General features: G+C 48.8%; 45 protein-coding genes and 4 tRNA genes (1 of these 49 cut by a window edge). 44 read left to right on the top strand and 5 right to left on the bottom strand.

Features of this window, described 5'->3' with window-relative positions:
* Together addB and addA are read left to right on the top strand one after the other, a co-directional pair.
* On the top strand, positions 1 to 604 hold the end of the coding sequence (gene addB / locus DWY89_RS09525) for a helicase-exonuclease AddAB subunit AddB (RefSeq protein ID WP_118524620.1). Its footprint begins 2,864 nt before the window's first position; 604 of the gene's 3,468 nt are visible here — the last part of the coding sequence; its start codon lies off the left edge, out of view; it ends in the stop codon at positions 602 to 604.
* A gap of 66 nt (positions 605 to 670) precedes the next feature.
* Positions 671 to 4,498: a helicase-exonuclease AddAB subunit AddA gene (gene addA / locus DWY89_RS09530; RefSeq protein ID WP_118524621.1), complete on the top strand. Its 3,828-nt coding sequence runs from the start codon at positions 671 to 673 to the stop codon at positions 4,496 to 4,498.
* Between the two features lie 234 nt (positions 4,499 to 4,732).
* On the opposite strand, the gene DWY89_RS09535 is transcribed toward addA, so the two are convergent.
* Positions 4,733 to 5,518, bottom strand: a complete 786-nt coding sequence (locus DWY89_RS09535) for a MerR family transcriptional regulator (RefSeq protein ID WP_182434554.1) — start codon at positions 5,516 to 5,518, stop codon at positions 4,733 to 4,735.
* Positions 5,519 to 6,043: 525 nt separating this feature from the next.
* On the opposite strand from DWY89_RS09535, the gene rsmH reads away from it, so the two are divergent.
* From rsmH to DWY89_RS09570, 6 genes are all read left to right on the top strand, one after another.
* On the top strand, positions 6,044 to 7,102 hold the full coding sequence (rsmH, locus tag DWY89_RS09540; RefSeq protein ID WP_107000320.1) for a 16S rRNA (cytosine(1402)-N(4))-methyltransferase RsmH: 1,059 nt from the start codon (positions 6,044 to 6,046) through the stop codon (positions 7,100 to 7,102).
* Between the two features lie 310 nt (positions 7,103 to 7,412).
* Positions 7,413 to 8,258 (top strand): tyrosine-type recombinase/integrase, encoded by an 846-nt coding sequence (locus DWY89_RS09550; RefSeq protein ID WP_118472132.1) that lies wholly within the window; start codon positions 7,413 to 7,415, stop codon positions 8,256 to 8,258.
* A gap of 245 nt (positions 8,259 to 8,503) precedes the next feature.
* Positions 8,504 to 9,169: a hypothetical protein gene (locus DWY89_RS09555; RefSeq protein ID WP_118524622.1), complete on the top strand. Its 666-nt coding sequence runs from the start codon at positions 8,504 to 8,506 to the stop codon at positions 9,167 to 9,169.
* A gap of 48 nt (positions 9,170 to 9,217) precedes the next feature.
* A complete protein-coding gene (locus tag DWY89_RS09560; protein ID WP_182434556.1) occupies positions 9,218 to 13,363 on the top strand; it encodes a vWA domain-containing protein in 4,146 nt (1,381 codons plus the stop codon).
* A gap of 199 nt (positions 13,364 to 13,562) precedes the next feature.
* A complete protein-coding gene (srtB, locus tag DWY89_RS09565; RefSeq protein ID WP_182434558.1) occupies positions 13,563 to 14,363 on the top strand; it encodes a class B sortase in 801 nt (266 codons plus the stop codon).
* 291 nt (positions 14,364 to 14,654) lie between these two features.
* Positions 14,655 to 17,612 carry a hypothetical protein gene (locus DWY89_RS09570; protein WP_118524042.1) on the top strand — a complete coding sequence of 986 codons (2,958 nt, stop codon included), beginning with the start codon at positions 14,655 to 14,657 and terminating at the stop codon, positions 17,610 to 17,612.
* A gap of 144 nt (positions 17,613 to 17,756) precedes the next feature.
* Here DWY89_RS09570 and DWY89_RS09575 read toward each other — a convergent pair whose 3' ends face one another.
* Positions 17,757 to 18,581, bottom strand: a complete 825-nt coding sequence (locus DWY89_RS09575; RefSeq protein ID WP_118524041.1) for an EFR1 family ferrodoxin — start codon at positions 18,579 to 18,581, stop codon at positions 17,757 to 17,759.
* A gap of 335 nt (positions 18,582 to 18,916) precedes the next feature.
* Between DWY89_RS09575 and DWY89_RS09580 the strand changes: the two genes are divergently transcribed.
* The 21 genes from DWY89_RS09580 to hgdB all read left to right on the top strand — a co-directional run bounded on the left by DWY89_RS09580 (position 18,917) and on the right by hgdB (position 37,145).
* Positions 18,917 to 20,131, top strand: coding sequence for an L-aspartate oxidase (locus tag DWY89_RS09580; RefSeq protein WP_118524624.1), 1,215 nt, complete (start codon positions 18,917 to 18,919; stop codon positions 20,129 to 20,131).
* A complete protein-coding gene (nadC, locus tag DWY89_RS09585) occupies positions 20,097 to 20,948 on the top strand; it encodes a carboxylating nicotinate-nucleotide diphosphorylase (RefSeq protein WP_118524040.1) in 852 nt (283 codons plus the stop codon). The genes DWY89_RS09580 and nadC overlap by 35 nt, the downstream gene beginning before the upstream one ends.
* Positions 20,949 to 20,995: 47 nt before the next feature.
* Complete coding sequence (locus tag DWY89_RS09590; RefSeq protein ID WP_347474717.1) at positions 20,996 to 21,535, top strand: transcription repressor NadR; 540 nt, start codon at positions 20,996 to 20,998, stop codon at positions 21,533 to 21,535.
* 187 nt (positions 21,536 to 21,722) lie between these two features.
* Positions 21,723 to 21,796: transfer RNA gene (locus DWY89_RS09595), tRNA-Arg, on the top strand.
* A 27-nt stretch (positions 21,797 to 21,823) separates the two neighbouring features.
* Positions 21,824 to 21,897, top strand: a tRNA-His gene (locus DWY89_RS09600).
* A gap of 26 nt (positions 21,898 to 21,923) precedes the next feature.
* Positions 21,924 to 21,995, top strand: a tRNA-Gln gene (locus tag DWY89_RS09605).
* A gap of 8 nt (positions 21,996 to 22,003) precedes the next feature.
* Positions 22,004 to 22,076, top strand: a tRNA-Lys gene (locus DWY89_RS09610).
* Positions 22,077 to 22,214: 138 nt separating this feature from the next.
* Complete coding sequence (locus tag DWY89_RS09615; RefSeq protein ID WP_118524626.1) at positions 22,215 to 23,063, top strand: YitT family protein; 849 nt, start codon at positions 22,215 to 22,217, stop codon at positions 23,061 to 23,063.
* Between the two features lie 222 nt (positions 23,064 to 23,285).
* Complete coding sequence (locus DWY89_RS09620; RefSeq protein ID WP_118524039.1) at positions 23,286 to 23,855, top strand: DUF3793 family protein; 570 nt, start codon at positions 23,286 to 23,288, stop codon at positions 23,853 to 23,855.
* Positions 23,856 to 23,896: 41 nt separating this feature from the next.
* A complete protein-coding gene (locus DWY89_RS09625) occupies positions 23,897 to 24,325 on the top strand; it encodes a flavodoxin (protein WP_118481811.1) in 429 nt (142 codons plus the stop codon).
* Between the two features lie 259 nt (positions 24,326 to 24,584).
* Positions 24,585 to 26,285, top strand: coding sequence for a glutamine--tRNA ligase/YqeY domain fusion protein (locus tag DWY89_RS09630; protein ID WP_118524627.1), 1,701 nt, complete (start codon positions 24,585 to 24,587; stop codon positions 26,283 to 26,285).
* A gap of 466 nt (positions 26,286 to 26,751) precedes the next feature.
* Entirely contained in the window at positions 26,752 to 27,048 is a 297-nt protein-coding gene (locus DWY89_RS09635) for an OadG family protein (RefSeq protein ID WP_022359955.1), read from the top strand.
* Positions 27,049 to 27,094: 46 nt separating this feature from the next.
* On the top strand, positions 27,095 to 27,520 hold the full coding sequence (locus DWY89_RS09640) for an acetyl-CoA carboxylase biotin carboxyl carrier protein subunit (RefSeq protein WP_118524038.1): 426 nt from the start codon (positions 27,095 to 27,097) through the stop codon (positions 27,518 to 27,520).
* A 183-nt stretch (positions 27,521 to 27,703) separates the two neighbouring features.
* Positions 27,704 to 28,150: a biotin/lipoyl-containing protein gene (locus tag DWY89_RS09645; protein WP_117796387.1), complete on the top strand. Its 447-nt coding sequence runs from the start codon at positions 27,704 to 27,706 to the stop codon at positions 28,148 to 28,150.
* Positions 28,151 to 28,161: 11 nt separating this feature from the next.
* The gene (locus tag DWY89_RS09650; protein ID WP_117796388.1) at positions 28,162 to 29,301 is read left to right on the top strand and encodes a sodium ion-translocating decarboxylase subunit beta; all 1,140 of its coding nucleotides are present in this window, start codon (positions 28,162 to 28,164) and stop codon (positions 29,299 to 29,301) included.
* Positions 29,302 to 29,442: 141 nt separating this feature from the next.
* Positions 29,443 to 30,543: a CoA-transferase gene (locus DWY89_RS09655; RefSeq protein WP_022359951.1), complete on the top strand. Its 1,101-nt coding sequence runs from the start codon at positions 29,443 to 29,445 to the stop codon at positions 30,541 to 30,543.
* A gap of 21 nt (positions 30,544 to 30,564) precedes the next feature.
* Complete coding sequence (gene gctB / locus DWY89_RS09660; RefSeq protein WP_107000305.1) at positions 30,565 to 31,374, top strand: glutaconate CoA-transferase subunit B; 810 nt, start codon at positions 30,565 to 30,567, stop codon at positions 31,372 to 31,374.
* Between the two features lie 145 nt (positions 31,375 to 31,519).
* Positions 31,520 to 33,286, top strand: coding sequence for a carboxyl transferase domain-containing protein (locus DWY89_RS09665; protein WP_107000304.1), 1,767 nt, complete (start codon positions 31,520 to 31,522; stop codon positions 33,284 to 33,286).
* Positions 33,287 to 33,722: 436 nt separating this feature from the next.
* Positions 33,723 to 34,517: a (R)-2-hydroxyglutaryl-CoA dehydratase activase HgdC gene (gene hgdC / locus DWY89_RS09670; RefSeq protein ID WP_118524628.1), complete on the top strand. Its 795-nt coding sequence runs from the start codon at positions 33,723 to 33,725 to the stop codon at positions 34,515 to 34,517.
* Between the two features lie 34 nt (positions 34,518 to 34,551).
* The gene (gene hgdA, locus DWY89_RS09675; RefSeq protein WP_107000302.1) at positions 34,552 to 35,991 is read left to right on the top strand and encodes a (R)-2-hydroxyglutaryl-CoA dehydratase subunit alpha; all 1,440 of its coding nucleotides are present in this window, start codon (positions 34,552 to 34,554) and stop codon (positions 35,989 to 35,991) included.
* Positions 35,992 to 35,993: 2 nt separating this feature from the next.
* On the top strand, positions 35,994 to 37,145 hold the full coding sequence (hgdB, locus tag DWY89_RS09680) for a (R)-2-hydroxyglutaryl-CoA dehydratase subunit beta (RefSeq protein ID WP_118524629.1): 1,152 nt from the start codon (positions 35,994 to 35,996) through the stop codon (positions 37,143 to 37,145).
* A 101-nt stretch (positions 37,146 to 37,246) separates the two neighbouring features.
* Here the strand turns inward: hgdB and DWY89_RS09685 are convergent, their stop codons facing one another.
* The 3 genes from DWY89_RS09685 to DWY89_RS09695 are packed head-to-tail and all read right to left on the bottom strand — an operon-like array spanning position 37,247 to position 39,181.
* Complete coding sequence (locus tag DWY89_RS09685) at positions 37,247 to 37,924, bottom strand: choline-binding protein (protein WP_118524630.1); 678 nt, start codon at positions 37,922 to 37,924, stop codon at positions 37,247 to 37,249.
* A 15-nt stretch (positions 37,925 to 37,939) separates the two neighbouring features.
* A complete protein-coding gene (locus tag DWY89_RS09690) occupies positions 37,940 to 38,704 on the bottom strand; it encodes an IclR family transcriptional regulator (protein ID WP_107000299.1) in 765 nt (254 codons plus the stop codon).
* 18 nt (positions 38,705 to 38,722) lie between these two features.
* Complete coding sequence (locus tag DWY89_RS09695) at positions 38,723 to 39,181, bottom strand: hypothetical protein (RefSeq protein ID WP_118524631.1); 459 nt, start codon at positions 39,179 to 39,181, stop codon at positions 38,723 to 38,725.
* A 240-nt stretch (positions 39,182 to 39,421) separates the two neighbouring features.
* On the opposite strand from DWY89_RS09695, the gene DWY89_RS09700 reads away from it, so the two are divergent.
* The 15 genes from DWY89_RS09700 to DWY89_RS14815 all read left to right on the top strand — a co-directional run bounded on the left by DWY89_RS09700 (position 39,422) and on the right by DWY89_RS14815 (position 56,056).
* Complete coding sequence (locus tag DWY89_RS09700; RefSeq protein ID WP_333490942.1) at positions 39,422 to 41,536, top strand: diguanylate cyclase; 2,115 nt, start codon at positions 39,422 to 39,424, stop codon at positions 41,534 to 41,536.
* A gap of 12 nt (positions 41,537 to 41,548) precedes the next feature.
* On the top strand, positions 41,549 to 41,905 hold the full coding sequence (locus DWY89_RS09705) for an Hpt domain-containing protein (RefSeq protein WP_118472080.1): 357 nt from the start codon (positions 41,549 to 41,551) through the stop codon (positions 41,903 to 41,905).
* Positions 41,906 to 42,089: 184 nt separating this feature from the next.
* The gene (locus DWY89_RS09710; protein ID WP_022359940.1) at positions 42,090 to 42,374 is read left to right on the top strand and encodes a co-chaperone GroES; all 285 of its coding nucleotides are present in this window, start codon (positions 42,090 to 42,092) and stop codon (positions 42,372 to 42,374) included.
* 74 nt (positions 42,375 to 42,448) lie between these two features.
* Positions 42,449 to 44,074: a chaperonin GroEL gene (groL, locus tag DWY89_RS09715; protein ID WP_022359939.1), complete on the top strand. Its 1,626-nt coding sequence runs from the start codon at positions 42,449 to 42,451 to the stop codon at positions 44,072 to 44,074.
* A gap of 381 nt (positions 44,075 to 44,455) precedes the next feature.
* The gene (gene guaB / locus DWY89_RS09720) at positions 44,456 to 45,910 is read left to right on the top strand and encodes an IMP dehydrogenase (RefSeq protein WP_118524632.1); all 1,455 of its coding nucleotides are present in this window, start codon (positions 44,456 to 44,458) and stop codon (positions 45,908 to 45,910) included.
* 429 nt (positions 45,911 to 46,339) lie between these two features.
* The gene (gene nusB / locus DWY89_RS09725) at positions 46,340 to 46,783 is read left to right on the top strand and encodes a transcription antitermination factor NusB (protein ID WP_107000295.1); all 444 of its coding nucleotides are present in this window, start codon (positions 46,340 to 46,342) and stop codon (positions 46,781 to 46,783) included.
* Between the two features lie 3 nt (positions 46,784 to 46,786).
* Entirely contained in the window at positions 46,787 to 47,998 is a 1,212-nt protein-coding gene (gene xseA / locus DWY89_RS09730) for an exodeoxyribonuclease VII large subunit (protein WP_118524633.1), read from the top strand.
* Between the two features lie 108 nt (positions 47,999 to 48,106).
* Positions 48,107 to 48,316, top strand: coding sequence for an exodeoxyribonuclease VII small subunit (xseB, locus tag DWY89_RS09735; protein WP_022359935.1), 210 nt, complete (start codon positions 48,107 to 48,109; stop codon positions 48,314 to 48,316).
* A 5-nt stretch (positions 48,317 to 48,321) separates the two neighbouring features.
* Positions 48,322 to 49,212, top strand: a complete 891-nt coding sequence (locus DWY89_RS09740; RefSeq protein WP_022359934.1) for a polyprenyl synthetase family protein — start codon at positions 48,322 to 48,324, stop codon at positions 49,210 to 49,212.
* A gap of 61 nt (positions 49,213 to 49,273) precedes the next feature.
* Complete coding sequence (gene dxs, locus DWY89_RS09745) at positions 49,274 to 51,154, top strand: 1-deoxy-D-xylulose-5-phosphate synthase (RefSeq protein WP_118524638.1); 1,881 nt, start codon at positions 49,274 to 49,276, stop codon at positions 51,152 to 51,154.
* Between the two features lie 42 nt (positions 51,155 to 51,196).
* The gene (locus tag DWY89_RS09750; RefSeq protein ID WP_118524634.1) at positions 51,197 to 52,045 is read left to right on the top strand and encodes a TlyA family RNA methyltransferase; all 849 of its coding nucleotides are present in this window, start codon (positions 51,197 to 51,199) and stop codon (positions 52,043 to 52,045) included.
* Positions 52,042 to 52,911 (top strand): NAD(+)/NADH kinase, encoded by an 870-nt coding sequence (locus tag DWY89_RS09755; RefSeq protein ID WP_022359931.1) that lies wholly within the window; start codon positions 52,042 to 52,044, stop codon positions 52,909 to 52,911. The genes DWY89_RS09750 and DWY89_RS09755 overlap by 4 nt, the downstream gene beginning before the upstream one ends.
* A gap of 14 nt (positions 52,912 to 52,925) precedes the next feature.
* Entirely contained in the window at positions 52,926 to 53,375 is a 450-nt protein-coding gene (gene argR / locus DWY89_RS09760; RefSeq protein ID WP_022359930.1) for an arginine repressor, read from the top strand.
* A 59-nt stretch (positions 53,376 to 53,434) separates the two neighbouring features.
* On the top strand, positions 53,435 to 55,102 hold the full coding sequence (gene recN, locus DWY89_RS09765; RefSeq protein ID WP_118524635.1) for a DNA repair protein RecN: 1,668 nt from the start codon (positions 53,435 to 53,437) through the stop codon (positions 55,100 to 55,102).
* A 504-nt stretch (positions 55,103 to 55,606) separates the two neighbouring features.
* Positions 55,607 to 56,056 carry a hypothetical protein gene (locus DWY89_RS14815; RefSeq protein WP_333491431.1) on the top strand — a complete coding sequence of 150 codons (450 nt, stop codon included), beginning with the start codon at positions 55,607 to 55,609 and terminating at the stop codon, positions 56,054 to 56,056.
* Positions 56,057 to 56,154: the final 98 nt, after the last annotated feature.

Here is a 56,154-nt window from a genome sequence, read left to right on the forward strand (position 1 = left end):
TGACCTGACGGATATTTATTATGGATTGCAGCTGCAGCTGGTCGTCTACATGGATGCGGCGATGGAGAAGATCGGGCGGGAATACCCGGATAAAACGGTGGTTCCAGCGGGGCTTTTCTATTATCATATCGAGGATCCGATGGTGGAGCGCAAGCCGGTGGAGTCGGAGGAGGAGACGAATGCCGATATTTTGAAGGCACTGCGGATGAACGGGCTGGTAAACGGCGATCGGGAGGCACTGGCACATCTGGATAACCGGCTGGGCGAGGAGGCGACGGCGGATTCGGATGTTGTGCCGGTTTCGATTAAAAATGAGGCGATCGTTGAGCGGCGTTCGCAGGCGGCAGGGGAAGAAAAATTCCGTGTGTTGGGCGCGTATGTGAACCGGAAAATGAAGCATATGGGGCGGGAGATTCTGGATGGAAACATTGCGGCGTCGCCGTACAAAAACGGCCAGAAAACGGCGTGCGATTATTGCCCGTACCACAGTGTGTGCGGATTTGATTTGAAAACGGACGGCTACCAGTTCCGGCGTTTTGATAAGCTGAGCCCGGAGGAGATCTGGGGGAAGATGGAAGAAAAGGATAAGAAAACGGAACGGTAGGTTTGTGTTTGGCTGTGACTGTGGGAATGAAAGAAGAACCAGTCATGAAAAAGGAAAGGGCGAGAAATGGCAGTAAATTGGACCAGGGAACAGAAGCAGGTAATTGAGGGGCGGGAGAAAAGCCTCCTGGTGTCGGCAGCGGCCGGAAGCGGCAAGACCGCGGTGCTGGTTGAGCGGATCATCCAGATGATCACGGAGGGGGAGAACCCGAAGGACATAGACCGCCTGCTTGTCATGACTTTTACCCGGGCGGCAGCGGCGGAGATGCGGGAGCGGATCCAGGCGGCGATTGAGAAAAAACTGGAATCGGAGCCGGAAAATGAACATCTCCAGCAGCAGGCAGTTCTGGTTCAGTTTGCCCAGATCACGACGATCGACAGCTTCTGCCTGCATATCATGCGGGAACATTTTGACCGGCTGGACATCGATCCGGCATTCCGGGTCGGCGATGAGGGCGAAATGCTTCTGATGCGCGCTGATGTGATGGATGGGCTGCTGGAAGATTATTACCGCGACGGCGGGAAACGGTATGAGGAGTTTGTGGACGCGTATGCGACGGGCAAGGCGGACGGTGGAATTGCCGAGTATGTGATGCAGGTCTACAATTTCGCCCAGAGTAACCCGTGGCCGGATGCGTGGTATGAAAAATGCCGTGAGGAGCTGCTCTTGACCGAACAGGGAGAGCTGGAGCAGACGGAGTGGATGCAGTTCCTTTTGCCTGATATTGCATTGCAGGCGCAAGAGTGGAAAATACAGCTTCGGGAGGCGTGGGAGATCTGCCAGGAGACGGGGGGACCGATGCCGTACCTGCCGATGATCGAGGAAGATCTGCGCCATGCGGAGGCAGTTTGCGGGGCAGCCGGTTCGTTTGAAACGATCTCGGAGGCATTGGAACAATTTACGTTTTCGCGTCTGGCGGCGATCCGCGGCAAAAACGGGGAGGTCGATCCGGAGAAAAAGGCGCTTGTTTCCGACTGCCGCAGCCGGGTCAAAAAAGCAGTTGAAAAGTTAAAAGGAGAGTACCTGTTTGCCTCCCCGGAGCAGATGCTTACGGATATGGAAGCTGGAAAAGAGCGGATTTTGGAACTTTTGGAGCTGGCGCAGGAATTTGGACGGCGGTTTAGGGCGAAGAAGAAAGAGAAAAATGTGGTGGATTTTCATGATCTGGAACATTTTGCGCTGGAGATTCTGACAGAACCGGAATCAGAATGTTCCGAGGCGGAGGAAACTTCAAGTGCAGAAGAAAACGATCAGATGCAAGGGAAAAATGTCTGGACAGTGCGCGTACCAGGCACAGTCGCGGATGAGCTCGCCGTGCAGTACGACGAAATTCTGGTGGACGAGTACCAGGACAGCAACCTGGTTCAGGAGACGCTGATCCAGTGCATCAGCGGTGAACGTTTTGACCGCCCGAATGTGTTTATGGTGGGCGATGTCAAGCAGAGTATCTATAAATTCCGCCTGGCGAGACCGGAATTATTTCTGGAAAAATACAGCACATACACGTCGGAGGAGAGCGCGCACCAGAAGATCGAGCTTCACCAGAACTTTCGAAGCCGGGATCACATACTGGAATCGATCAATGCGATTTTTTACCGTATCATGACGGAAAAGCTGGGAAATATATCCTATACGGAAGATGCGGCACTGCATCCGGGCGCAGCCTTTGAAGAGCGGGATGGCCTGGATGAGTTAAAGACGGAGCTTTTGCTGGTGGATTTGTCGGTGCAGCCGCAGAAAGAGACGGAATTCCCCGAGTTAGATGATGAGGCAGCCGATTACACCGCCAGAGAGCTGGAAGCGCGCATGATCGCCGGAAAGATCCGTGAGATGACGGATAAAGAACGGGGGATCACGATCTGGGATAAGGAGCTTGGCGCTTACCGTCGGGCGCAGTACGGGGATATTGTGATTCTGCTTCGAAGCGTTAGCGGATGGGCGGAAGAATTTATCGAGGTGCTGGCGACGCAGGGGATTCCGGCGGTCGCAGAGTCTCGGACGGGATATTTTAATACGCTGGAAGTCGAGACGGTGCTGAATCTTTTGGCAGTCATTGACAATCCGATGCAGGACATTCCCCTGGCGTCGGTGCTCAAATCGCCGTTTGGCGGCGTTTCTGATGAGGAGATGGCGTGGATTGTGGCGGAACATAAGGCGGGCGTTGACCGGTCGCGGGATGCAGGGCTTTACCGGGCGGTTGTGGAGTATATGAACGAGGATGGACCGGTGAAGTCGAATGACGAAAGTGACGATTCGTCGATCGCGGATGCGTTTCGTTTTCAAAAAAATAAATTAATTCAAAAGAATAACCTGCGCCGAAAACTCCAAAAACTCTTTACTCTCCTGGATACATTCCGCCAGGAATCTGTTTACCTGCCGATGCACGAACTCCTCTACCGGATTTACGACAAAACGGGCTATTACCGCTATGTGTCGGCGCTTCCGGGCGGGGCGGGACGGCGCGGCAATCTGGATATGCTGGTGGAGAAAGCGGCAGCCTATGAGGCGACGAGCTACCGGGGTGTGTTCCATTTCATCCGGTATATTGAGAAGCTGAAAAAATACAATACAGATTTTGGTGAAGCGCCGGTGGCAGATCCCGAGGGAACGGTGGTGCGGATCATGAGTATCCATAAGAGCAAGGGACTGGAATTTCCGATCGTGTTTGTGGCTGGAATGGGAAAAAATTTTAACAAGCAGGATACGCGGGGGAAACTTCTGATTGACGCGGATCTGGGAATCGGAACCGACTATCTGGACAGTGAGAAGCGCATCAAGGGACCGACGCTCAAGAAAAATGTGATGAAACGCCGGATGGAACTGGAGGCGCTGGGCGAGGAACTGCGCGTTCTTTACGTGGCGCTGACGCGTGCGAAGGAAAAATTGATTCTGACGGCGTCCTCCCGGAAATTGGAGGATCGGATTGCGAAGTGGAGCGCAGTGGCAGCCGAACACGGGGCGATTCCGTATACGATTCTGACGCTGGCTTCCTCGTATCTGGATTGGATTTTGATGAGTATTCCGGAAAAAAATCCGTGGATTTCATATCAGATGGAAACGCTTTCCGACCAGATCGACCGTGAGATTGGCACGCAGATACGCCAGACGTTATCGAGAGAGTGGCTGCGGTGGCTGGCGGGGGAGGACAGCCATTTGTCGAATGACGAGAATCATCCAAACACGCAAAATCGGTTCGAAAATATCAGGCAAATAGAATCGATCATCAGCAACAACTACCATTTCCAGTACCCATACCTGGACGATCTGAGTCTCAACACCAAGATGTCTGTTTCTGAACTTAAGAAAAAGGGCATGGAGGAAGAAGAGGAGGAGATGGTATTTCTGCCGACGCTGCCAGTGTTTATGGAGAAGGAGCAGGAAGAAAAAGGCGGCGCGACGCGCGGTACGGCGTACCACCGTGTGTTGCAGTTTTTGCCGTTTGAGCGGGCAATGTCGAGACAGGAGTTAAATGCATTTCCGGCGAAGCTGGCGGCTGAGGGGCGGATGGACGCCGAGGCGGCGGCGTTGGTGCGTGGCTCAGATCTGGCAAAACTGACAGCCAGTTCATTGGGAAAACGCATGCAGAGAGCGGCAGCAGCCGGGAAACTGTACCGGGAAAAACAGTTCGTCATCGGTATTCCGGCGCGCGAAATGGGCGACTGGGATTCGGATGAGCGGATTCTGATACAGGGTATCATCGACGCCTTTTTTGAGGAGGACGGTAAGCTGGTTCTGGTGGATTATAAGACAGATTATGTGGAAAATTCAGACATTCTGATCCGCCGCTATGAGGCACAGGTGCGCTACTATACCCGCGCACTGGAACAGATAACAGGAAAAAGGGTGGCGGAGCGCTACCTGTATTCGTTCCGGTTTGGGGCGATTGAAGTGTAAGGCAGTGATTCTGGGTACAGATAGGCACTTTCGGATCCGATCGTATTTCCAGTCAATACGCCGGGATATGCGGCGCAGGAGGCTCTGACGGAGTACCGGAGTTTTACGGATTATACGGATCAGGGCTTTGTTTATGTCCATGCGGGCTGCCGCGGCCGATAACTTTATAGAGTGGGTCAATGCGTGCTGCGCCCAGAGGAGTTAAAATAATAAAATTAGAGAAATAAGTTTTGGTTAAAGGGTATCATCCGCCACCAGAACCGCTACCTGCGTCAGAAAATTCTCAGGATTTTTGTGCTGGGGCGGTCCCTCCAGATAGAGGTGGCGGGCGGTGCCCTTTAATGGAATCTGATATTTGTTAGCATACGCACAAAGATGTTTCACAATTACCGGAAGACCTTCATAGGCACCGTGATAAAAGATACAGAGCGCTTTCTGGCAGGGCAGGGTGACGAGATGTTCACCCAGGCTTTCCGGCGGGACGGCGATGCAGCAGGTAAAATCGCCCGGATTCGAAAGGTTGTATTCGGTGAAAAACATATGCTGGGTGGTGTCAGAACCATATTGGCGGATCGCCTTGATGAAGACGCTACGTAATTGCTCTTTCTTGTCTTCAAGTTCTGTCGAATGCAGATCCTGACAGTAAACGGTCTGGGCGGGAAGTTCTATCTGTCGGATTTCAAAGTCATTGTGCCCTTTTGAATGTTCTTTTAATTTCTCAATATTCCGGCTGATCTCGTCACGCAGATCTTCCAGACGAGTGATCAGCGGCTCCAGATCCGTCGTGCCGTGATAATAGGCATAGATATCATCCAGCGACAGACCGAGATTCTGCAGAATGCGGATGCTCCGGATGCGCGAGACGGTGTCTGCTGTATAGTAACGGTTTCCATTGATACCGTCTCTCTGATCCGGCAGAATAAGACCCTTGTCTTCATAATTTAAAATCATGCGCCGGGTCACTTCCAACGCTTTGGCTGCCTCGCCGATCGAGAGCAGCCGTTTTTTATCGTGCGTCATAAAACCTCCTGTTAGATATCCATAAGATGTGCAATCATGTATATTTGTCATGTAGGATTCTGGTGCAATTTTTTACACTCATAGTTGTGTATAATTACATGAAAAATAAGTAAAAATTATATAAATTAGCTAAAAAGGGATTGTATCGTACATCAATGTACGGTATATAATCATTTTATTGAAAGCGGGATGCCGTGTCAAGTATCCAGCCGATGCAAAACACCACACAATTTGTCATACTATGCACGTTGAAAAGGAGTATCCGGGCAGGCAGGAGCGTCAGACATTGGGGAGAATGAGTATTTTATATACAGAAAGATTTGATGGCTCATCTGCAAACATCTGCCCGGAGAAACATTTCAACCAAAACGCCTTTATTGTATACCTATGATGCTGCGTTTTATCTGGAAAAATCAAGAAAGAATTGACATTTGAACGCCTTCCATATATGCTTGAACCAATATGATTTTCGATTTGACAGATGGGAAAATCAATGGAAAATCTAAGCAGATATGGGAGGCTTTTATGGATCAGGAAAATCAGACACCACACAAACGGCGTGTCAGATATAAAGGAAAATATCCAAAGAAATTTGAAGAAAAATATAAAGAGTTGCAGCCGGAGAAGTATCAGGACACGATCCAGCACGTGATTCAGAAGGGAAATACACCAGCGGGCATGCATATTTCCATTATGGTGCAGGAGATTCTGGACTTTTTGCAGATCCAGCCGGGGCAGGTCGGATTTGATGCGACGCTAGGATACGGCGGACATACGAAGGCAATGCTGGCCTGCCTGAAAGGGCAGGGACATATGTATGCGACCGATGTTGATCCGGAGGAATCCGCCAAGACGCGGAAACGCCTGGAAGAAGCGGGCTATGGCGAGGACATGCTTTCAATCCGTCTCCAGAACTTCTGTACAATCGATGAGATTGCCAAAGAAGCGGGTGGTTTTGATTTTATTTTAGCCGATCTGGGCGTGTCTTCGATGCAGATTGACAATCCGAAGCGAGGCTTTTCGTTCAAGGTAGATGGACCGCTGGACCTGCGCCTGAATCAGGAAAAAGGCATCAGCGCCGCCGAGCGCCTTGACACGATCGAGCGTGAGGAGCTGGCGGGCATGCTGTACGAAAATTCAGACGAACCGTACTGCGAGGAGCTGGCAAAAGCGATCACGGATGAGATCCGCCGTGGAAATCGGATCGATACGACCACGAAACTCCGTGAAATCATTGAAAAAACATTGGATTTCCTTCCGGAAAAGGAGAAAAAGGAGACAGTCAAGAAGACCTGTCAGCGTGTTTTCCAGGCGCTCCGGATCGATGTAAACCAGGAATTTGAAGTACTCTATGAGTTTATGGAGAAGCTTCCAAATGCGCTTCGACCGGGCGGACGGGCAGCGATCCTGACCTTCCATTCCGGAGAGGATAAACTGGTGAAAGCGGCGCTCAAAGAGGGATATCGCGCCGGTATCTATAAAGAATATTCCAAAGATGTGGTGCGCCCGTCCGCGCAGGAGTGCGTACAGAACCCGCGTGCCCGCTCGACGAAGATGCGCTGGGCGATCCGGGCGGACGAGTAAAATGAATATAAAAGAAAATATATGAAAAAACAGGGCAGCTGTTCCGAGCAATATGGGAGCGGCTGTCCTGTTTTTATTGTGAAGATCAAAGAGAGTCCATGTGAAAAAATTTCGGGCGCAGTGATGTCTGGTTCTGCAAAAATCCGATTAAAAGAGCAAAAATGTTTTTTTTGCGAGATTTCTGTTTCCGGTGCGTATACTATAAGATTACTTTTCAGAAAATAGAAAAGTGGTCACAGTTGTGAAAGAAAAAACAGCTGCGAAAAAAACAAATACGCGAGAAAGTTTCGTGAGAAAGAGAGGAAACGCATTGAAACAGGAAACACAAAATGAATTGGAACGATTTAGGGATTATTTGAGAGAACAGGAAAAAAGCAGCCACACGATCGAAAAATACTGCAGGGACGTGAGAAAGTTTTTGATGTTTGCTGATGAAGACTGGGATAAAAATACAATTATATCTTTTAAGGAATATCTGCAAGCTCATTATAAAACGTCCAGCGCCAATTCGATGCTTGCGTCTCTGAACAGCTACTTTCATTTTATCGGAAGACAGGAATACTGTGTCCGCACGTTCCGGGTGCAGAAGCGGATTTTCTGTGATGAGAGACAGGAAATGACGCGCAGCGATTATCAAAAGTTAGTTAAGGCGGCGCGGGAGCGCGGCGATGAACGCCTCTGTGCGATATTGCAGACGATCGCGAGCACGGGCATACGAATCAGCGAGCTTTCATATATTACAGCGGAATCGCTGGCACAGGGGGAAGTAGTGATCGACTGTAAGGGAAAACAGCGGGTGATCCTGCTGCCGCAGTCGCTGATGCTGTATCTGACGCAGTACTGCCAGAAGCAGCGGATTGTGAGAGGCAGCATCTTTGTCACAAAAAACGGGCAGGCAGTCCGCAGACAGAATGTGTGGGCGGACATGAAATCCGTCTGCACCGAAGCGGGTGTTCTTCCGAGCAAGGTATATCCGCACAATCTGCGCCATCTGTTTGCCAAGATATTTTATGAGCGCGATCACGATCTGGTCCGTCTGGCAGACTATCTGGGTCACAGCAGCGTGGAAACGACAAGACGTTATACGATCATCAGCAGCCGTGAAGCGTGCCGCAGACAGCTGGAATTAGGTTTGTTGATTGATAGGGAAAATTGACGAAAAACATAATGGGAATTATGTCATGAAATGAAAAAAATCTGCATACATATCTAAATATATGATTTTATTATCAAGTTTATCACTTCTGAGAAAAAATTTCAACCTACAAAGACGTTAAAAAACAGTACTTGAAAGTACAGATATTTTATCCAAAATCCGACAAAAACCTTGCAAATTAAAGAAAAAACAAAACAGGTGGATATGACATAATTCCCATTATGTCAGCCGGGGAGGTGGAGTATGTGAGAGAAGATCTGACGGGGCGCCGGTATGGACGCCTGACCGTCTGCCGGGAGATAAAACAGGCAGAAAAAAGCCGCCGCCATTACTGGCTGTGCCGGTGTGACTGCGGGAAAGAAAAAACCGTGGAGGAGTCCCATCTGAAAACAGGGCATACGAAAAGCTGCGGGTGCTATCGGAAGGAACTTCCGTCCAGTCGGCGGATCGATCTGACAGGTCGTCAGTTCGGACGTTTGAAAGTGCTTGAAGAGGCGGATAATTCCAACCGGACAGGTGAATATTGGAAATGTGTCTGTAGCTGCGGACGCCTGATTGAGGCATCCAAAGAAAGCCTGTGCGCGGGAAAAACCAAGAGCTGTGGGTGCCTGCAGGCGGAGACACGAAAGAAAAACATGAAAAAAGCGATTCATTTTGTAGGCGGAACCTGCCTGGAACGAATCGCCAACCAGAAAAATACGGCAAACAATACAAGCGGCTACCGAGGCGTCTACCAGCGGGAAAATTCCCGGTGGCGGGCAGCGATCGGCTTTCAGGGAAAAGTGTACAACCTTGGAACCTTCGTAAACCTTGAGGATGCGGTGGCAGCGCGGAAAAAAGCAGAAGAGGAATTGTACGAGCCATTTTTGCGGGAACATGGCGTGAAAGCGGTGCAGAATGGAGGTATTTAAATCCGCATAAGGGGACCTGTGTTGATGATAAGACGGGAGGCAAAAAGAATGAAAAAAACGAAGAAAAAGGGGAAAAGTTACAGTCAAGGCTGGTTTGGGCGTCAGTCAAGGCGTTTCATGTCAGTGCTTTTGTGCAGCAGTATGTTGAGCACAAGCGTGGCAAATACAGCCGCATTTGCAGCTGCCACATCCGAAGGAGGGGATGAAAGACAGGAATTTTCATTGGAAAAAGAAGTCCTCAGGCAGGCAATCCGGGATGCTGCTAAAAAAGGAAAGACAGTAAAAGAGGATGCATTTACGTTTTCCGGCGATGAGGCAGAAACCTACGAGGGACTGTTTGAAGAAGGAAATCTATATGAACTGCATCCAGATTTCGAGAAGAAAAACGACCGGCTTACTTTGAAAATGTATGCCCGCTTAGAGGATGAAGAGGACATGGATCAGTATACGATCAGCGGAAATGAAGAAATTATTTTCCTGATGACCAATTCTTCTTCAAAAGAGCGCACCGGACGGATTCTGGTGGATGGAAGAGCCAGCGCATGGATGACGGTTGCGCCATTTGGTGAAGTAAAAAAGCAGGTTGAGCTGGAGACAGAGGAAGCGGTTCCGACCGAGATAGAAAATGAGGTAAAAGAACCGGAAAGTGCAGTTCCGGCAGGAAGTGAAGATATCACAGAAGAGGATACGGCTCTGGAGGACGATGTAAAGGAGCAGGAAAATGCTTCAGATACAGGTAACAATCAAATAAAAGAAGAATCGGAAGCAGCGGATGACAAGAAAGATTTATCGGAACCGGATTCTGAGAACGAGAATGAAAAAGCAGACATGGATGCGTTCGAAACAGATACATCCGATGCAGATACATCGGATTCAGAAAATGACAGCGCCCAGGACGAAGGTTCAGTTCAGGTATCACGTTCGGCTCATTTTTCGATGTTTTTGACTTCAGCTGCAATGGCATCTCCGTCTGATGCAAAAGAAGAAGAGAACGAGAACGATGAAAACGAAAAAAATAAGGCGATTGTAGGCGACGAAGCAGAAGAAGACAATTTCGAACGCATTCTGGGGGATTCATATGAAACGGTAGGCATTAAGAATGCATCCGCAGCCGCATTTGTAACTTCCGCGATGGAGCTTGGTCTGACAGACGGAGCTGTTTTGTCGGCAGTGGAAGTGGAAGAAATTCCAGACTGGCAGATTTCGAAGTCTAAAAAAGCTACCAATCTGGACGAAAACTTTGAATCCCAGGTAACACTTTCCCTTCCGTCAGCGGAGGAAAAACTGGAAAATGACATTGTGTTTGTGCTGGATAAATCTACCAGCGTGCAGCTGGAAAATGAGGCGTTAGAGATGCTTAAGGAGCTGCAGGCGCAGGCAAAGAAAAATGGCGCAAAAGTAAAGGTTGGAGTCGTTATTTTTAATAAAGAAGCGCATAAGTCTGACTTTATGGATTTGGAAACCCAGTATGATACGATTGCGGCAGCGATCCGTGAGAATATTAGCAGCGGAACGAATCTTTCGGCTGGAATCCTTGCAGGTAAGAAAATGCTGGATGAGGATACGCAGGTGGCAGCAGGAAGAAAGAGCCTGGTGCTTTTAAGCGATGGCATTACCTATATTTTTGGGGAAAAACCGACGGCGGTTGCCTGGGGATTTGAGAATGATGGTTCAGAACATTCCTGGGCGGGACCGGATAACTGGATTCTTAAATATGGGAATAATAAAGCATTATCGGAGGATGAGTGGAACGAGCGCCTGGGTACAATCAAAGCGCAGATGGATGCACAGGGCGATGAATTTGACCATCCATATGAGCAAGGAGATTTAACGCCATGTACCCCACCTGGTGAAGGAAAAGAACGTGCCAATAGCGTTGATAAAGCACTCTATCTTTCCTATGAGGCATATCTGGAAGCGGCGAAGGAACAGTATCACTGCTATGCGATGCCGATTGGTTCATCTGCTGGTGAAAGCTATCCATGGGGACCGAGCTTTGTGAAATATCTGGCAGACGGAAAAACGGTAAGTTTTGAAGATATCAAAAATGACATCCTTTATGCCGTCGATCGGGGCTCGATGGTGGAAGATTATATGGGTTGGGTCAAGGATGACTACAATTTTGACTTAAAGAGCATCGACCGTCTGACTGTTGGCGGCAGGGAGCTTTCCAAATGGAAAGATGGAAATACCGTTTATTTTGGAAATGAAGACGTGAATGCAGCTCAGTATCGTTTTAAGGTGGAATACGATCCGTCGGATAAGGAAGGCGGAGAACATTTCATCTGGACGATGAATGAGGCGGTAAAAAATAATGAACCGGTGCAGCTGACCTATACGGTAAAACTGGTAAATCCGAAGAACAATCCAGGAGAATCGTATGGACGGTACGATGAAGACGGAAGCGAAGAGTATGATGGACTTTATACGAACCAGAAAGCAGTGCTGCATCCGGTTGGAAGCGATCAGGAAAAAGGAAAAACGGAAGTATTTTCGAAACCGACTGTATCATATACGATTCCGGGAGGAGAACTTCCGACGATTCCAGAGGGAGGAACTTCTAAATCGAAGACAGCGGAACAGCTGGATGAAAATTTTAAGTCTCAAGTGGCTTTGTCCTTGCCGTCAGCGGAGGAGCAGCTGGTAAGTGATGTGGTGCTTGTCTTAGATAAATCAACCAGCATGGGACTGAAAGAGCAGGCATTGGAAATGCTTCAGAACCTCAAGAAAGAAGTGCAGGAAAAGGGAGCAAAGGTCAAAGTGGGAGTAGTGCTCTTTAACAAGGAAGCCCATACGGATGGATTTATGGATTTGGAGACCCAATATGAGGCGATTGAAGCAGCCATTTGTCAGGAAATTAAGAGTGGAACCAATCTTCACGCAGGTATTTTAGCGGGTAAATCAATGTTAGACCAGGATACAGGAGTGGCAGATGAACGCAAGACACTGGTAGTTGTCAGTGATGGTATTACCTATATGTTTAATGAGAATCCGACGGCGGTTGCCTGGGGATTTATGGCAGATTCTCCGAAACATTTTGCAGGACCGGATAACTGGAAATCCAAGTATGGAAATAATCAGGCACCGACGGACTGGAATGCATGGCTGACCGGCATAGGAGCCAGACTTTCAGAGCAGAAGGATACACACGACTATCCATATGGAACGGAACCGGATGCATCGCTTATTACACCGGTGGAGGAAGCAGGAAATTATGTGAATTCGATCGATAAGGCATTATACCTTTCATACGAGGCGTACGCACAGGCAGCTTCGGAAGGATATCACTGCTATGCGATGCCGATTACGCCGCCCGGAACGGCAAGTAACTATGAGTGGGGAATGAGTTTCATGCGGTACCTCGCGAATGGAAAGCAGGTTTCATTTGAAAGTATAGAAAATGATATTTTGTATGCCGTTGATAAAGGTTCTGTTGTGAAAGATTATATGGGCTATGTGAAAGAGGATTATAACTTTGATTTCGATCACTTAGACCAGCTGACAGTAGGGGGAAAAGCGCTTTCTATGTATCAGGAGGGCAACACCTGGTATTTTGGAGACGGAGAACCGGGACCGCAGAATTATCGTTTTAAAGTGGTATATGACGCGGGAAATAAGGCAGAGACAGAGATGTTTACCTGGTATATAAATGAACCAGTTTCAAACTTTGCACCGGTGCAGCTGACCTATACCGTAAAACTGATAAACCCAAAGACGGCGGATGGAACCTATGGAAAATATGACCGGGACGGCAGCCAGCACTATGAAGGGCTCTATACCAATCAGGAGGCGGTCCTGTATCCGGTAGACAGCCGTGGAAATGAGTATCGGCCAGAAGAATTCCCGAAGCCGACCGTATCATATGTGGTAGAACATGGAAGCCAGGAACCGGGATCTGATCCTACCCCGACCCCGAATCCAGGCAATAACGGAGGCGGAAGCCACGGCGGTCACGGAGGCGGAAGTAGTTCTGGCAGTAAAAAGTCTTCGACTACAACCGCGTCGGGACCGGCAGCCCAGCCGACGGAACCGGTTACGCCGGTTGTACCAGAACCTCAGCCGGTTGTACCGGCAGAAGGACTTCCGAAGACCGGGGATACGGATCGGATGGATGTGCCGATGGCTCTGCTGGCAATTGGAATGATGGCAGCAGCTTATGTAATAATGACGGGCAGAAAAAAGACGGAAGAGTAAGACAAGATATAGAAAAATAAAAATTGCCCGGTTATAAGAGCAGGTTTTTAGGGCGGCGCCAGAAAAAATGGCGCTGTCCTAAAACTATGCTGTTATCTGTTTCGTTTTGTATGCAAATTAATACATCATTTATAAAAATATATAATTTGCTTAATAAATAAAGGCGCAGAACGTTTCACGGGCAAAGATGGAGGGATCGATGCAAAAGTGGACACGGAAAGCAGCGGCTGTGATAGCTGTCATCTGTCTGGCGTTCGGTACAGCGGGGGTGGCAATGCATAAATGGGATGAAATGCGTCAGGAGAAGGCGCAGGAAGAGTTGACTGCCCAGGTTGTGGGAATGTCAGAAGCAGGGACGACGGGAGAAACAATGCCGGAGAAAAAAGTGCCAGAAGTGGAAAATGAGATAGGTGAGACGAATGCAATAAAGGAGACAGAATATGTGTCAGCAATTGATTTTTCAGCGCTGGATTTCCAGAATCCGGACGTCGTTGCCTGGATTCAGATTCCGGGAACTCAGATCAATTATCCGGTGGTTCAGGGGAAGGACAATGATTATTACCTGCACCGTGACCTGAACGGGCAGAAGAGCACGGCGGGCACGATTTTTCTGGACTATGCCGATCGGGCAGATTTTTCGTCCCTGCATAACGTGCTGTACGGCCATCACATGAAGAATGGAAGTATGTTTAAGGACATTTCCAGATACAAGGATCAGGGCTATTTCGATCAGCATTCAGAAATCATTCTTTATACGCCGGAGCGGGAGATTCATTTAAAAGCCCTGGCGGCTGTCTGCACATCGCCGGATGCGATCCGACGGAAAACGGAGTTTGCATCGGGAGAAGAATTTGCGTCATATATTCAGCAGATGACAGCGGGCGCGAGCGCGTCCGCGCCGATCGAGGGGACGATCGTGCGTTTGTATTCATTTGTGACATGCAGCTATGAATTTAACAATGCCCGGACAATTCTATATGCGTATGAATCGGCAGAATAGTAACGATTCACGGGTAGGCACTTTTGGAACCGAAAGTGCCGTAAGAAAACGTGGTGGCAGCAGGAATTTACCGTATTTAAATGCGAAGCCACGGCAAATTCCGTTACTGGGCACGTATGCGTGAACAGTAACGCAGAATAAGATGGGGAATGTCCCAGATGTGGAAAAACAAAATGCGTTACCATGATGCAGTAACTGGATAGACAGAAAGACATAACATGGAAACGGACCGGAAAGAAATGTTTATACGCTACTGCATCTGGAAATAGATCTATCAAGGGAGGTAAAGGGATGGAAGAGAGAAAAATCAGGGGAAGGAGCCGGAGACGGAAGTATAAAAATCAGATGCGCCGTCCGATAGCAGTATTGCTGGCGCTGATGCTGTCGTTTAGTTCCTTCGGTACGGCGACTGCTTATGCGGATGATGCGGCAGTTGTCAAAGAAAGTGTGGACACAGCGGGAACGCAGGAGAAAGTCGATCTGGATAAGTGGATGGAGAAAGAAGTATTTGGTACTGGAAAACAGGCAGAGAATATTGCTGGGAAAGATACTGTTGGAGTGCAGGATGGTTCTACGGTAGCGGATGTTTCTGGAGATGAGGGCTCAGATGGAGCTGGTGAAGGAAATGAAGCCGGAACTGTGGGTTCTGTGAATGAAAATGGAAACAGCCAGACAGGGAAAGAAAACGGTCAGAATCCGTCGGGTGAACAGACGGATAATCCATACGATTCGATCGAACGCCCATCTCAGTCTGACACGGTAGAAATTATTCCGGGTGCGCCGTCCGACTCGAAAAAGAACGAATCGGATGCCAATTCCGGTACAGGCTCTGCAGGTTCGGCGTCGGGAGCAGCCGGAGATTCTAATTCTCAGAATGGACAGGAAAATGTGGATAATTCCGGAAACCAGACGGGCGGCAGCCAGGAGACAGAGGTAAAACCTGTTTTACCGGAAGAGAAGGATTATGAATATTTTTATGATAAAGAAACTGGAAAATTTAAGGTAACCTTTAATATCAAAGAAGATGCCAAGGGTGACCAGACGATTGAGCTGAGCAAGGTGATGGAAGAGATCAATGCGGCTGGAAAGAAGCAGTTTGAACAGTGGTTCCAGACTAAAGAAGGTGCGGACGAGCTGGAAAATGCACAGTATTACGGACAAAATACGATCCGTCAGGTTTTCAATGGAGTTGAATATAGCTATAATATAAAAAATGGAACAGTCTGTCCGTATGAGGAACCGGGATGTACAATGGTATTTGATGTTTATATTACCAACGGTTCCAAACATACATATGTGTATAAAAATAACAGCTTTATCGTATCGACACCGGACATGAGCAATCAGGATCAGACAGGAGTCATTGGATTTGACGGACAGGAGCTGCCGGAAGATTATACGAAGGGATTTCTTTCTCCCAAGTATGATATAAAGAATTCCAGCACAACAGGAGTTATTGAAAATCTGATTGATGAGGCATTGAAAGACACGCAATCTCAGCGCCAGTACGGAATTGATAAGAACGGAAATTTAACGACATCCTATATCAAATTAACGAAAAACGATATTAATGTTGGAGATCCGGTTTATAAGATTGGAAAAAAATATTATCTGTATTCAGAAAAATATGATTGCTATTATTGCGATTTTAATGAAGCACAGGTGGAAGAACAACCAAAAGGTTCTGGAAAGTATGTTGTACAATCAATTCCGTCCAGCGGAAAAAACAATTATGCGATCAAGGCAGATGGAAGTAAATATTATGCTCCGTGGGTGCGTGGCGGTGAGATTGATGCAATCCGGGCATCAAAATATAAAATTCAGGATGCCTTGAATCAATATCTTTCTAAAAATAACACGACACTAGAAAAAGAAGTTCTTAAATACTACAACGAGAAAGGGGGAACTTCCTACACGACGATCGAGGAACTGCTTTCCAAGAATGAAGCAGCGGCAAATGAACTAACGCGAGCGGGAGAGAGCGGAAATTCTTCCTTGGCTTCTCTAGATCCGATGCTGCTTCATTCCAGCAGTCAGTATGATAATTTTTATCAGAATATTTTCAGCTTCAATGTCGGCAGCCAGGGGGATATGAAAAAATTCCTGGAAAATGAAAATCTGGGTCACGGTCATAGTCATGGAAATTGGGCGACGGATGGGTGTGAGATGACGATCGGCGATTATATGGCGGATAAGTTAAATGAAACGGATGGTGCATGGGATAAGGCAAATGCATATTTTAATGCACTCTTAAAATCGGGCGTCTCATCGGAAGAAGCTACTTGGGTTGCATTTACCATGGCAACCAATATCGATGGCGAACGTGCAGATAACAATTATCAGAATTCCGCCTGGAACTGGTACAGTTCCATGGTTCTCAAACAGCAGGATGGCACCTTCAACCTGACCAAGGTAGATACGGATGGCAACCAGCTCGGAGACGACGAGGGCGAGGGGCAGACTTCGTTCTATCTCTGGTATATAGACAGCAAGACGGAGACAGATGAACAGGGAAATCAGAAGACAACGGATGTGACAAAATACTGTGTTTATGTGGATCCGGTCTACGAAACGGTAGAAAATGAAGATGGGACGAAGAGCCAGAAACTGGTAAAAGATGGATATTATGGCTGGGTTGAGTACGATCCGGACAATAAAGAGTTAAATTATACCGTCTCGACGACCAACGGAACCCTGAATATTGATTATGCACTTTTAGAGGGAGTGGTCTATTACCTTCAGGAAAAGGCGGCGCCAGATGGATATAAGGTGGATTCCAATATTTATGTGATCTGCGATGAAGAATCGTATCAGCAGATGACAGCCGAAAAAGGGGTAAGCAGTGTGATTAACCCGGCCACCGGCGTGGAGAGCGCTGTGGTTTATATGGGCGCAATCAAAGGCGGCGAAACCCTGAAAGTAAACTTTGTCAACGGAAAGACAGCTCCGAAGCCAGATCCAACCCCGGATCATGGGGGTGGCGGAAGCCACGGCGGTCATGGAGGCGGCGGTTCCAGTTCTGGCGGAAAGAAGACAACCTCTGCGGGACCGGGGACAGTCACCGAAGAACCGGTGCTTCCGGAACAGCCGGCGGAAGTGCCGATTGAAAACATTCCTGCACAGGGACTTCCGAAGACAGGAGAGGACGGAGTAAACACATCGGCTCTGATGCTGACACTCGGACTGATCGCATCTGCTTATGTATGGATGAGCGGCAGACGGGAGGAAGAAGAGAACCGTAAAAACTAAAAGAAAACGGTGATGATAAAGACGCAGAAACGTTGTAAACAGGTATAAATCGAACAGATATAAATCAAACGGCAGCTGCTAAACAGGTGGATACAGTAAGTATCTCTTCCTGTTTGGCAGCTGCCGTTTGTCAAAATATATTTTTTAAATAAAATACTCCGCCTCACTCCTGCGTGTATAGTTCTGCTCCAGCATCGCGACGTGGGACAGAAAGGCCTCATTGTCGAAGTATTTGGCGCCAGCCGGGCAGATCTTGATGCACGCCTGACATTTAATGCAGATACCGGTGCAGGTGTCCGGTGCATCTGCCGGGATAGAGCCCATCGGACAGACCGTTGCACAGATGCCGCAGCCAGTACATTTTTCTGGATCGGTGACTGGTTTGGCTTTCAGGAAGACAGCCGGTTTTCCGTCGGTGCCGAGCGGGGTGTAATATGGTCCGACCGGATCATCGCCGCGCACGGCAATCGGAGCCGGGATTTCGGTCAGGGAAGCGATCTTTTCGGCTGCTTTGATGCCGAATGCATGGATCTGTGCGAGATCATCTGCATCTGGACGTCCGGTTGCCAGCTTGTCGCTGAATACGTGCTCGGTCGGGATACCGGCACCTGCGATGGTGTGGAAGCCGTGCGCCTCTAATTCATTGCGAAGCTCGATGAGCCCATTGTCGAAGTTACGGTTTCCGAAGACAGCCACCGGAATGGCGAGCGCGCCATTTCCCTCAAAATGGGTCTGTACAAATGGGAGCATCTTGTTCGGGATGCGTCCCGCGTAGACCGGGGTGCCGATGACGAGCAGATCGTCTGCCCCGTATGTATGAACTTTTTCGCGGCTTTCCGGCAGCGTGAAATCATAGGAATCCATCGGGACGCCGAGTGTGTCCGCGATCGCCTGCGCCAGCGTGGTAACAACCTTTTTCGCGTTGCCGGTCGGGCTGAAATAGACTGCGTGTACGTGATTGATTTTCATGAAAATACCTTCTCTTCATATGTTTAAATTTAATTCGGCAAAAACCTTATTATAGTAGGTATTTTAATGGATTTATGGTGGGCTGTCAATGAAACATGAGTTTTTGCAGAATTAGTTTTTGCAGAATCACCAAAATATCATTACATATGTCTTGTCACATGAAATAATATGTGCTATACTGGTGCGGATGCACAAATGAAGTTTTGGATTGAAAGAGAACTCTGTTTGCGATAGGAGCATAGAGTGGCAGATAGTATTCTGCGATTTGAAGGCTGAACTATCTGCAGGATAAAAAGATAAGTGCAAACGTATGGTATAGAAAGGAAGGCAACAAAATGGTCCGGGAGGAAAATTATGATGTGGTCATCGTCGGGTGTGGCGTAGGCGGTCTGTACACCGCTTTAAACCTGCCGTCGGAAGACCGGATCTTAATGATTTGCAAGGAAGATATAGAGAGCTGTGATTCCATGCTGGCGCAGGGAGGTATCTGCGTGCTGCGGGATGAGACGGATTATGATGCGTATTTTGAGGACACGATGCGCGCGGGACACTACGAGAACCGCAAGGAGAGTGTGGATATCATGATCCGCTCCAGCCGGGATGTGATAAATAATCTGCTGAAATTAGGCGTAGGGTTTGACAAAAATCCAGATGGCAGTTTAAAATATACAAAGGAGGGCGCGCATTCGCAGCCGCGTATCTGTTTCCATGAGGACATCACGGGAAAAGAGATCACGACGACCCTGCAGACGCGTGTAAAAGAACTTCCGAATGTAGAAATCCGGGAATATACTGTTATGACGGATATTTTGGTAGAAAAGGGTATCTGCACCGGCATTCTGGCAAAGAATGCAGCTGGCGATATTTTAAAGCTCCATGCGAAAGACACGGTTCTGGCGACCGGCGGTATCGGCGGGCTTTACAAGCATTCGACGAACTTCCCGAGCCTGACAGGTGATGGGCTGGATGTGGCAAAGAAACACGGCGTGCGTCTGGAACATCTCGATTATGTCCAGATTCATCCGACCAGCCTGTACAGCAAGAAGCCGGGACGCAGCTTCCTGATTTCAGAATCGACCCGCGGCGAGGGAGCAGTTCTGTTAAATGGAAAGGGCGAGCGCTTTGTCGATGAGCTTCTGCCGCGTGATGTGGTGACGCAGGCGATCGAGAAGGAGATGGAAAAAGAGGGCAGCGATCATGTATGGCTGTCGTTTAAGGCAGTTCCGGAGGAGACGATCCGGAACCATTTTCCGCACATTTATGAGGAGTGCTTAAAAGAGGGCTACGATATCACGAAGGAACCGGCTCCGGTCGTACCGGCGCAGCATTATTTTATGGGCGGTATCTATGTCGATCATTTCTCCGAGACGACGATGGACCACCTGTATGCGGTTGGTGAGACGAGCTGCAACGGCGTACACGGAAAGAACCGGCTTGCCAGCAACAGTCTGCTGGAAAGCCTTGTATTTGCAGAGAGAGCGGCAGGCAAGATCGCCGGACGGGAGGACGAAGAGTATGAATCCAATTACGATGCAGCTTGTTGCGGATGAGTATATCCGCATGGCGTTAAAGGAAGATATCAACAGTGAGGACGTTTCGACGAACGCGGTCATGCCGGAATACCGTAAGGGCGAGGTACAACTCTTAGCCAAGGCAGACGGTATTATCGCCGGTTTACAGGTGTTTGAGCGCGTGTTTAAACTTCTGGACGAGGCGACCGAGACAAAATTTGAGGTAAAAGACGGGGATACCGTCACAAAAGGGCAGTTTTTAGGCGTGATCACCGGCGACATCCGGGTGCTTCTTTCCGGCGAGCGGACGGCGCTCAACTATTTACAGCGGATGAGCGGCATTGCGACCTATACGAATCAGGTGGCGAAGCTCTTAGAAGGAACGAAGACGACGCTTTTAGATACGCGCAAGACGACCCCGTGTATGCGTATATTTGAAAAATATGCGGTCAAGGTTGGCGGCGGCAGCAACCACCGTTACAACTTATCGGACGGCGTGATGCTCAAGGATAACCATATCGACGCAGCCGGCGGAGTTAAGGCGGCGGTTGAGGCGGCGAAGAAATATGCCCCATTTGTCCGCAAGATCGAGGTGGAGACGGAAAATCTCGATATGGTGCGCGAGGCAGTGGAAGCGGGCGCTGATATTATCATGCTGGATAATATGACCCCGGACGAGATGGCGGAGGCGATCCGCATCATCGACGGACGCGCCGAGACGGAGTGTTCCGGAAATATGACGAAGGAAAATATCGCAACGATCACGAAATTAGGCGTAGATTATGTGTCCAGCGGCGCGCTGACGCACTCGGCACCAATTCTGGATTTGAGCCTCAAACATCTGCGGGCATTATAAAAATTTAAAAACTAAGAAAGGACAGGGAAAACAGGATGGAAACAACGATGACAGGAGTACAGCGGAGAAAGAAAATACTGGAAATGCTGGGACAGTCATCCACACCGCTTTCCGGCGGGGCGCTGGGGCGGGCAGTCGGCGTGAGCCGTCAGGTGGTGGTGCAGGATATCGCGCTTCTGCGTACCGAGGGACACCCTGTCCTTGCGACTGCCCGCGGTTATGTGCTGGAGGTGCCGCACCAGACGGAACGCCTCTTTAAAATGTGCCATACGACCGAGCAGACGCGCGAAGAGCTGAATACGATTGTTGATCTGGGCGGCGAGGTGCTGGATGTCATGGTCAACCACCGCATCTATGGAAAGGTATCGGCGCCGTTAAATATCCGCAGCCGCCGCGATGTTGAGGCATTTGTGGAAAATATCCGGACTGGGCGTTCCACGCCGCTTTTAAACGTGACATCGGGCTATCATTTCCATCACGTGGCTGCCGATCAGGAGGATATTCTCGACGAGATCGAGGCAGCGCTGCGGGAAAAGGGATTTCTGGCGGACTTCCTGTCATACGAGCAGGAAGAGGTGGAAAAATAGGGGGAAAGTCAAAAGAAATGAATTTTTGAAATTATTTTAAAAAATATGAAATTTCCTGTTGACATTCTTTTTCAAATGTTATATACTATCTTTGCTGTCGATGAGACAGACAAGCAGTTGGCTGAGAGGTCAGATGCGGGAATGGTTACAGTGCCGGATAAAACGGTCAGAATCGCAAAATGAATATGAGTCTGTAGCTCAGCTGGATAGAGCAACGGCCTTCTAAGCCGTGGGTCGGGGGTTCGAATCCCTTCAGGCTCGTCGAATCTGTTTCGACAGATTCCTATGGTGGATATAGCGCAGTTGGTTAGCGCGCCAGATTGTGGCTCTGGAGGCCTAGGGTTCGAATCCCTATATCCACCTTCCTTTTAAAAGGATCTTTTGCTGATGGGCTATCGCCAAGCGGTAAGGCACAGGACTTTGACTCCTGCATTCGTTGGTCCGAATCCAACTAGCCCAGTTAAATATGGGGTATTAGCTCAGTCGGTAGAGCACTTGACTTTTAATCAAGTTGTCCGGGGTTCGAATCCCCGATGCCTCATTACGAAGACACATTGCAGACGCGATGTGTCTTTTTGTATAATGGGAAATCCCTTGGAATTCTCTATTACACAAAAAGGCACTAACGTGCCAAAGATGCGCGCTCGCGCGAAATTGTAATATGAGGAGGTTTTAAGTTATGGAAAAAAAGTCCATGCGCGTAATCAGGGAGTACACAATGATCACAGCGGCGACCTTTGTCGTGGCGGCAGCCGTCTATTTCTTTCTGATTCCGAGCGGTGTATCGGTGGGAAGTATTTCCGGTCTGGCGATGCTTTTGGGAAATGTGATACCGCTGCCGATTTCAGTGCTGACCTTTATTTTAAATGCGGCGCTTCTGGTGGTGGGCTTTCTCTTTATCGGACGCGAGTTCGGCGTCAAGACGGTGTATACGTCACTGATTCTGCCGGTTTTTCTGTGGGTGTTTGAGCAGGTTTTTCCGGATTTTGTGTCGATCAACCAGGATGCGATGATGGATACGGTCTGCTATATCTTTGTTGTCAGCGTTGGTCTGGCTCTTTTGTTCTGGATGAATGCCTCGTCGGGCGGTCTGGACATCGTGGCAAAGCTCTTAAACAAATATTTCCATATGGAGCTGGGAAAAGCGATGGCGCTTCCAGGCATGTGTGTGGCGCTCTCATCCGTGTTTTTTAGCGATAAAAAACTGGTGGTGCTGGGCATTCTGGGCACATACTTAAACGGAATTGTGCTGGATCATTTTATTTTCGGTCTGAATCTGAAAAAGAGAGTTTGCATTATCTCGGAAAAAGAAGAAGAGATACGCCAGTTTATCCTGCATACGCTTCACAGCGGCGCGACGATCTATCAGGGATTCGGCGCGTTTGACAATGAGCCGAAGACGGAAATTATCACGATCGTAGATAAAAACGAATATGCACAGCTCATGCCGTATATATTAAAAACAGATCCGAAGGCATTTGTGACGGTGTATGCGGTGAATGAGATTATTTATCGTCCCAAAAGATAGAAAATGATGTTACTGATAAAAAAACTCAGTAAGCAAAAATGAACAAAATTTGCTTGACGTGGTAAGTGATTCATGATATAGTCTCATTGAAGTTAGATGAGACTAACCTGCGAAAAGGAAAATAGAAGGCAGAAAAAGCCTTTTATTTTTTAAAAGATAGTTAGCCATATCTAACTAAAGGTAGATATGGCTAACTAAGAGAAGCAGTTAGGAGGCAGAAAGATGGAACGGTTGTTTGAAGAAGTATTCGTAGAGGTGTGTGCGCCGACTCTTCGTGGTATCAAACCGTCGAACTTGTTCCGCTATCAGCCGCAGAACCGTGATAAACTCCTGGAAACGCTTGATTTCTGGAACCGGGAACTGGAACCGTCGGGGCTTCAGGTGCGGGCGCTTAAAGAGTGCAGCCGGACGGGCGCGTTTCTGATTCTGGTGTACCGCGAGGAATGGCTTCGCTTCATTCTGGGTAAAATATCTGTACAGCACTTTTTAAAAAAGTCTGGTTACCAGATGAAGAAGACGGTCGATGGATTTTTGAGGCAGCTTTCCAACCGGCTTTGTCTGGAACATGATTTTCCACATGAGATTGGCATTTTCCTGGGGTATCCGCTTGAGGATGTTGTTGGATTCATTGAAAATCAGGGAAAAAATTATACCTGCAGCGGTTACTGGAAGACGTATGGCGACCCGCAGGAAGCAAAACGGCGGTTTGATTCATACCGGGAATGCACGGAAGTGTGCCGGGAGAAATACCGTCAGGGGACACCGATTATTCAGCTTGTAAAAGCCGCATAATAAATCTAAGTAAGTAAATTATTCACAAGGAGGAAATAAAAATGAGCAAGGTAGCAATTGTATACTGGAGCGGAACGGGAAACACAGAGGCTATGGCAAATTACGTAGCAGAGGGCGTTAAGAAAGCGGGCGGCGAGGCTGATTTATTTACTTCCGCAGAGTTTGGCGCTGACAAAGCTGGCGAGTATGACAGAATCGCATTTGGCTGCCCGTCCATGGGGGCTGAACAGTTAGAGGAGTCTGAGTTCCAGCCGATGTTCGACGAGGTTAGCCCGGTTCTCTCTGGCAAAAAGATTGCATTATTCGGTTCTTACGGATGGGGCGACGGCGAGTGGATGCGTACCTGGGAGAGCGACTGCATGACTCTGGGCGTAACCATGGCTTGCGAGCCGGTAATCTGCAACGCAACGCCGGACGAGACAGCAGGTGCTGAGTGCGAGGCACTGGGCGAGGCTCTTGCAAACGCATAAGTAGAATTGCATAAAAACACATATATAATAAGAAGAAGTAGAATTACCTGCGAACGCAGGACATCTTAAATTGCCATAATAAAGATGCTTAAAAATTGAAAATCAGAAAAGGAAGTGTCCTCCCGCGGCGCTTCCTTTTTTGTGGGCAAATATCCCCTTTTCGAAAACTCCAAAATGTGATATGATAAAAAATAAAACTGTTTGATTTGACTCAAACAACAGTATCAATTTACGAAAAGAAACAACGGAGGGAATGTATATGGAAGAAAATAAAAAACCATTGGCAGAGGGAGAGGAGAAGGAAGAGACTGTCTCCAAGAACTTTATCGAGCGCGAGATTGACAAAGATCTGGCAGAAGGCGTTTACGATCATGTCCAGACGAGATTTCCTCCGGAACCGAACGGATATCTTCATATTGGACACGCTAAATCGATTATTCTGAACTCTGGACTGGCAAAAGAATACAACGGAAAATTCAATCTCCGTTTTGATGACACCAACCCGACGAAGGAGAAGACAGAGTTTGTTGAGTCGATCATCGAGGATGTAAAATGGCTGGGCGCTGATTTTGAGGATCGCCTGTTTTTTGCATCCAACTATTTCCAGCAGATGTATGAGTGTGCAGTTCTTCTTATTAAAAAGGGAAAAGCATTCGTCTGCGATCTGACAGCTGATCAGATCCGTGAGTACCGCGGTGATTTTAACAATCCTGGTAAGGAAAGCCCGTACCGCAACCGCAGCATCGAGGAAAACTTACAGCTCTTTGAGGAGATGAAAGAAGGCAAATATGCGGATGGCGAAAAGGTACTGCGTGCGAAAATTGATATGGCATCCCCGAACATCAATATGCGTGATCCGGTTATTTATCGTGTAGCCCATATGCATCATCACAACACCGGGGACAAATGGTGCATTTACCCGATGTACGATTTCGCTCATCCGATTGAGGATGCGATTGAGCACATCACGCATTCGATTTGTACGCTGGAATTTGAGGATCACAGACCGCTTTATGACTGGGTCGTAAGAGAGTGCGAGTTTGAGAACCCGCCGCGCCAGATTGAGTTTGCGAAGATGTATCTGACCAACGTCATTACCGGAAAACGTTATATCAAGAAACTGGTAGAAGATAAGATTGTAGATGGCTGGGATGACCCGCGTCTGGTAACCATCGCAGCGCTGCGCCGCAGAGGTTACACGCCGGAATCCATCCGCCGCTTTGTAGAGCTGGCAGGTGTCTCCAAAGCAGATAATTCCATCGACAGTGCAATGTTAGAGTACTGCCTGCGCGAGGATCTGAAATTAAAGAAGTCCCGTGTGATGGCAATTCTTGACCCGGTCAAGCTTGTTATCGACAACTATCCGGAAGGACAGATCGAGGAGCTGGATGCACCAAACAATATGGAGAACGAGGAACTTGGTTCCAGAAAGATTCCATTCGGCAGAGAACTTTACATCGAACGCGAGGACTTTATGGAAGAACCACCGAAGAAATACTTCCGTCTCTTCCCGGGCAATGAGGTCCGCCTGATGAACGCGTACTTTGTTACCTGCACCGGATGCGAGAAAGATGCAGACGGCAATGTAACGGTTGTTCACTGTACCTACGATCCAGAGACGAAGAGTGGTTCCGGCTTCAATGCAAGAAAGGTAAAAGGTACGATTCACTGGGTAGCAGCACAGACTGCACTGAAAGCAGAAGTACGTCTCTATGAGAACCTGGTAGACGAGGAAAAGGGCAAACTCAATGCAGATGGAACGCTGAACTTAAATCCGAATTCCCTGCGCGTTCTGAAAGAGTGTTACTTAGAGCCGGGTCTGAAAGAGGCAAAAGCATTTGAGAGCTTTCAGTTCGTCCGCAATGGATACTTCTGCGTGGACTGCCGCGACAGCGAGCCGGGCAAACCGGTTTTCAACCGGATTGTTTCGCTGAAGAGCTCTTTCAAGCTTCCGAAATAAATCGAGAACAACTCTTGAAAATGTATAAAAAAATACAGAAAAAAGCGGCTTTGTTCTGATGGAAAAAGGAGAGAACGGGACTTTCAGAATACATTTTAGAATATGAGCAAAATGCTTGAGAGGTCTTGGCGATTCTTCCGGGGGTTATTAAGAAAAATGTAGAAAAATGTAGTAATAACCTATAAAAAGCAGGTTGTTTTTGCTAATAAAACACCCTGCTTTTTGTGCATAATTTATGAAAGGCTTGGTTGACAATCAGGGGGGTTACTGTTATAATTTAAGTAAAGTGAGCTGATCATGTCAATCTGTGGCTTCACTTGTTACAGTTAAGGGGAAAAGCCCCTTATAAATTGCTTTCAAAAATGGAATGCATTCCACAATACGGAATCTTACTGGTGGAATTTTATAAGTATAATTTTTCACAAAGAAAGCAGAACCTAAAATAAATAAGGAGGTGCAATGCACAATGTGGACTGAACCAACTATGCCTTTCGGGCAGTCAGTTATCGTTTCTCTGCTGGGTCTTTCGGTAGTTTTCCTGGCTCTGATCTGTCTGGCTCTGGCAATTATGGTAATTTCCAAGATTCTCCGCTCCGTTGTTTCTGATGGTGCTAAGGCCCCGGCCGCAGCACAGAAAGCAGCACCGGCTGTGTCGGATGAAGCTGATAAGGAATTACTTGCCGTGCTGATGGCAACGATCGGGGATGACCTCGGATTGCCGACAGACAAGTTTAAGATCTTGAGCGTGACAGAAGTTAAGTAATGAGAAACAGGAATGAAAGGAAATCGAAAGGAAGGTTAGAGCAGTTATGAAGTATACGGCTACCCTCAATGGAAAACAGTACGAAGTAGAACTTGAAAGAATCGATGCATACGAGCCAATGCCGCGTTACGGCGAGGCTCCGGCAGCAGCACCGGCTCCAGTAGCAGCACCGGCAGCACCAGCACCAGCACCGGCACCTGCACCAGCAGCACCAGCTCCGGCAGCAGCACCGGCACCGGCGGCAGCACCGGCAGCAGGCGCAACTACCGTAGAGGCTCCGATGCCAGGTAAGATCCTGAACATCAAAGTATCTGCAGGACAGGCAGTTAAGTTTGGTGAGACCGTCATCGTGATGGAAGCTATGAAGATGGAAACTGAAATCGTTGCTCCGGCAGACGGTACAGTAGCACAGATTCTTGTCAAGGCAGGCGACGCCGTTGACACAGGTGCAGCACTGGTTACCCTGAACTAATAGACGATACTATGATAAATAGCAACTGTTTACAAAAAGGAATTTTCGGAACTGAAAATTCTGTATGATACAGTTCAGGCAACAGATTTTGCCGATTTGGAATACAAAGCATCGGCAAAATCCCATTACTGGGCACACATGTGTGAACAGTAATGATAAACATTCGAAAGGACGTAAAGAATTATGAAATATGTTGCTACGATCAATGGAAAGAAATACGAAGTTGAAGTAGAAAAATTAGAAGCTTACAAATCTCTGGATCGTAATGGTGTAGCAGCTCCGGCAGCTCCGGTTCTTCCGGCATCCGCACCGGTACAGAGACCGGCAGCACCGGCTCCGGCTCCAGTTGCAGCAGCACCGGCTCCAGCTCCGGCACCGGCAGCAGCTCCGGCTCCGAAGGCAGCAGCTCCGGCGGGCGCAACTACCGTAGAAGCTCCAATGCCAGGTAAAATCCTGAACATCAAGGTATCTGAAGGACAGGCAGTTAAATTTGGCGAAGTAGTAGTTATTATGGAAGCCATGAAAATGGAGACTGAGATCGTTGCTCCGGCAGACGGTACAGTCAGCAAGATCCTTGTTAAGGCTGGCGATTCTGTTGATACAGGAGCTGCTCTGGTTGCTCTGAACTAGGAGGTTAGGTAATGAACTTTTTTGAAATATTAAAAGAGCTTCTTGCACAGTCGGGTTTCGCAGCATTGACCTGGAGAAGCTGTGTAATGATTCTCATTGCTTTTGTATTATTATACCTGGCAATTAAAAAGCAGTTCGAGCCGCTTCTTCTGCTTCCGATTGCATTTGGTATGTTCCTGGCAAACCTGCCGTTGGCTGACCTGATGAAGGAAAGCGAGCCGTGGTATACCGCAGGTGTTCTGCGTATCATCTACGGCGGTGTTAAGTCCAGTTTGTTCCCGTGTCTGATCTTCATGGCAGTAGGTGCCATGACAGACTTTGGTCCGCTGATTGCAAACCCGGTGAGCCTTCTGCTTGGTGCAGCTGCTCAGTTCGGTATCTACATTGCATTCATGCTGGCTAACGCAACTGGTCTGTTTACAGTAGGTGAGGCAGCTGCTATCGGTATCATCGGTGGTGCAGACGGTCCGACCGCTATCTATGTAGCTAACAACCTGGCACCGGATCTGGTTGCTCCGATCGCCGTTGCCGCTTACTCCTACATGGCGCTGATTCCGCTGATTCAGCCGCCGATCATGAAGCTTCTTACCACTAAGAAAGAGCGTTCCATCGTTATGAAGCAGCTCCGTAAGGTAAGCAAGGTTGAGAAGATCGTATTCCCGGTATTCGTAGTACTGTTCTGCTCCCTGCTTCTTCCGTCCGTAGCTCCGCTGCTTGGTATGCTGATGCTTGGTAACCTGCTTCGTGAATCTGGTGTTACAGAGCGTCTTTCTGATACAGCTCAGAACGCACTGTGCAACATCGTAACTATCATGCTTGGTACTACCGTAGGTGCGACCGCAAACGGCGAGATCTTCCTGCGTGTTCAGACCATCGCTATCGTTTGCATGGGTCTTCTTGCATTCGCATTCGCTACCATCGGAGGTGTTCTCCTTGGTAAGGTGCTGTGCGCTGTAACCGGCGGCAAGATCAACCCGTTAATCGGTTCCGCTGGTGTATCTGCTGTACCGATGGCTGCCCGCGTTTCTCAGACAGTTGGTGCAAAAGAGAATCCGACCAACTTCCTTCTGATGCACGCTATGGGACCAAACGTAGCAGGTGTTATCGGTTCTGCCGTAGCAGCAGGTTTCTTCATGCTGATTTTCGGTTAATCGAATATTGATTTTTGGCTGTTGCAGCCGGGATCTGGCTGCATCTGGCCTGCGAAAGACCGCAGCGCCGGAAGTACCGGATCCCGTTTTTACTTATTTATATAGGTAGTTATAGAAAATTTTTTTAAAGGAGGCTTTATTGTGGCTAATAAAGTAATGTCTTTACACGATGCCGTAGAAAAGTATGTATGTGACAACGATGTACTTTGTCTCGGCGGATTTACAACAAACCGTAAACCGTATGCAGCAGTTTACGAGATCCTTCGTCAGGGTAAAACTGGTTTTGTAGGCTGGTCTGGCCCGGCAGGTGGTGACTGGGATGCGTTAATCGGTGAGGGCCGTGTGAGAGCCTACATCAACTGCTATACTGCAAACTCTGGTTACACCAACGTAGCTCGTCGTTTCCGTGCAGCTATCGAGAAGGGTGAGCTTACATATGAGGATTATTCTCAGGACGTTCTGATGCTTCAGCTTCATGCTGCATCTCTGGGTCTTCCGTACCTGCCGGTACGTATGATGCAGGGCTCCGGACTTGTTAAGTTCTGGGGTATCAGCGAAGAGAAGAGAAGAACCATGGAAGGTGTTGACAACCTGAAATGCGTAGAGATCGAGAACCCGCTTGAGCCAGGCGAGAAGCTGCTGGCTGTTCCGGTTCCGAAGCTTGACTGCGCTATCATCCATGTTCAGCAGGCATCTCCGGATGGAACCTGTATCATCGATGGTGATGAGTTCCATGACGTAGATATCGCTGTAGCTGCAAAACGTTGTATCGTTACCTGCGAGGAGATCGTAAGTGATGAGTATATCCGTCGTGACCCAACCAAGACAAGAATCTTTGGTGAGTGTGTAGACGCCGTTGTTCGTGCACCGTACGGTGCTTGGCCGGCACAGTGCTACGGCTATTATGATGATGATGATAAGGGCTTGAAAGAGTACGACAAGGCTTCCAAGTACCTTGACGCTGAGGATGCTAAGGCACAGCTTCAGAAGGCTGCAGACAAAGCTGCTAAGGCTGCTGCTGCTAAGCCGGAAGATGAGAAGCTTGCAAAAGCTGCAGAAGTTGCTGCACAGGCTGCAAAAGATGCTGCTGACGGCACCAAGATTCCGGAGACCTTCAAGGATTACCTTCAGAAGTATGTATATGGATGCAAGGATCAGGATGATCTGCTCAACGTACTGGGCGGCGCTCGCCTCATGAACCTTAAGAATGAGCCGCATCTTGGCTATTCTACCAGACATTAATTGAGGGAGGGAAAATCTAAAATGGCTGATTATACAAAGTATACAAAGCAGGAAATGCAGGCTTACGCCATCGCAAAAAATATTAAAGAAAATCAGATCGTTATCGTTGGTACCGGTCTTCCGTTAATCGGTGCATCCCTGGCAAAACGTGTTGTTTGCCCGAGCTGCCATCCGATCGTAGAGAGTGGTCTTATGGATTGTTCTCCGATCGAGGTTCCGCGTTCTGTAGGTGACAACCGTTTCATGGCTCACTGTGCAGTACAGTGGCCAAACGTTCGTTTCGTAGGTTTCGAGGCTAATGAGTGGTTACATGATGCTGATCGTATGATCGCATTCATCGGTGGCGCTCAGATCGACCCGTACGGAAACGTTAACTCTACCTGTATCTTTGGTAAGGGTGATTATGTTAAACCTACCACACGTTTCACCGGTTCTGGCGGTGCAAACGGAATCGCTACCTTCTGCAACACCATCATCATGATGCAGCATCAGAAGAGAAGATTCATGGAGCATGTTGACTACATCACAAGCTGTGGCTGGATGGACGGCCCTGGCGGACGTGAGAGAGCAGGTCTTCCGGGCAACCGTGGACCGCAGATGGTAGTTACCGATCTTGGTATCATGAAATTCGACGAAGAGACCAAGAGAATGTACCTGGCTTACTACTATCCATTCTCCTCTCCGGAAATGGTTCAGGAGAACACTGGTTTCGAGATCGATACCTCCAGAGCTCAGCTGATGGAAGGTCCGGATCCGGAGATCATCCGCGTTATTCGTGAAGAGATCGACCCAGGTCAGGCATTCATCAAAGTTCCGAAGGAGACTAAGTAATTAGCCTTCCATAGGGAATCAAGACAGATATCATTTCTGTCGATTAATTAGTTACTGATTGCAGGCGGGACAGGAGACGAACTGTCCCGCAAGCAATTCATTTATAACCATTTTTATTTTTTATTTTATAAGGAGAAAAGAAGACATGAATATGTATTCAATGCCAGGATATTTCCAGAATATGCCTACCGTTGGTAAAGCTCTGGTTAATCCGAATCCGGAAAACGAGCAGGAACTGAAGGCTGTTGAGAACGACATCCATGAGTCCATTAAGCAGGCTCTTGATGCTGGTATCACAACCGAAGAGAAGTTAAACGCACGTGGACAGCTTTCTGCTACACAGCGTATCAACGCCCTGATCGATCCAGGTACATGGTGCCCGTTAAACAGCCTTTACAATCCGGAAGACAACCGTTTCCAGACAACTAACGTTCTGAATGGTCTTGGCCGTGTAAATGGCAAATGGGTTTACATCATCGCTTCTGATAACAAGAAGATGGCTGGTGCTTGGGTTCCGGGACAGGCAGATAACCTGCTCCGTGCTGCAGATACCGCTAAGATGCTGCATCTGCCGTTAGTATACCTGTTAAACTGCTCAGGCGTTGAGTTCCCGAATCAGGACAAAGTATACCCGAACCGTCGTGGTGGTGGTACACCGTTCTTCCGCAACGCTGAGTTAAACCAGCTTGGTGTTCCGGTTATCGTAGGTATCTACGGAACCAACCCGGCAGGTGGTGGTTACCACAGCATTTCCCCGACTATCCTGATCGCTCATAAAGATGCGAACATGGCAGTTGGTGGCGCTGGTATCCTTTCCGGTATGAACCCGAAGGGTTACATCGATGAGGAAGCAGCAGAGCAGATCGTTAACGCTCAGATCGAGAACAGCAAACATCACGTTCCGGCTCCGGGTTCCGTGCCGATCCACTATGATGAGACCGGATTCTTCCGTGAAGTTTACGAGGATGATTTAGGCGTTATCGAGGGAATCAAGAAGTACATCAACTACCTTCCGTGCTTCAACCTGGAGTTCTTCCGTGTTGACAGCCCGAAGGCTCCGCAGCTTCCGGCTGAGGATCTGTACAGCATCATCCCGATGAACCAGAAACGTCCGTACGACATCTACGATGTAATCGGCCGTCTGTTCGATAACAGTGAGTTCTTCGAGTACAAGAAAGGCTACGGTCCGGAGATCGTTGCTGGTCTTGCAAAAGTTAACGGCCTTCTGGTTGGTGTTATCGCTAACGTACAGGGCTTACTCATGAACTATCCGGAGTACAAACAGGGTTCTGTAGGTATCGGTGGTAAGCTGTATCGTCAGGGTCTGATTAAGATGAACGAGTTCGTTACTCTGTGTGCTCGTGATAAGACACCGGTTATCTGGCTGCAGGATACCACAGGTATCGATGTAGGCGATGACGCTGAGAAGGCAGAGCTGCTTGGTTTAGGTCAGTCCCTGATCTACTCTATCGAGAATGCTAAGCTTCCGTCTCTGGAGGTTACTCTTCGTAAGGCAAGTGCTGCTGCTCACTACGTTCTGGGTGGTCCGCAGGGCAACAACACCAACGTATTCTCTATCGGTACAGGTGCTTGCGAGTACTACGTAATGCCGGGTGAGACCGCTGCAAACGCTATGTACTCCAGAAAGCTTGTTAAAGCTAAAAAAGCTGGCGAGCCGCTTCAGCCGATCATCGACAAGATGAACGCTATGATCCAGATGTACACAGACAAATCTCGTCCGAAATATTGTACAAAACAGGGTATGGTTGATGAGATCGTAGATCTGACCGATCTTCGTCCGTACATCCAGGCATTTACCGAGGCTTATTATCAGAATGCTCAGGCTATCTGCCCGATGCATCAGATGCTGGCTCCGAGATCTACTCGTGAGTTCATCAACTACGGTAAATAATTATCAAATTAAAACGGCATTGTGATAGGTGCCGCTAAGATAACATTTTAAAAAGAGAAGGCGCGTAAGTACGCGGCTGACAGTGATAGTGTAAATAGTGATAAGTAACAAATTGATAGTGTGAATAGTGTGAGGCTCTGGCGAAGCGGCTTGTCTGTATGACTGTAAATGAACCGTTTTGCCGAATGCTTGCAGATAAATCGGGCAAAGGAACTGGAACCTTTGCTCGATTTATTGGTATACTCAGGCAGATAAGTAATAAGTAATAGTTTTGTTAAGAATTATTTTATAACATTTTCAAGATTTTACAGCGACTTTTAGTTGATTTTGTGGTATTATGATGGGTGGAGACGATGTGATAGCACGGATCTGCCAAAACATCGTTGAAACAAAAATCAGGCATAGAAAGTCAGTATTGAAAGGAAAAAGATACATCATGAGCGAAATTTTCACTTTAGGTATCGACGTAGGCTCTACAGCTTCCAAATGTATCATCCTGAAGGATGGCAAGGAGATCGTAGGTAAGTCTCTGATTGACGTTGGAGCAGGTACCAGCGGTCCAAGCCGTGCCATCGAGGCAGTTCTGGAAGATGCAGGTCTCAAGAAAGAAGATATGGCATTCACACTGGCTACCGGTTATGGACGTACATCTCTGATGGACGGAATTGCCGATAAGCAGATGAGTGAGCTGTCATGTCATGCAAAGGGCGCTTATTTCCTTTTCCCGAAGGTTCATACCGTAATTGACATCGGCGGTCAGGACGTGAAGGTTCTTCGCGTTGAGGAAGGTGTCATGACAAACTTCCAGATGAACGATAAGTGTGCAGCCGGAACCGGAAGATTTCTGGATGTTATGGCTCGCGTTCTCGAAGTTGAGGTAAGTGATCTAGGCCGTCTTGGCGCTATGTCCAAGAAGCAGGTAGGAATCAGTTCCACCTGTACGGTTTTTGCAGAGAGTGAGGTTATAAGCCAGTTGTCGATGGGAACGGATAAATGTGATATTATTGCCGGTATTCATCGTTCAGTGGCTCATCGTGTCACGGGTCTTGCCCACCGAATCGGTGTAGTGCCGGATGTCGTTATGACAGGCGGTGTGGCTCAGAACCAGGGCGTAGTAGATGCGCTTGAGGCTGAGCTTGGCGTAAAGATTTGTACATCCCCGCTGACACAGTATAACGGCGCGCTTGGCGCAGCCCTGATGGCATATCAGGTAGCCAGCCGTCAGAAGTAACTAAGTTAATTTTTAAGAATGGAGGATAATTATTATGGCAAAACAAGTTAGTCCTGGTGTTCTTGCGCTTCGTAAAGTCGTAGATGACGTACACAAAGAGGCGCGTGAGGCCAAAGCAAGAGGCGAGTTAGTTGGATGGTCTTCTTCCAAATTCCCGTGTGAGCTTGCAGCAGCATTTGATTTACACGTTATGTATCCGGAGAACCAGGCAGCTGGTATCGCAGCTAACCGTTATGGTGAGCTGATGTGCCAGGCAGCTGAGGATCTTGGATATGACAACGATATCTGCGGTTACGCTCGTATCAGCCTTGCATATGCAGCTGGTGTACGTGTATCCCGTAAGTATGATCCGGAGACTGGTGAATACATCATCGATCCGAGCACAGGTAAACCATTAAAAGATGCTGACGGCAACGTAGTGATGGGTGAAGACGGAAAACCGAAGAAGGATCCGAAGACTCAGACTCCGTATCTGCAGCTGGACAACCTACTTGAGATTGAAAAACTCCCGGATGGTCCGGAAAAAGAGAAACGTCTTGAGGCTATTTCTCCGATTCGTCAGATGCGTATTCCGCAGCCGGATTTCGTTCTTTGCTGCAACAACATCTGTAACTGTATGACAAAATGGTATGAGAACATCGCTCGTATGTGTAACATTCCGCTGATCATGATCGATATCCCGTACAACAATACAGTAGAAGTTCATGATGAGAATGTTAAATATGTTCGCGCTCAGTTCGACAAAGCGATCAAACAGCTGGAAGAGCTGACAGGCAAGAAGTTCGACGAGAAGAAGTTCGAGCAGGCTTGTGCAAACGCTAACCGTACCGCTAAGGCTTGGCTGAAAGTCTGTGATTTCCTGCAGTACAAACCGGCTCCATATAGTGGATTTGACCTGTTCAACCACATGGCAGACGTTGTAACTGCACGTGCTACTGTAGCTGCTGGTGATGCTTTTGAATTACTTGCAAAAGACCTGGAAGAGACAGTTAAGAAGGGTGAGACCACAACTCCGTTCCCGGAGAAATACCGTGTTATGTTCGAGGGTATTCCGTGCTGGCCGAAACTGCCGGCTCTGTTCAAACCGCTGAAGACCCACGGTGTAAACGTTACTGCCGTTGTATATGCTCCGGCATTCGGTTTCGTTTACAACAACATCGATGAGATGGCTCGTGCTTACTACAAAGCTCCGAACTCTGTCTGCATCGAGCAGGGTGTTGACTGGCGTGAAGGCATCTGCCGTGATAACAAGGTAGATGGCGTTCTGGTTCACTACAACAGAAGCTGTAAACCGTGGAGTGGTTACATGGCTGAGATGCAGCGTCGCTTTACTGCTGACCTGGGTATCCCGTGTGCTGGTTTCGACGGCGATCAGGCTGACCCGCGTAACTTCAATGCTGCTCAGTACGAGACTCGTGTAGAGGGTCTGGTTGAGGCAATGGAAGCAAATAAGCAGGCAAAGGAGGCTAAATAACCATGAGTGTTAACGCATTATTAGAAGAATTTAAGGTAAAAGCTGCAACTCCGAAGCAGCAGCTTGCTGAATATAAAGCTCAGGGCAAAAAAGTAGTTGGTGTTCTTCCTTACTACGCTCCGGAAGAGCTTGTATATGCCGCTGGTATCGTTCCGATGGGTATGTGGGGTTCCAACACTAAGACCATCAGCCGTGCAAAAGAGTACTGCGCTACTTTCTACTGCACCATCGCTCAGTTAGCTCTGGAGATGCTGCTGGATGGAACTATGGATCAGTTAGACGGTATTATCACACCTACTATCTGTGATACTCTTCGTCCGATGAGCCAGAACTTCCGTGTAGCTATGGGCGACAAGATGAAAGTTATCTTCTTAGCTCATCCGCAGAACCGTTTCGAAGAGTTTGGTCTTCAGTTCTGTATCGATCAGTACAACCATGTTAAAGCTGATCTGGAAGAAATCGCTGGAAGAAAGATTACTGATTCTGACATCCAGGATGCTATCGTTGTATACAACAAGAGCCGTGCAGCTCGCCGTGAGTTCGTAAAACTGGCTAACGAGCACTGTGATGTTATCACACCAACCAAACGTTCCGCAGTTCTGAAGGCATTCTACTTCATGGAGAAGCCGGAATACACTGCAAAGCTTGTCGAGCTGAACGCAGAGCTGGCTAAACTTCCTGTCTGTGACTGGAAGGGAACCAAGGTTGTTACCTCCGGTATTATCTGTGATAATCCGAAGCTGCTTTCTATCTTCGAAGAGAACAACATCGCTATCGCTGCAGATGATGTAGCACATGAGACACGTTCCTTCCGTGTAGACGCTCCGGAAGACGAGCTGGATCCGGTTAGAGCACTGGCTAAACAGTTCGCTAACATCGATTACGAAGTACTTCTGTACGATCCGGAATCTGACAAGAACCGTCGTGGTGAGTTCGTAGCTAACATGGTTAAGGAAAGCGGCGCTCAGGGTCTGGTACTGTTCATGCAGCAGTTCTGTGATCCGGAGGAGATGGAGTATCCGTACCTGAAGAAAGCTCTGAACGATGCAGGTGTTCCGCACATCAAACTGGGTATCGACCAGCAGATGAGAGACTTCGGTCAGGCAAGCACTGCTATTCAGGCATTCGCTGACGTCCTTGCACTTCAGAAATAATAGAAGATTCGTTTGGGAAACTGAATGATGAGATAGAAACGCCCCCGCAGGAGATTTCCTTGCGGGGGCGTTTATTTGTGTGTCTTGCGGCACACGTTTATTTATTCCTCTGCGGAGTCAGAAGAACTATTATTTGCAATTTTCTCATCCGTCACAGACCCCTGGCGGTAGCCGCTGTCTGGTTCCTGTTTAGAGTTCTTCTTTGGAGCATCCGGCTTTTTGTCTCCGGAGGTAGAAGAGGTTTCTTTGGACGGACCGGAGCTGGCGGAATTGCTGTGGCTGCCGGAGCTTCCGTTGGAATTGCTGCTATCATCGCTGGAAGAATCTTCGGATGAGCCGGTGCTGGAGTCAGAGCTTCCGGAATCTGGCGTCCTGCTGGAGCTGGTGGCTGTTTTTTTCGTCTTTTTGGAGGAGCTGTTCTGGAAATCGTCCCAGCTTTCGTTATCGAATTCATTGGAAGCCGCGGTCTGGCGGCTCTGAGCGATGCCGTTTACCGTCCAGGCGCCGTCTGCGTTTACAGTGTAGCCGTCCGGTGTCGTGGTGGAGGTTAGAAGCCAGCCTTCGGCGTCGAAATAGTAGCATTCGCTGACGCCGTCCTGGTTGCCGTCGATCCAGCGCCAGCCATTTGCCGCCCAGGTGTTGTCACCGTTGTCGTACCACCAGCGGGCAGCATTGTCACCAGCTCCATTTTTCCAGCTTCCTGCCATCGCCGGGAAAGCGACGGAGAGGGAGAGAAGACCGGTTGTTAAGCCTGCTAAAAATAAGCGTTTATTAATCATAAAGTGAAATCTCCTTTATTTCTCCTGCTTAAATGTATGTCCCATATAATAGGATAATTCTGCCGCACTGTGGCGGACCTGATCCTGCAGGTGCAGAAGATGTGTGTCATCTTCAATACGGGAATACGGTGCGATGATTCCGACCGAAGCGGAAATGCGTCCGTCAATACCGTAAATGGGAGCACCGATCCCGACTGCATCCGGGACGTATTCGCCGTGGGAAACGGCAATGCCCTTCTCACGGATGGTGCGGAGTTCTTCTGCCAATTCTGCGGGATCCGCCTTTGGAAATGCCTCAGGACGGGTTAAGCGTGTGTCCAGATAGCGGCGGATGTATTCGTCGCTCTGGAAAGCCAGAAGCGCTTTGCGGATCGCACCGCAGTGCAGATCCATCTCATAGCCAAATTCTTCGACGACCTTGAGGTGGTTCGGACCGTCCGTTTTGTCAAGTACCAGTCCCTTGTCGCCAACCTGGATGATCAGATAGGAATCCTCACGGGTACAGTAGGAGAGGTTCTTGAGAATCGGAAGCGCCGCATCCTGAATCCGCACATTGTCAGCCGCCGCCCGACCGAGAGAGATGAGGGCGGGACCAAGCTGGTAGGTGTGCGCGTGTTCATCGCGGATCACGTATTTTTTTTCACAAAATGTCTGCAAAATCCGGTGGATTGTGCTGGGCGGAAGCCCGGTTGATTCGGAAAGTTCTGCGATGGAATATTTGTGGTTGGCTTCTTTTAAAAGTTCCAGAAGTTCCATCGCGCGGAGAAGACTTTGTATCATGCAAAGAATCCTCCTGTGTTATTCTGTGATTTCCTCAACCGTCACGGTTGTGCTGTCATCCGGGGCTGCGTCGGAATCCTCTTTCTCGGAAGAAGCTTCGCCGTCCTCGGAAACCGGAGCATCTGCGCGGACGGTTTCTGTTCTGACTGGTTCTTCGGAAGAGACATCTGCATCAGCCGGAGCTTTTTCGCTTTCCTCAGAATGTTCAGAAGTTTCCTCTGGAGTCTCAGCCGGAGCTTCCTTTTTCTCCGGATTTAAGGAAACATAGCTGCGTTCGGAGGCAGCTGTATCAGAAGCCTTGGAAGCTTCTTTATCGCCGGCATCGTCAAAATCATCGAAATCATCTTCAAAGTCGTGGAAATCCTCATCCAGTTCCTTGTGGAATGATTTATACTGTAAGACGTAAGAAACACCAGCTGCTGCAGCGCCGACGATAGCTGCCAGTGTCAGTAATTTACCAAAATGTTTTTTTGCCATGGTTGATACTCCTCTCTATACGATTCGATATCCTTATTGTAATACGAAACGCCTAAAAAATAAAGGGAATCTTTTGTGAACAACGGGAAGTGTGTGAATCACGTGTTACGGGGTACGTATGCGTGAACAGTAACACAGGGGCGGTAATTATGTACAGGAAGCATGAGAAAAATGCTTGTTGTCATACCGGAAATCATGTAGAATAAAATTATATATTTGCTAGGTGGTGATAAAAATAAAATGATGAATTTGAATACAAAGATGACGGCGCAGGAATTGGAACAAATGATTGCACAGATGGAAAGGATATTTACGGTTGTACGTATTTTAGATAAAGATCTACTCCATAAGATGGACGTGAGGAACGGGGAACTCCGATCCGAGGACTGCAAATGCTATTCGTTCTGGGAAAAAGGAAAGAATTGTGAGAATTGTGCGGCACAGCGCGCGCTTGCGATGAAGGGACAGTGCATGAAGCTTGAATTTATCGGTCTGAAGATGTATCAGGTCATCGCGAAGTATCTGGAGGTGGATGGAGTTCCCTGTGTGGTGGAGATGATTTCCTGTCTGGATGATGAGACACTTCTTGACGCAGAGGGAAGAGAAGCACTCGTTAAGAAATTTGCACACTACAGGCGCGAGCTGTATGCGGATGCACTGACGAGGAGCTACAGCCGGAGATATTTTGAAGATCAGTTAAAAGAGCAGCGGATGGATGCCGGTATCGCGATGCTCGATCTGGATGATTTTAAGACCTACAATGATATATATGGGCATGTGGCGGGCGATAAAGTGCTGGTGACGGTGTCGGCGGCGATTATAAGCTGTATCCGTAAGACGGACCGCTTGGTGCGTTATGGCGGGGATGAATTCCTGCTTGTGATGCCGGGCATCAGTCTGGAGGCATTTGTTGAGAAGCTGCATCGGATACAGGATCTGATCTGCAACATGAGTGTTGAAGGATATCCGCAACTGAAATTGTCAGTCAGCATCGGCGGTACGCTGACGAACGGGGAGACAGTCGGGAAGGCGATGTGCCGGGCGGACGAATTTATGTATCAGGCGAAGACCTCCAAGAACATGATTGTGACTGAGAAAGATGGACAGTGGACACCGGAGGAGATCGTGGTAGCCGGGCGGCGCAATGCGAGTCGTTACCGCATTTTGATCGTGGACGATTCGGAGATGAACCGTATGATTCTCTCAGAAATGCTGAAAGGCGAATTCGAGATTCTGGAGGCAGAAAATGGTTCAGCATGTCTCGACATGCTGAACCGTTATGAGACGAAGATTTCCCTGATTCTTCTCGATATCGTCATGCCGGGGATGAACGGCTTCGGGGTTCTGGAATACATGAACCGCAACAACCTGATCGGGGATATCCCGGTTATCATGATTTCGGGCGAAGATTCGGGCGAGGTCATCAAGCAGGCGTATGAGTGGGGAGTTTCTGATTATATCAAGCGCCCGTTCGATATGGAGGTTGTACACCGGCGTGTCTTAAATACGATCAAATTGTATGCGAAACAGCGCCGCCTGGTGGCAATGGTGACGAACCAGGTTTTTGAGAAAGAGAAGAATAGCCGGATGCTGATCAGTGTTCTGAGCGAGATCGTGGAATTTCGAAATGGCGAGAGCGGTATGCACGTACTCAATATTAATATATTGACGACGATGATTCTGGAACAGCTCGTCAAGAAGACGGACAAATATCCCTTGTCCTGGTCGAACCGGATGCTGATCAGCACGGCATCATCCCTGCATGACATCGGAAAGATCGGAATTGACGAGAAGATTTTGAATAAACCGGGTCGTCTGACGCCGGAGGAGCGTAAGATCATGGAAAAACATACAGTGATCGGTGCGGACATGCTTGCGAATCTTCAGATGTATGAGGATGAGCCGCTGATGAAAGTGGCGTACCAGATCTGCCGTTGGCACCATGAGCGCTATGATGGAAAAGGATATCCAGATGGTCTAAAAGGGGAGGAGATCCCGATCTCAGCGCAGGTGGTGGCGCTGGCGGATGTGTATGATGCGCTGACAAGTGAGCGCGTCTATAAAAAGGCTTATTCTCATGAGGAGGCGGTGCAGATGATCTGCAACGGAGAGTGTGGTACATTTAACCCGCTCCTGCTTGAGTGCCTGTGTGAGATTCAGGATCCTATTAAAAAGGAGCTGCAGGAGGCAGCATACCGGAGTGAGATGAGTGATCCGGAGCGAAAAAATAAGAAATTTGAACATTATGACAATTCACAGAAGAAGTTTTTCGGCGCGGTGACGCAGGCGATTGAAAAAGAGTATGGAACTGCGGGCGAGGAGCTGAGCCGTATGAAAACTGAGGAAGAGAAATAACAGGAGGCTGTCATGACAATTCAGGAATGCTACAAAGAAATGGGCGGGGATTTTGAAGGAGTTCAGAAACGCTTTGGAGGTGTGGCGCTGGTGGAAAAATTTGCCATCAAGTTTCTGAGCGATTCCAGCTTTCAGGATCTGGAGGATGGATTAAAAGAAAAGGATGCGGAGAAAGCATTCCGCGCGGCACATACCCTGAAAGGAATCTGTCTGAACCTGGGCTTTGATGCCTTCTATGAGGTAAGCGCAGCGCTGACCGAAAAACTGAGAGGCAGAGAACTGACCGGATACGAGGCAGATTTTGCAGCGGTAAAAGAGTGTTATGAGAAAACGGTTGCGGCGATTAAGGCATTTGAGGAGAGCAATTAATAGAACGGGGAGAAATGGAATATTTCAGTTCTCCCCGTAAAATTTACTAAAATTTTAGCACTCAACACTTGACGGTGCTAACAGAACGTGTTATAACATACTTCGTAAGAAGAAGATACATATCTGATTACGAAAGAAAAGCAATCAGATGAAATAAATTTGGATGGATAAGGAGGAGCCAATAATGAAGTTAACACCATTATTTGACAGAGTTGTATTAAAGCAGTTAGTTGCAGAGGAGACGACCAAATCAGGTATCGTTCTTCCGGGTCAGGCAAAAGAGAAACCGCAGCAGGCAGAGGTAATCGCGGTTGGTCCTGGCGGAGTGGTAGATGGAAAAGAAATCACGATGCAGGTAAAGGTTGGCGATAAAGTTATCTATTCGAAATACTCAGGCACAGAAGTTGAGCTGGACAATGAGAAATATGTCATTGTAAAACAGAATGATATTCTGGCTGTTATCGGTTAATCGATGGGCAGGATGTCTGGAAGACAGATGCTGATCGGAACGTTTATTCAAGAAAATTATGGAGGTTGATAACCATGGCAAAGGAAATTAAATATGGCGTAGAAGCCAGAAAAGCCCTGGAAGCGGGCGTAAATCAGTTAGCAGATACCGTAAGAGTTACATTAGGACCGAAAGGCAGAAACGTAGTTCTGGATAAATCCTTCGGCGCTCCGCTCATTACCAACGATGGTGTGACCATTGCGAAGGAGATCGAGCTGGCAGACCCGTTTGAGAACATGGGCGCACAGCTGGTGAAGGAAGTAGCAACCAAGACCAACGATGCAGCTGGTGATGGTACTACAACCGCAACCGTCCTGGCCCAGGCGATGATCAACGAAGGTATGAAGAACCTGGCAGCAGGTGCTAACCCGATCATCATGAGAAAGGGTATGAAGAAAGCCACAGATGCAGCCGTAGAGGCAATCAAAGGCATGAAGAAGGACGTTAAGAGCCAGGCAGATATCGCAAGAGTCGCTGCTATCTCTTCCGCTGATGAGGAAGTAGGCCAGATGGTAGCAGACGCGATGGAGAAGGTTTCCAAAGACGGCGTTATTACCATTGAAGAGTCCAAGACTATGAAGACTGAGCTTGATCTGGTAGAAGGCATGCAGTTTGACCGTGGCTATGTATCTGCATACATGGCAACTGATATGGAGAAGATGGAAGCCGTTCTGGACGATCCGTACATCTTAATTACCGATAAGAAGATCTCCAACATTCAGGAGATTCTGCCGCTGCTGGAACAGCTGGTACAGTCTGGTTCCAAGCTGCTCATCATCGCTGAGGATATTGAGGGCGAGGCGCTGACCACCCTGATTGTCAATAAGCTGAGAGGTACTTTCACCGTTGTTGGTGTGAAGGCTCCGGGTTACGGCGACAGAAGAAAAGAAATGTTAAAGGATATTGCAATCCTGACCGGCGGTACTGTTATTTCCGAGGAACTGGGACTTGAATTAAAGGATACTACCATGGATCAGCTTGGTCGTGCGAAATCCGTTAAGGTTCAGAAAGAGAACACCATCATCGTAGATGGCTGCGGCGATAAGAAAGCCATCGCAGACCGTGTGGCTCAGATTAAGGCTCAGATTGAGGAAACCACTTCTGATTTTGACCGTGAGAAACTGCAGGAGAGACTGGCTAAGATGGCTGGCGGCGTAGCCGTTATCCGTGTTGGTGCAGCGACCGAGGCTGAGATGAAGGAAGCTAAGATGCGTATGGAGGATGCCCTGTCCGCAGCAAAGGCAGCTGTTGAGGAAGGCATCATCGCAGGCGGCGGATCTGCATATGTTCACGCAGCAGCAGAAGTTCAGAAGGTAGTAGACGGACTGGAAGGCGACGAGAAGACCGGCGGCCGTATCGTCCTGAAAGCTCTGGAAGCTCCGCTGTTCCACATTGCAGCAAACGCAGGTCTGGAAGGCTCTGTTATCATCAACAAGGTAAAAGAGTCCCCAGTAGGCGTAGGTTACGATGCTTACAATGAGGAATACGTAGATATGGTAGAAGCAGGCATCCTGGATCCGGCAAAGGTAACCAGAAGTGCCCTGCAGAACGCAACCAGCGTTGCATCTACCCTGCTTACAACTGAGTCCGCAGTTGCCAACATCAAAGAAGATGCACCGGCAGGTCCGGCAGCAGGCGCTGGCATGGGCGGCATGATGTAAGTAAGAGAGCCGGAAAATGGCGGAAGATGTTACATCAGAGATGCAGTATCGAATGTAGAAAATAAAAATGGTAATTTATAGAAAGAATCTCTGACAGGCAGCTGCCAGGGGAGAGAAGGACTGCTATGCGAAGGTGTGGCAGTCCTTCCTTTTTGGTAAAAAAATTGGCAGGGAAATGAGGCTAAGGATGACTGCATTATTAATACTTATCTGATTGGTATTATTTATAAGATACGCTAATTAAATGGCGTAAGTAAATTCTATCGTCAACCCCTTTATTCTCCGGTTGACATATTTCAAAAAACTTGCTAAAATCAATTATTAACATCAGACAGTTTTCAATGTCCAGTGTTTAAAATTTACGAAAGTGAGGGTAATATAATGGGTAAGATTATTGGCGATGGCATTACATTTGATGATGTCCTGCTTGTGCCGTCCTATTCTGAGGTTATTCCGAATCAGGTAAACTTGACGACACATCTGACCAAGAAGATTCAGCTAAACATCCCCCTGATGAGTGCCGGCATGGATACGGTTACAGAGCACCGCATGGCGATTGCAATGGCAAGACAGGGTGGAATTGGTATTATTCACAAGAACATGTCGATCGAGGCGCAGGCTGAGGAGGTCGATAAAGTAAAACGTTCTGAGAATGGTGTAATCACTGACCCGTTTTATTTATCCCCAGAGCATACATTAAAGGATGCGGATGAGCTGATGGGCAAGTTCCGGATTTCCGGTGTTCCGATCACAGAGGGAAGAAAACTGGTTGGTATTATCACAAACCGTGACCTCAAGTTCGAGGAAGATTTCTCCAAGAAGATTAAAGAGTGCATGACTTCTGAGCATCTGGTTACCGCTCCGGAGGGCATCACCCTGACGGAGGCAAAGAAGATTCTTGCCAAGGCACGTGTCGAGAAGCTTCCGATCGTGGACAAGGATTTTAACCTCAAGGGTCTTATTACTATCAAGGATATTGAGAAACAGATCAAGTATCCGTTCTCTGCAAAGGATGCACAGGGACGTCTGCTCTGCGGCGCGGCAGTAGGTATCACTGCAAACGTGCTGGAGCGTGTGGAAGCCCTGGTGAAAGCAAAAGTAGACGTAGTTGTTCTCGACTCTGCACATGGACATTCTGAGAATGTTCTTCACTGTGTCAGAATGATCAAGGAAGCATATCCGGATCTGCAGGTAATAGCAGGTAACGTAGCGACCGGAGAGGCAACAAAAGCTCTCATCGAGGCAGGTGTTGACGCGGTCAAGGTTGGTATCGGACCGGGTTCCATCTGTACGACCCGTGTCGTAGCAGGTATCGGCGTTCCGCAGATCACCGCTGTTATGGACTGCTACGCAGTTGCCAAAGAGTACGGCATTCCGATCATCGCAGACGGCGGTATCAAGTATTCTGGCGATCTGACGAAGGCGATCGCAGCAGGCGGCAGCGTCTGCATGATGGGTTCCATGTTTGCAGGATGCGATGAGAGCCCGGGAACTTTTGAGCTGTACCAGGGAAGAAAATACAAAGTATACCGCGGCATGGGTTCCATCGCAGCGATGGAGAACGGCAGCAAGGATCGTTACTTCCAGAGCGATGCGAAGAAACTCGTTCCGGAGGGTGTAGAAGGACGTGTTGCATACAAGGGAATGGTAGAAGATACCGTATTCCAGATGCTTGGCGGTCTGCGTGCTGGTATGGGTTACTGCGGCGCATCGGATATTCCGACTCTTCAGGAGACCGGACGTTTCATCAAGATTTCCGCAGCATCCTTAAAAGAGAGCCATCCGCATGATATCCACATCACAAAAGAGGCTCCGAACTACAGCGTGGATGAATAAAAATTGGATAGCATAAGCAATCGATAAGATTGTAAACGATATAAAAGCGGCGTTTCTGCTTCAGCAGGGATGCCGCTTTTTTGGCGGGTTACTGTTCACGCATACGTGCCCAGTGACGGAATTTGTCGTGGCTTCGCATTTAAATACGGCAAATTCCTGCTGCCACCACGTTTTCTTACGGCACTTTCGGTTCCAAAAGTGCCTACCCGTGAACAGTAACTTTGGCGGATTCTTTTTCTCAAACTCTTGTGAAAAAACCGGGGATACGGTATAATGATACATTAGAATAGTAGAAATATAACAATTATGCAGGAAAGACTGTGGATATTCAGAAAACGATTGCAGCGGATTACGAAAGGGATATTTGCGATACCGAGGCAGCAAATCGGGCGTATCAGACGGATAGAAACAGGTAACAGGAGGATTAGTATGACCAGAAGAGAACTGAGAGAACATTGCTTTAAGCTGCTTTTCTGTGCGGATTTTTACCCGACGGATGAGATGCAGGAGCAGGTGGATGTATATTTTACAGAGCCGAAAGAGGAGGACGATGTTCCGAGCGGAATCGGCGATATCATCCATAATCCGATGTTAGACACCTTTGACGGCGGATACGTAAAGAGCAAGGTTGAGAAAATTCTGGATGTGCTTCCGGAGCTTGACAAGGCAATCGATGGGGTTGCACAGGGATGGACTACCCGCCGTATGGGCAAGGTGGAACTGACGATCCTGCGCCTGGCATTATACGAGATCAAGCACGATGACGATGTACCGGAGAAGGTAGCGATCAATGAGGCGGTCGAGCTGGCGAAGAAGTTCGGCGGCGATGATTCACCGGCATTTATCAACGGCATTTTAGCGAAGCTGGTATAAGCGATGGCTGGCGTATATTCGGTTTCGCAGGTTAATGCATACATTAAGAATATGTTCGCACAGGACTTTGCCCTGAACCGGATTTCGGTCAAGGGCGAGGTTTCTAACTGCAAATATCATACGTCCGGTCATATTTATTTTACCTTGAAAGACGGTCTGGGAGCGATGCAGGCAGTTATGTTTGCCAGTAGGCGGAAGGGACTTACGTTCCGTCTGGAAGAAGGACAGCAGGTGGTCGTCAAGGGCAGTATCGAAGTGTATGAGCGGGATGGAAGATACCAGCTCTATGCCAGCGAGATCACGCTGGACGGCACGGGCGATTTATTCCGGCGCTTTGAAAAACTGAGAAATGAATTAGAAGAAATGGGGATGTTTTCCCCGGAATATAAAACGCCGATCCCAAAGTATGCAAAAACGGTCGGTATCGTGACGGCGAGCACCGGCGCAGCAATCCGGGATATTATCAATATCTCGGGACGGCGGAACCCTTACGTGCAGCTTGTCCTCTGCCCGGCACTGGTGCAGGGAGCAGGGGCAGCGCCGAGTATCGTGCGGGCGATCCAGATCCTGGATGCGCTGCATCTGGATGTGCTGATCGTCGGGCGCGGAGGCGGTTCGATTGAGGATCTGTGGGCGTTCAATGAGGAGAGTGTGGCGCGGGCGATTTTTGCGTGCCGGACGCCGGTAATCTCGGCGGTCGGGCATGAGACAGACGTTACGATCGCGGACTATGTGGCGGATCTGCGTGCCCCGACTCCTTCGGCGGCGGCAGAACTGGCGGTTTTTGATTACCAGCTGTTTGAGCAGCAGTGCATTGCGGCGGCACAGCAGATGACGAAGCGGATGGAGCAGAGGGCGGAGCAGTATGCCTATCGTCTGGAGCAGTTTCGTCTGCGCCTGCAGCTTCACAGTCCGCAGAGCCAGTTAAATGAGAGACGGCAGTATCTGGAAGATGCGAGAGTTAAGATGGCGCGCCAGATGGAGAAAAAGGTGTCCGATCTGCGCCATCGTCTGGAACTGGTATGCAGCCGGATGGATGGTCTCTCCCCGTTAAAAAAGATAAGCGGCGGATATGGGTTCGTGACGGATGCAGATGGAAAACGTGTGGAGACAGTGACAGGATTGCAAGCTGGGGATACGCTGACCGTCCGTCTGCCGGATGGACGCGTGGAGGCGGAGATCCGGGAGGTTTATCAGGAAAACCTGCCTGGGTAAAAAGTGGTTCATTGTGTTGCGTGTGAATCATAACAGAGAGATTTGAGAACACGTTTTCTTTCAGGAAAGATTCCAAGAGTATATTAGATAAAACAGGAGGCAGGATCGATGGCAGAAAATAAGGAAGAACTTTCGATCGAGGAAATGTTTGACCGTCTGGATGGCATTATGCGGACGCTGGAGGACAGCCGCAGTACGCTGGAAGAATCGTTTGCGTCGTATGAGGCGGGAATGCGTCTGGTCCGCGCCTGCAGTGAAAAGATAGATAAGGTTGAAAAACAGATTATGGTCGTAAACGGCGAGGAGACGGAGGCGTGACAGAGATGGAAAATGCAAAGGAACGGCTGGCACAGGCAGTCAAGGAAGCGGAAGAGATTGTATATTCTTATCTTCCGGCAGAGGAAGGGCATCAGAAAACGATCTTTGAAGCGATGAATTACAGTGTGAAGGCAGGCGGCAAACGCCTTCGTCCGATTCTGATGCGTGAGGTATACCGTCTGTTTGGCGGTCAGGGAAAAGAGATTGAGCCGCTGATGGCGGCGATCGAGATGATTCATACATCTTCTCTGATTCATGACGATCTTCCATGTATGGACAATGACGAGTACCGCCGTGGAAAAAAGACGACCTGGGTTGCATATGGGTATGATATGGCAGTTCTGGCGGGAGATGCCCTTCTGATTTACGCGATCGAGACGGCGGCAAAGGCATTTGCGATGACGCCGGATGCGGCAAAGGTGGGACACTGTATCCAGATTTTATCCGAAAAAACGGGTATTTACGGCATGATCGGCGGTCAGACGGTGGATGTGGAACTGACGAATCAGCCGATTCCGAAGGATAAGCTGGATTTTATCTACCGTTTAAAGACGGGAGCACTTTTGGAGGCGTCGATGGTGATCGGAGCCGTGATGGCGGGCGCGAGCGAAGCTGAGTGCGGGACAGTAGAGCGTATGGCGGCGGCGATCGGTCTGGCGTTCCAGATCCAGGATGATATTCTCGACGTTACCAGCAGCCAGGAGGTGCTTGGAAAACCGGTTCTGAGCGATGAGAAAAACAATAAAACCACTTATGTGACATTGGAGGGAATCGAGAAATCGAAGCATGATGTCAAACAGCTTTCGGAGACGGCGGTTGATATACTCTATTCTCTGCCTGGAAAGAATGAATTCCTCGAAGAGCTGATCGAGATGCTGGTCAGCCGTGAAAAATAAAAAATCCAATCGAAGACCGGGGACGACAGCGGATGTGGAAAACGGTTTGGGGGATGAAAGAATGGTATTAGATACGATAAAAGGACCGGAGGATGTAAAACGGTTGAACGAGGAAGAACGCAAGGAGCTGGCGGCGGAAATCCGCGAGTTTCTGATCGAGACGACAAGCCGGACAGGCGGTCATTTGGCGTCCAATTTAGGCGTGGTGGAACTGACGATTGCAATGTTCTGCGCGCTGAATCTTCCGAAAGATAAGATTATCTGGGATGTAGGGCACCAGTCCTATACGCACAAGATTTTAAGCGGGCGGAAGGATAATTTTGATGGGCTGCGCCAGTATGGGGGCTTGAGCGGTTTCCCGAAGCGGAAGGAAAGCCCGTTTGATGCGTTCGACACGGGACACAGTTCAACTTCGATCTCGGCGGGGCTGGGGATGGCGCAGGGGCGCGATCTGCTGGGCGAGGATTATTCGATCGTTTCCGTCATCGGGGACGGCGCGCTGACCGGCGGCATGGCGTATGAGGCGCTCAACAATGCGGGACGGCTCAAGACGAATTTTATTATTGTTTTAAATGATAATAATATGTCCATTTCGGAAAATGTCGGCGGTATGTCGCGGTATCTGAATAATCTTCGTGCAGATGAGGGATACAATCTGTTGAAGAAGAATGTGGCGGGCACGTTATCGCGGATCCCGATGATCGGTTCGGATCTGGTCGGCACGCTGCTCCGGACAAAGAACAGCATCAAGCAGCTTCTGATTCCGGGCATGTGGTTTGAAAATATGGGAATCACGTATCTGGGACCGGTGGATGGACATGATATTAAGGGGTTGATCCGTATTTTCAGCGAGGCGAAAAAGATCAACCGCGCGGTGCTGATCCATGTGATTACGAAAAAGGGCAAGGGATACCGTCCGGCGGAGAAGAATCCGTCGGCATTTCACGGAGTTGAACCATTTGATATTGAAACGGGAAAACCGCTCCGGAAAAAGGAACATCCGGGCTATACAGATGTATTTTCCAGAGAAATCTGCCGTCTGGCAGCGGAAAATCCGAAGATCGTGGCGGTGACGGCGGCGATGCCGGATGGAACGGGGCTCAAACGGTTCTCGAAAGAATATCCGGGCCGCTTTTTCGATGTGGGAATCGCGGAGGAACACGCGGTTACCTCGGCGGCGGGTATGGCGGCAGCCGGTCTGAAACCGGTGGTGGCGGTGTATTCGTCCTTTTTACAGAGGGCATATGATCAGGTCATTCACGATGTCTGTATCCAGAATCTTCCGGTTGTGTTCTGCGTGGATCGCGCGGGACTGGTCGGAAGCGATGGGGAGACGCATCAGGGTATTTTTGATCTGACATTCCTCTCCTCTGTGCCGAATATGAGCGTGATGGCGCCGAAAAACCGCTGGGAACTGGAAAAGATGCTGCAGTTTGCCATCTCCTACGATGGACCGATTGCGATCCGTTATCCGAGGGGCGAGGCGTACCGGGGTTTGAAGGAATTTCTGGCACCGGTCGAGTATGGCGTCAGCGAGCTGTTGTATGAGGAGAGAGGGACGGCGCTTCTGGCAGTCGGAAGCATGGTCAGCACGGCAGAGCATATCCGGGAGAAATTAAAGAGTGCCGGGCAGCCGTGTACGCTGGTCAACGGGCGGTTTGTAAAACCGATGGATACCGACGTGATCGACCATCTGGCAGGAACGCACCATACGATCGTGACACTGGAGGAAAATGTCCTGCGCGGCGGTTACGGCGAGCGGGTGACGGATTATGTACAGAAGCATTATCCGCAGATCAAGGTAGTTAATATAGCGCTGCCGGATGCCTACGTCGAACACGGAAATGTGTCGGTGCTCCGGAATGAGCTGGGAATTGACAGTGATTCGATTCTGGCGCAGCTGAAACGTGAAGGTGTGCTGGAGACTGACGCGGAAGCATGATGGGAAACAAAAGAGTGGCAGCAGCGGAAGGAAGAACATAGAATGAAAGAACGGTTAGATGTACTTCTCGTCAAGAGAGGTCTGGCAGAATCCCGTGAGAAGGCGAAAGCGATCATCATGTCCGGGATTGTATATGTAGAAGATCAGAAAGAAGACAAGGCGGGTACGACCTTCGATGAAAATGCGAAGATCGAGGTACGTGGATCTACCTTAAAATATGTGAGCCGCGGAGGTCTGAAACTGGAGAAGGCGATGACGCATTTCGGAGTGACGCTGGATCAAAAGGTCTGTATGGATGTCGGCGCGTCCACAGGCGGATTTACCGACTGTATGCTGCAGAATGGCGCGGTCAAGGTGTTTTCGGTCGATGTAGGACATGGACAGCTGGCGTGGAAACTTCGCAATGATCCGCGTGTGGTCTGCATGGAGAAGACAAACATCCGTTATGTGACACCGGAGGATATCGGCGAGCCGGTAGATTTCTCTTCGATCGACGTTTCCTTTATTTCCCTGACGAAGGTTTTAGGTCCGGTCAAGGAGATTTTAAGCCCGGGCGGCGAGGTGGTTGCACTGATCAAGCCGCAGTTCGAGGCGGGACGTGAGAAAGTCGGAAAGAAGGGCGTTGTCCGCGAGAAGAGCACGCATCTGGAGGTCATTCAGATGGTGATGGCATATGCGGCAGAGATCGGTTTTGAGATCCGGAATCTGGAATTTTCCCCGATCAAGGGACCGGAGGGAAATATCGAGTACCTCCTGTACCTGCATAAACCGGAGCCGGCATCGGAGGAAACTGTGACTGGTGAGGAAGCACTTGCAAAAGCGGAAAAAGAGTGTCCGGTTTCACCGGAACAGGTTGTTGAGGAAGCTCACAGGGAGTTAGACAAAACATGAGAAATTTCTATCTGATTGTAAACCGCGAAAAGCCGCGCGTAGAGGAGGCAGCCGGTTTGATTTGCAGCTTTTTTGCAGAACAGGGCTGCCGCTGCATCCGTCTGGATCGCCATGATGGACTTCGCAGGGACGCAGAAGTGGCTGCGGCATACCGCTATACCGATCGCCGGACGGTGCCGGAGGATACAGATTGTGTGATCTGTCTGGGCGGTGATGGAACGCTGATTCAGGCGGCACGTGATCTGGCGGGACGGAAGATTCCACTGTTTGGCATCAATATGGGGCATCTGGGGTATCTGACGCAGATCGGGCATGAGGAGGACATTCTGCCTGCCATGCGGGATCTGATGGAAGATCACTACCGTCTGGAAAGCCGGATGATGCTCAAGGGGTGCGTGATTTCCGGCGGGAAGGTCGTCATGGAGGATATCGCGTTGAATGATATCGTCCTGAACCGTATGGGAATCGATGCGTTCCGGTTTGAGCTGGCTGTCAATGGACAGCTGTTTAACGAGTATTCGGCGGATGGCATGGTGGTTGCGACCCCGACCGGTTCGACGGCATACAACCTGTCAGCGGGCGGTCCGATCGTGGCGCCGGAGGCGGATCTGATGGTCTTGACACCGCTCTGTCCGCATTCACTCAATTCGCGCAGCATCGTTCTGCCGCCGGATAACCATTTGAGCCTGCGGATTCAGACGACCGGGCGGACGAAGGTTTCGCTGAGCTTTGACGGCGATACGGTGGTTGATATTGAGCCGGGTGATACAATCGAGATAGCAAAATCAGAGATCGAGACGACATTGATTCAGCTCAAACAGGTGCCATTTTTGGAAAATATACGGAACAAAATGAAACAGATATAAAAGGAGTCAGAGCCATGAAAATGGAACGTCACAGCAAGATTGTGGAATTGATTGGAAAATATGAGATTGAAACGCAGGAAGAGCTGGCGGAATATCTGAATAAAGAGGGATACAATGTCACGCAGGCAACGGTTTCCAGGGATATCCGGGAGTTAAAGCTGTCTAAGATCCAGACAGAAAACGGCGGACAGAAATATGCGGTTTTCCATCCTCAGACGGCGTTCAATGATAAATATACCCGTATTCTGCACGATAGCTTCGTTTCCATGGATATGGCGCAGAACATCCTTGTCATCAAGACGGTGTCAGGCATGGCGATGGCAGTCGCGGCAGCGCTCGACGCCATCCATTTTTCAGAGATTGTCGGCTGCATCGCCGGGGACGATACGGTCATGTGTGCAGTCCGTACGGTGGACGATACGATCGTGCTGATGGACAAGATCCGCAAGCTGATTGCGGGATGAGGGAAGGTGGGTTCACACATTTTTTGCGGGAACCGCTGATAAGGAGGAACGGAAAGCGGATGCTTTATCATTTACGAGTGAAAAATCTGGCTCTGATCGATTCGGCGGAGGTGGAGTTCGGGGACGGACTCAACATTCTGACCGGTGAGACGGGAGCCGGAAAATCGATCATCATCGGTTCGGTCCAGATCGCGCTGGGCGGAAAAGCACCGAAAGAGATGATCCGCCGGGGCTGCGACAGCGCCTACATTGAACTGGTTTTCTCCATTGATGATGAGAGAAAGCGCGAGCAGCTGAAGGAACACGATGTTTACCCTGATGAAGAGGGAATTTTAATCATTTCTAAGAAAATCACACCGACCCGGAGCATCAGCCGCATCAACGACGAGACGGTAACGGCTGCAAGGCTGCGGGAGATCACGGGTCTTCTGATCGATCTGCACGGACAGCATGAACACCAGTCGCTGGTGAATGCGTCAAAACATCTGGAAATCCTCGATGCGTATGGCGGGGAGAAACTTCTCCCATTCAAACAGAATACGGAAGCTGCCTATCGCTTGTATATGCAGTTAAAACAGAAATGTGCCGCATTTGCATCCGATCAGGAGACGAGACTGCGGGAGATGGATTTCTGCCGGTTTGAGATCGAGGAGATTGAAAATGCCGCGTTAAAGGATGGCGAAGAGGAAAAGGTGGCAGCCGATTTTAAGCGGTTTTCCAATGCCAGACGGATCACTGAGAGTCTTTCACAGGCATATGACGCGGTGTCCGGCGATGCGGTGTCGCGGGCGTTCCGTGAGATCGATGGTGCGATGGCATTTGACGAGGGATTGAAGGGGATCCGTGACGAGCTGTGCGATGTAGATTCCCTTCTTTCGGATCTTTCCAGGGAGATCGCCGGATATATGGACGATATGACCTTTGACGAAGCGGCATTTCGGGAGACACAGGAGCGGCTTGACCTGATCCGGAGCCTGGAAACCAAGTATGGGAAGACGATCCCGGAGGTACTTCAGGCGTTGGAAGAAAAGAAAGCGCGACTGCAGGAACTGGAGAATTACGATGAACTTCGGGAACAGGCGGAAAAAGAACTGGAACAGGCGGAAGCAGTACTGAAAGAACATTCCGAGGCATTGTCAGCAGCGCGTAAGCAGTTTGCCGGAGAGCTGGTGGAGAAGATCGCAGACGGGCTTCGGGAACTGAATTTTCTTGATGTGCAGTTTGAGATGGAGTTTAGGCGGCTGGATCATTTCACGGCGGGCGGTATCGACGAGCCGGAATTCTTGATTTCCACGAATCCGGGCGAACCGGTTCGGCCGCTCGGTATGGTGGCGTCCGGCGGTGAGCTGTCGCGTATCATGCTGGCAATCAAGACGGTGCTGGCGGAGACCGATCAGGTTCCAACGTTGATTTTTGATGAGATTGACACCGGTATCAGCGGGCGGACTGCACAGATGGTATCGGAGAAGCTGCGGATCCTCTCCAAATGCCGTCAGGTCATCTGCATCACGCACCTGCCGCAGATCGCGGCGATGGCGGACCAGCACTTCGAGATCCGCAAATCCGCGTCCGATGGACGGACGGCAACCTCCATCCGCGCCTTAGACCGCGAGGCGATGGTGGACGAGCTTGCGAGACTGCTGGGCGGCGCGGAGATCACCGAGACCGTGCGGCAGAATGCGGAGGAGATGAAGAAGCTGGCAAAGAAGCGGAAGCTGGAGGTGTGATTATAAATTAAATATAAGATTCGGATTCAGAAAAATGTCGCGTAAGGCGGCATTTTTTTTGATCCCCAGATACCAATTAGGTCGAAGTTTGACCGTTTGCGTCGAAGTGGTTTTGGAATAGATGCATATATGATAAAGTTAAAATAGAAAGTATTGGGGATAAAAATAGAAAATTTGAGTTTTTGTTTCATAGGACGCAATTTTTTATAAAACAAGACCAGTGCATTTGTCCGATGACGAGCGTACCGAAGAAGCAGATAAGGTTTCGTCCCGTATTGCTGAAATTCTTTCTGAAACAGCGTTCTCATTTTCGCCAAACGAGTATATCTCTATCCACCGTAAACTCTTTCCGGGCATTTATAAACACGCCGGAAAGATTAGAGATTACAACATCACAAAGAAAGAATGGGTGCTTGATGGGGCAACTGTTATGTAAGGACGCTTGGGTTCTCTGCAACCAATGATATTTTTGCAGAAAATGCCTGGTATTTCAGAAATGCATTTGTGCGTGCAAACTATACGAACCTGCAAAAAGGTATTCACGAAACAACAGAGTATCTGGAAGCGTTTCTCAGAAATCTGCTTTTGAACGAGAAAAATGAGCTCCATAATCGAAATCTTCATATAAGTGGACTTTTGAATGAAGAAAAAGTGGACATTGGGGATGCAAAAGTGGATATTGAAAATGAAAAAGTGGACATTCAAGATGAAAAAGTGGATATTGAAAGTGTACTTTCCGAAAAAGGCAGCGACTTCTCGGTGAAAACGACGGTTCATATCCATAAACTTTTTGAAAAGTTTGGCTCTGATGAGGTGTTTGGAAGAAGTGCAGTTATGGAGCTTCTTGAGCTGAAAGGTTCAGGTGCTTCAAAACTTCTTTCTAATTTGCTAAAGGCAGACATTATTGAATCAGTATCCGGTCATGGAAAAGGAAAATATAAATTCAAGAAGTAGTTTAGGTATTGTAGAATTTCCACTCATCGAGTGGAAATTTCAGACTGTAGACAAAGCCCTGCTTTTGCAGGGTTTTGCTATTGTTGGAACCGCTTTTC

Origin of the sequence: Clostridium sp. AF27-5AA (genome assembly GCF_003478415.1) — a bacterium.
GTDB lineage: Bacteria > Bacillota > Clostridia > Lachnospirales > Lachnospiraceae > Otoolea > Otoolea fessa.

Bases quoted from the DNA above. Each gene is read 5' to 3' on its own strand.
- hgdB (WP_118524629.1), top strand. From the start codon at position 35,994: ATGAGTGTTAACGCATTATTAGAAGAATTTAAGGTAAAAGCTGCAACT.
- DWY89_RS09635 (WP_022359955.1), top strand. From the start codon at position 26,752: ATGTGGACTGAACCAACTATGCCTTTCGGGCAGTCAGTTATCGTTTCT.
- xseA (WP_118524633.1), top strand. From the start codon at position 46,787: ATGGCTGGCGTATATTCGGTTTCGCAGGTTAATGCATACATTAAGAAT.
- DWY89_RS09590 (WP_347474717.1), top strand. From the start codon at position 20,996: ATGACAGGAGTACAGCGGAGAAAGAAAATACTGGAAATGCTGGGACAG.
- DWY89_RS09615 (WP_118524626.1), top strand. From the start codon at position 22,215: ATGGAAAAAAAGTCCATGCGCGTAATCAGGGAGTACACAATGATCACA.
- argR (WP_022359930.1), top strand. From the start codon at position 52,926: ATGAAAATGGAACGTCACAGCAAGATTGTGGAATTGATTGGAAAATAT.
- recN (WP_118524635.1), top strand. From the start codon at position 53,435: ATGCTTTATCATTTACGAGTGAAAAATCTGGCTCTGATCGATTCGGCG.
- DWY89_RS09625 (WP_118481811.1), top strand. From the start codon at position 23,897: ATGAGCAAGGTAGCAATTGTATACTGGAGCGGAACGGGAAACACAGAG.
- DWY89_RS09690 (WP_107000299.1), bottom strand. From the start codon at position 38,704: ATGATACAAAGTCTTCTCCGCGCGATGGAACTTCTGGAACTTTTAAAA.
- DWY89_RS09575 (WP_118524041.1), bottom strand. From the start codon at position 18,581: ATGAAAATCAATCACGTACACGCAGTCTATTTCAGCCCGACCGGCAAC.
- DWY89_RS09580 (WP_118524624.1), top strand. From the start codon at position 18,917: ATGGTCCGGGAGGAAAATTATGATGTGGTCATCGTCGGGTGTGGCGTA.
- DWY89_RS09630 (WP_118524627.1), top strand. From the start codon at position 24,585: ATGGAAGAAAATAAAAAACCATTGGCAGAGGGAGAGGAGAAGGAAGAG.
- DWY89_RS09620 (WP_118524039.1), top strand. From the start codon at position 23,286: ATGGAACGGTTGTTTGAAGAAGTATTCGTAGAGGTGTGTGCGCCGACT.
- xseB (WP_022359935.1), top strand. From the start codon at position 48,107: ATGGCAGAAAATAAGGAAGAACTTTCGATCGAGGAAATGTTTGACCGT.
- DWY89_RS09695 (WP_118524631.1), bottom strand. From the start codon at position 39,181: ATGGCAAAAAAACATTTTGGTAAATTACTGACACTGGCAGCTATCGTC.
- DWY89_RS09535 (WP_182434554.1), bottom strand. From the start codon at position 5,518: ATGACGCACGATAAAAAACGGCTGCTCTCGATCGGCGAGGCAGCCAAA.
- nadC (WP_118524040.1), top strand. From the start codon at position 20,097: ATGAATCCAATTACGATGCAGCTTGTTGCGGATGAGTATATCCGCATG.
- groL (WP_022359939.1), top strand. From the start codon at position 42,449: ATGGCAAAGGAAATTAAATATGGCGTAGAAGCCAGAAAAGCCCTGGAA.
- DWY89_RS09750 (WP_118524634.1), top strand. From the start codon at position 51,197: ATGAAAGAACGGTTAGATGTACTTCTCGTCAAGAGAGGTCTGGCAGAA.
- DWY89_RS09710 (WP_022359940.1), top strand. From the start codon at position 42,090: ATGAAGTTAACACCATTATTTGACAGAGTTGTATTAAAGCAGTTAGTT.
- hgdA (WP_107000302.1), top strand. From the start codon at position 34,552: ATGGCAAAACAAGTTAGTCCTGGTGTTCTTGCGCTTCGTAAAGTCGTA.
- DWY89_RS09665 (WP_107000304.1), top strand. From the start codon at position 31,520: ATGAATATGTATTCAATGCCAGGATATTTCCAGAATATGCCTACCGTT.
- DWY89_RS09755 (WP_022359931.1), top strand. From the start codon at position 52,042: ATGAGAAATTTCTATCTGATTGTAAACCGCGAAAAGCCGCGCGTAGAG.
- addA (WP_118524621.1), top strand. From the start codon at position 671: ATGGCAGTAAATTGGACCAGGGAACAGAAGCAGGTAATTGAGGGGCGG.
- nusB (WP_107000295.1), top strand. From the start codon at position 46,340: ATGACCAGAAGAGAACTGAGAGAACATTGCTTTAAGCTGCTTTTCTGT.
- DWY89_RS09705 (WP_118472080.1), top strand. From the start codon at position 41,549: ATGACAATTCAGGAATGCTACAAAGAAATGGGCGGGGATTTTGAAGGA.
- DWY89_RS09700 (WP_333490942.1), top strand. From the start codon at position 39,422: ATGATGAATTTGAATACAAAGATGACGGCGCAGGAATTGGAACAAATG.
- guaB (WP_118524632.1), top strand. From the start codon at position 44,456: ATGGGTAAGATTATTGGCGATGGCATTACATTTGATGATGTCCTGCTT.
- hgdC (WP_118524628.1), top strand. From the start codon at position 33,723: ATGAGCGAAATTTTCACTTTAGGTATCGACGTAGGCTCTACAGCTTCC.
- dxs (WP_118524638.1), top strand. From the start codon at position 49,274: ATGGTATTAGATACGATAAAAGGACCGGAGGATGTAAAACGGTTGAAC.
- srtB (WP_182434558.1), top strand. From the start codon at position 13,563: ATGCAAAAGTGGACACGGAAAGCAGCGGCTGTGATAGCTGTCATCTGT.
- gctB (WP_107000305.1), top strand. From the start codon at position 30,565: ATGGCTGATTATACAAAGTATACAAAGCAGGAAATGCAGGCTTACGCC.
- DWY89_RS09740 (WP_022359934.1), top strand. From the start codon at position 48,322: ATGGAAAATGCAAAGGAACGGCTGGCACAGGCAGTCAAGGAAGCGGAA.
- rsmH (WP_107000320.1), top strand. From the start codon at position 6,044: ATGGATCAGGAAAATCAGACACCACACAAACGGCGTGTCAGATATAAA.
- DWY89_RS09650 (WP_117796388.1), top strand. From the start codon at position 28,162: ATGAACTTTTTTGAAATATTAAAAGAGCTTCTTGCACAGTCGGGTTTC.
- DWY89_RS09645 (WP_117796387.1), top strand. From the start codon at position 27,704: ATGAAATATGTTGCTACGATCAATGGAAAGAAATACGAAGTTGAAGTA.
- DWY89_RS09685 (WP_118524630.1), bottom strand. From the start codon at position 37,924: ATGATTAATAAACGCTTATTTTTAGCAGGCTTAACAACCGGTCTTCTC.
- DWY89_RS09570 (WP_118524042.1), top strand. From the start codon at position 14,655: ATGGAAGAGAGAAAAATCAGGGGAAGGAGCCGGAGACGGAAGTATAAA.
- DWY89_RS09640 (WP_118524038.1), top strand. From the start codon at position 27,095: ATGAAGTATACGGCTACCCTCAATGGAAAACAGTACGAAGTAGAACTT.
- DWY89_RS09560 (WP_182434556.1), top strand. From the start codon at position 9,218: ATGAAAAAAACGAAGAAAAAGGGGAAAAGTTACAGTCAAGGCTGGTTT.